The organism is Anoxybacillus sp. ST4 (assembly GCF_019448545.1).
Lineage (GTDB): Bacteria > Bacillota > Bacilli > Bacillales > Anoxybacillaceae > Anoxybacillus > Anoxybacillus pushchinoensis.
This window is the reverse complement of sequence record NZ_JAHZOE010000001.1, coordinates 113,561-169,941: the sequence shown is the minus strand read 5'-3', so window position 1 is coordinate 169,941 and position 56,381 is coordinate 113,561. Positions and strand designations below refer to the sequence as shown.

Annotated in this window: 65 protein-coding genes, 1 pseudogene and 1 riboswitch (2 of these 67 running past the window's edge); of the genes and pseudogenes, 58 read left to right on the top strand and 8 right to left on the bottom strand. The window is 42.9% G+C overall.

The genetic code is table 11. The annotated features are described in order from the left end of the window. From meaB to K1I44_RS00985, 3 genes are all read left to right on the top strand, one after another. Positions 1-276, top strand: the 3' portion of a protein-coding gene (gene meaB, locus K1I44_RS00995) for a methylmalonyl Co-A mutase-associated GTPase MeaB (RefSeq protein WP_003394208.1). It extends 798 nt beyond the left edge of the window; 276 of the gene's 1,074 nt are visible here — the last part of the coding sequence; its start codon lies off the left edge, out of view; its stop codon occupies positions 274-276. Between the two features lie 64 nt (positions 277-340). Then, positions 341-1,279, top strand: a complete 939-nt coding sequence (locus K1I44_RS00990; RefSeq protein ID WP_219985003.1) for an aromatic acid exporter family protein — start codon at positions 341-343, stop codon at positions 1,277-1,279. Positions 1,280-1,329: 50 nt separating this feature from the next. Then, positions 1,330-1,833 carry a L,D-transpeptidase gene (locus tag K1I44_RS00985; protein WP_219985002.1) on the top strand — a complete coding sequence of 168 codons (504 nt, stop codon included), beginning with the start codon at positions 1,330-1,332 and terminating at the stop codon, positions 1,831-1,833. Between the two features lie 30 nt (positions 1,834-1,863). Here the strand turns inward: K1I44_RS00985 and prli42 are convergent, their stop codons facing one another. Next, a complete protein-coding gene (prli42, locus tag K1I44_RS00980; protein ID WP_009373849.1) occupies positions 1,864-1,959 on the bottom strand; it encodes a stressosome-associated protein Prli42 in 96 nt (31 codons plus the stop codon). Between the two features lie 144 nt (positions 1,960-2,103). Between prli42 and mce the strand changes: the two genes are divergently transcribed. The 5 genes from mce (at position 2,104) to gndA (ending at position 7,249) form a co-directional block, all read left to right on the top strand. Continuing rightward, on the top strand, positions 2,104-2,517 hold the full coding sequence (gene mce / locus K1I44_RS00975) for a methylmalonyl-CoA epimerase (RefSeq protein ID WP_003394218.1): 414 nt from the start codon (positions 2,104-2,106) through the stop codon (positions 2,515-2,517). After that, positions 2,514-4,064: an acyl-CoA carboxylase subunit beta gene (locus tag K1I44_RS00970; RefSeq protein WP_035044604.1), complete on the top strand. Its 1,551-nt coding sequence runs from the start codon at positions 2,514-2,516 to the stop codon at positions 4,062-4,064. The genes mce and K1I44_RS00970 overlap by 4 nt, the downstream gene beginning before the upstream one ends. A gap of 113 nt (positions 4,065-4,177) precedes the next feature. Further along, entirely contained in the window at positions 4,178-5,302 is a 1,125-nt protein-coding gene (locus K1I44_RS00965) for a M20/M25/M40 family metallo-hydrolase (protein WP_219985001.1), read from the top strand. Between the two features lie 4 nt (positions 5,303-5,306). After that, positions 5,307-5,774 carry a chemotaxis protein CheW gene (locus K1I44_RS00960; RefSeq protein WP_003394227.1) on the top strand — a complete coding sequence of 156 codons (468 nt, stop codon included), beginning with the start codon at positions 5,307-5,309 and terminating at the stop codon, positions 5,772-5,774. A 65-nt stretch (positions 5,775-5,839) separates the two neighbouring features. Further along, positions 5,840-7,249 (top strand): NADP-dependent phosphogluconate dehydrogenase, encoded by a 1,410-nt coding sequence (gndA, locus tag K1I44_RS00955; RefSeq protein ID WP_192953992.1) that lies wholly within the window; start codon positions 5,840-5,842, stop codon positions 7,247-7,249. A 39-nt stretch (positions 7,250-7,288) separates the two neighbouring features. On the opposite strand, the gene K1I44_RS00950 is transcribed toward gndA, so the two are convergent. Both K1I44_RS00950 and zwf read right to left on the bottom strand, forming a co-directional pair. Continuing rightward, positions 7,289-7,900 (bottom strand): cyclase family protein, encoded by a 612-nt coding sequence (locus K1I44_RS00950; protein ID WP_219985000.1) that lies wholly within the window; start codon positions 7,898-7,900, stop codon positions 7,289-7,291. A 13-nt stretch (positions 7,901-7,913) separates the two neighbouring features. After that, entirely contained in the window at positions 7,914-9,401 is a 1,488-nt protein-coding gene (gene zwf / locus K1I44_RS00945) for a glucose-6-phosphate dehydrogenase (protein ID WP_219984999.1), read from the bottom strand. Between the two features lie 118 nt (positions 9,402-9,519). Here zwf and rnz point away from each other — a divergent pair, with 118 nt between their 5' ends. Next, positions 9,520-10,458, top strand: coding sequence for a ribonuclease Z (rnz, locus tag K1I44_RS00940; RefSeq protein ID WP_219984998.1), 939 nt, complete (start codon positions 9,520-9,522; stop codon positions 10,456-10,458). Then, on the top strand, positions 10,455-10,772 hold the full coding sequence (locus K1I44_RS00935; RefSeq protein ID WP_219984997.1) for a CHY zinc finger protein: 318 nt from the start codon (positions 10,455-10,457) through the stop codon (positions 10,770-10,772). The genes rnz and K1I44_RS00935 overlap by 4 nt, the downstream gene beginning before the upstream one ends. A gap of 36 nt (positions 10,773-10,808) precedes the next feature. Here the strand turns inward: K1I44_RS00935 and namA are convergent, their stop codons facing one another. Continuing rightward, complete coding sequence (gene namA / locus K1I44_RS00930; protein WP_219984996.1) at positions 10,809-11,807, bottom strand: NADPH dehydrogenase NamA; 999 nt, start codon at positions 11,805-11,807, stop codon at positions 10,809-10,811. 71 nt (positions 11,808-11,878) lie between these two features. Further along, complete coding sequence (gene proI, locus K1I44_RS00925) at positions 11,879-12,700, bottom strand: pyrroline-5-carboxylate reductase ProI (RefSeq protein ID WP_003394246.1); 822 nt, start codon at positions 12,698-12,700, stop codon at positions 11,879-11,881. A gap of 440 nt (positions 12,701-13,140) precedes the next feature. Here proI and K1I44_RS00920 point away from each other — a divergent pair, with 440 nt between their 5' ends. The 3 genes from K1I44_RS00920 to K1I44_RS00910 are packed head-to-tail and all read left to right on the top strand — an operon-like array spanning position 13,141 to position 15,199. Next, a complete protein-coding gene (locus tag K1I44_RS00920) occupies positions 13,141-14,088 on the top strand; it encodes an MBL fold metallo-hydrolase (RefSeq protein WP_219984995.1) in 948 nt (315 codons plus the stop codon). After that, positions 14,085-14,870: an SDR family NAD(P)-dependent oxidoreductase gene (locus K1I44_RS00915; protein WP_219984994.1), complete on the top strand. Its 786-nt coding sequence runs from the start codon at positions 14,085-14,087 to the stop codon at positions 14,868-14,870. Before K1I44_RS00920 ends, K1I44_RS00915 begins: the two co-directional genes overlap by 4 nt. Before the next feature lie 14 nt (positions 14,871-14,884). Continuing rightward, positions 14,885-15,199, top strand: a complete 315-nt coding sequence (locus K1I44_RS00910) for an iron-sulfur cluster biosynthesis family protein (RefSeq protein ID WP_370627949.1) — start codon at positions 14,885-14,887, stop codon at positions 15,197-15,199. Between the two features lie 31 nt (positions 15,200-15,230). Here K1I44_RS00910 and K1I44_RS00905 read toward each other — a convergent pair whose 3' ends face one another. Continuing rightward, positions 15,231-15,437 carry a CDGSH iron-sulfur domain-containing protein gene (locus tag K1I44_RS00905; protein WP_219984992.1) on the bottom strand — a complete coding sequence of 69 codons (207 nt, stop codon included), beginning with the start codon at positions 15,435-15,437 and terminating at the stop codon, positions 15,231-15,233. A gap of 187 nt (positions 15,438-15,624) precedes the next feature. On the opposite strand from K1I44_RS00905, the gene K1I44_RS00900 reads away from it, so the two are divergent. The 23 genes and pseudogenes from K1I44_RS00900 (at position 15,625) to K1I44_RS00790 (ending at position 37,053) form a co-directional block, all read left to right on the top strand. Further along, positions 15,625-16,740 carry a TIGR04053 family radical SAM/SPASM domain-containing protein gene (locus tag K1I44_RS00900; RefSeq protein ID WP_219984991.1) on the top strand — a complete coding sequence of 372 codons (1,116 nt, stop codon included), beginning with the start codon at positions 15,625-15,627 and terminating at the stop codon, positions 16,738-16,740. 667 nt (positions 16,741-17,407) lie between these two features. Further along, positions 17,408-18,136 (top strand): annotated as a pseudogene (locus K1I44_RS00895) (MFS transporter); the annotation flags it as partial. Positions 18,137-18,274: 138 nt separating this feature from the next. Continuing rightward, on the top strand, positions 18,275-19,606 hold the full coding sequence (locus K1I44_RS00890) for a NarK family nitrate/nitrite MFS transporter (RefSeq protein WP_003394284.1): 1,332 nt from the start codon (positions 18,275-18,277) through the stop codon (positions 19,604-19,606). Positions 19,607-19,671: 65 nt separating this feature from the next. Beyond that, positions 19,672-20,433: a molybdate ABC transporter substrate-binding protein gene (modA, locus tag K1I44_RS00885; protein ID WP_219984990.1), complete on the top strand. Its 762-nt coding sequence runs from the start codon at positions 19,672-19,674 to the stop codon at positions 20,431-20,433. 2 nt (positions 20,434-20,435) lie between these two features. Beyond that, positions 20,436-21,131, top strand: a complete 696-nt coding sequence (modB, locus tag K1I44_RS00880; protein WP_003394288.1) for a molybdate ABC transporter permease subunit — start codon at positions 20,436-20,438, stop codon at positions 21,129-21,131. Further along, on the top strand, positions 21,112-22,149 hold the full coding sequence (locus K1I44_RS00875; RefSeq protein WP_003394292.1) for a sulfate/molybdate ABC transporter ATP-binding protein: 1,038 nt from the start codon (positions 21,112-21,114) through the stop codon (positions 22,147-22,149). The genes modB and K1I44_RS00875 overlap by 20 nt, the downstream gene beginning before the upstream one ends. A gap of 101 nt (positions 22,150-22,250) precedes the next feature. Then, positions 22,251-23,252, top strand: a complete 1,002-nt coding sequence (moaA, locus tag K1I44_RS00870; protein ID WP_219984989.1) for a GTP 3',8-cyclase MoaA — start codon at positions 22,251-22,253, stop codon at positions 23,250-23,252. A gap of 4 nt (positions 23,253-23,256) precedes the next feature. Further along, positions 23,257-23,754 (top strand): MogA/MoaB family molybdenum cofactor biosynthesis protein, encoded by a 498-nt coding sequence (locus tag K1I44_RS00865; protein ID WP_219984988.1) that lies wholly within the window; start codon positions 23,257-23,259, stop codon positions 23,752-23,754. Then, positions 23,751-24,320: a molybdenum cofactor guanylyltransferase gene (locus tag K1I44_RS00860; protein WP_219984987.1), complete on the top strand. Its 570-nt coding sequence runs from the start codon at positions 23,751-23,753 to the stop codon at positions 24,318-24,320. The genes K1I44_RS00865 and K1I44_RS00860 overlap by 4 nt, the downstream gene beginning before the upstream one ends. 152 nt (positions 24,321-24,472) lie before the next feature. Next, entirely contained in the window at positions 24,473-25,726 is a 1,254-nt protein-coding gene (locus tag K1I44_RS00855; RefSeq protein WP_003394301.1) for a molybdopterin molybdotransferase MoeA, read from the top strand. Then, complete coding sequence (mobB, locus tag K1I44_RS00850; protein ID WP_219984986.1) at positions 25,717-26,220, top strand: molybdopterin-guanine dinucleotide biosynthesis protein B; 504 nt, start codon at positions 25,717-25,719, stop codon at positions 26,218-26,220. The genes K1I44_RS00855 and mobB overlap by 10 nt, the downstream gene beginning before the upstream one ends. Further along, positions 26,201-26,656 carry a molybdenum cofactor biosynthesis protein MoaE gene (locus tag K1I44_RS00845; protein ID WP_219984985.1) on the top strand — a complete coding sequence of 152 codons (456 nt, stop codon included), beginning with the start codon at positions 26,201-26,203 and terminating at the stop codon, positions 26,654-26,656. Before mobB ends, K1I44_RS00845 begins: the two co-directional genes overlap by 20 nt. Continuing rightward, positions 26,653-26,886 (top strand): molybdopterin converting factor subunit 1, encoded by a 234-nt coding sequence (gene moaD, locus K1I44_RS00840; protein WP_003394309.1) that lies wholly within the window; start codon positions 26,653-26,655, stop codon positions 26,884-26,886. The genes K1I44_RS00845 and moaD overlap by 4 nt, the downstream gene beginning before the upstream one ends. Before the next feature lie 4 nt (positions 26,887-26,890). Further along, a complete protein-coding gene (gene moaC, locus K1I44_RS00835) occupies positions 26,891-27,370 on the top strand; it encodes a cyclic pyranopterin monophosphate synthase MoaC (RefSeq protein WP_003394312.1) in 480 nt (159 codons plus the stop codon). Between the two features lie 11 nt (positions 27,371-27,381). Continuing rightward, a complete protein-coding gene (locus K1I44_RS00830) occupies positions 27,382-28,392 on the top strand; it encodes a ThiF family adenylyltransferase (RefSeq protein WP_219984984.1) in 1,011 nt (336 codons plus the stop codon). 15 nt (positions 28,393-28,407) lie between these two features. Continuing rightward, on the top strand, positions 28,408-29,097 hold the full coding sequence (locus K1I44_RS00825) for a Crp/Fnr family transcriptional regulator (protein WP_003394317.1): 690 nt from the start codon (positions 28,408-28,410) through the stop codon (positions 29,095-29,097). Between the two features lie 115 nt (positions 29,098-29,212). Further along, the gene (locus K1I44_RS00820; RefSeq protein ID WP_003394319.1) at positions 29,213-29,740 is read left to right on the top strand and encodes a hemerythrin domain-containing protein; all 528 of its coding nucleotides are present in this window, start codon (positions 29,213-29,215) and stop codon (positions 29,738-29,740) included. A 180-nt stretch (positions 29,741-29,920) separates the two neighbouring features. Further along, a complete protein-coding gene (locus K1I44_RS00815; RefSeq protein ID WP_003394321.1) occupies positions 29,921-33,604 on the top strand; it encodes a nitrate reductase subunit alpha in 3,684 nt (1,227 codons plus the stop codon). Beyond that, complete coding sequence (gene narH, locus K1I44_RS00810) at positions 33,594-35,069, top strand: nitrate reductase subunit beta (RefSeq protein WP_003394324.1); 1,476 nt, start codon at positions 33,594-33,596, stop codon at positions 35,067-35,069. Before K1I44_RS00815 ends, narH begins: the two co-directional genes overlap by 11 nt. Before the next feature lie 14 nt (positions 35,070-35,083). Beyond that, a complete protein-coding gene (gene narJ / locus K1I44_RS00805) occupies positions 35,084-35,635 on the top strand; it encodes a nitrate reductase molybdenum cofactor assembly chaperone (protein ID WP_003394326.1) in 552 nt (183 codons plus the stop codon). Then, positions 35,635-36,318 (top strand): respiratory nitrate reductase subunit gamma, encoded by a 684-nt coding sequence (gene narI / locus K1I44_RS00800; protein ID WP_219984983.1) that lies wholly within the window; start codon positions 35,635-35,637, stop codon positions 36,316-36,318. The genes narJ and narI overlap by 1 nt, the downstream gene beginning before the upstream one ends. 100 nt (positions 36,319-36,418) lie before the next feature. Beyond that, positions 36,419-36,658: a YqkC family protein gene (locus K1I44_RS00795; RefSeq protein ID WP_219984982.1), complete on the top strand. Its 240-nt coding sequence runs from the start codon at positions 36,419-36,421 to the stop codon at positions 36,656-36,658. A 194-nt stretch (positions 36,659-36,852) separates the two neighbouring features. Beyond that, positions 36,853-37,053 (top strand): YqkE family protein, encoded by a 201-nt coding sequence (locus K1I44_RS00790; RefSeq protein WP_035044611.1) that lies wholly within the window; start codon positions 36,853-36,855, stop codon positions 37,051-37,053. Between the two features lie 18 nt (positions 37,054-37,071). Here the strand turns inward: K1I44_RS00790 and K1I44_RS00785 are convergent, their stop codons facing one another. Further along, positions 37,072-37,986 carry an aldo/keto reductase gene (locus K1I44_RS00785; protein WP_003394336.1) on the bottom strand — a complete coding sequence of 305 codons (915 nt, stop codon included), beginning with the start codon at positions 37,984-37,986 and terminating at the stop codon, positions 37,072-37,074. A gap of 104 nt (positions 37,987-38,090) precedes the next feature. On the opposite strand from K1I44_RS00785, the gene K1I44_RS00780 reads away from it, so the two are divergent. The 20 genes from K1I44_RS00780 to lysA all read left to right on the top strand — a co-directional run bounded on the left by K1I44_RS00780 (position 38,091) and on the right by lysA (position 53,739). Beyond that, entirely contained in the window at positions 38,091-38,630 is a 540-nt protein-coding gene (locus tag K1I44_RS00780) for an NUDIX hydrolase (protein ID WP_219984981.1), read from the top strand. Between the two features lie 86 nt (positions 38,631-38,716). Beyond that, positions 38,717-39,361, top strand: a complete 645-nt coding sequence (gene spoIIM / locus K1I44_RS00775; protein WP_003394340.1) for a stage II sporulation protein M — start codon at positions 38,717-38,719, stop codon at positions 39,359-39,361. A 104-nt stretch (positions 39,362-39,465) separates the two neighbouring features. Next, the gene (gene fur, locus K1I44_RS00770) at positions 39,466-39,915 is read left to right on the top strand and encodes a ferric iron uptake transcriptional regulator (protein WP_003394343.1); all 450 of its coding nucleotides are present in this window, start codon (positions 39,466-39,468) and stop codon (positions 39,913-39,915) included. 99 nt (positions 39,916-40,014) lie between these two features. Continuing rightward, positions 40,015-40,227 (top strand): YqzK family protein, encoded by a 213-nt coding sequence (locus K1I44_RS00765; protein WP_003394345.1) that lies wholly within the window; start codon positions 40,015-40,017, stop codon positions 40,225-40,227. A gap of 7 nt (positions 40,228-40,234) precedes the next feature. Continuing rightward, on the top strand, positions 40,235-41,131 hold the full coding sequence (xerD, locus tag K1I44_RS00760; RefSeq protein ID WP_003394347.1) for a site-specific tyrosine recombinase XerD: 897 nt from the start codon (positions 40,235-40,237) through the stop codon (positions 41,129-41,131). A 159-nt stretch (positions 41,132-41,290) separates the two neighbouring features. Beyond that, on the top strand, positions 41,291-42,472 hold the full coding sequence (deoB, locus tag K1I44_RS00755; RefSeq protein ID WP_219984980.1) for a phosphopentomutase: 1,182 nt from the start codon (positions 41,291-41,293) through the stop codon (positions 42,470-42,472). Positions 42,473-42,485: 13 nt separating this feature from the next. Next, positions 42,486-43,310, top strand: a complete 825-nt coding sequence (locus K1I44_RS00750; protein WP_219984979.1) for a purine-nucleoside phosphorylase — start codon at positions 42,486-42,488, stop codon at positions 43,308-43,310. Positions 43,311-43,327: 17 nt separating this feature from the next. Beyond that, positions 43,328-44,629, top strand: a complete 1,302-nt coding sequence (locus tag K1I44_RS00745) for a pyrimidine-nucleoside phosphorylase (protein WP_091703524.1) — start codon at positions 43,328-43,330, stop codon at positions 44,627-44,629. 89 nt (positions 44,630-44,718) lie between these two features. Continuing rightward, the gene (locus K1I44_RS00740; RefSeq protein ID WP_219984978.1) at positions 44,719-45,876 is read left to right on the top strand and encodes a D-alanyl-D-alanine carboxypeptidase family protein; all 1,158 of its coding nucleotides are present in this window, start codon (positions 44,719-44,721) and stop codon (positions 45,874-45,876) included. A gap of 100 nt (positions 45,877-45,976) precedes the next feature. Beyond that, the gene (gene spoIIAA / locus K1I44_RS00735) at positions 45,977-46,327 is read left to right on the top strand and encodes an anti-sigma F factor antagonist (RefSeq protein WP_003394358.1); all 351 of its coding nucleotides are present in this window, start codon (positions 45,977-45,979) and stop codon (positions 46,325-46,327) included. Beyond that, positions 46,328-46,768, top strand: coding sequence for an anti-sigma F factor (gene spoIIAB / locus K1I44_RS00730; RefSeq protein ID WP_003394361.1), 441 nt, complete (start codon positions 46,328-46,330; stop codon positions 46,766-46,768). Positions 46,769-46,781: 13 nt separating this feature from the next. Next, positions 46,782-47,519 (top strand): RNA polymerase sporulation sigma factor SigF, encoded by a 738-nt coding sequence (sigF, locus tag K1I44_RS00725; RefSeq protein WP_003394364.1) that lies wholly within the window; start codon positions 46,782-46,784, stop codon positions 47,517-47,519. 78 nt (positions 47,520-47,597) lie between these two features. Further along, on the top strand, positions 47,598-48,218 hold the full coding sequence (locus K1I44_RS00720; protein WP_219984977.1) for a stage V sporulation protein AA: 621 nt from the start codon (positions 47,598-47,600) through the stop codon (positions 48,216-48,218). Further along, positions 48,208-48,627: a stage V sporulation protein AB gene (locus tag K1I44_RS00715; protein ID WP_219984976.1), complete on the top strand. Its 420-nt coding sequence runs from the start codon at positions 48,208-48,210 to the stop codon at positions 48,625-48,627. Before K1I44_RS00720 ends, K1I44_RS00715 begins: the two co-directional genes overlap by 11 nt. 10 nt (positions 48,628-48,637) lie before the next feature. Further along, positions 48,638-48,982: a SpoVA/SpoVAEb family sporulation membrane protein gene (locus K1I44_RS00710; RefSeq protein WP_219984975.1), complete on the top strand. Its 345-nt coding sequence runs from the start codon at positions 48,638-48,640 to the stop codon at positions 48,980-48,982. A gap of 12 nt (positions 48,983-48,994) precedes the next feature. After that, positions 48,995-50,002 carry a stage V sporulation protein AD gene (gene spoVAD / locus K1I44_RS00705; protein ID WP_219984974.1) on the top strand — a complete coding sequence of 336 codons (1,008 nt, stop codon included), beginning with the start codon at positions 48,995-48,997 and terminating at the stop codon, positions 50,000-50,002. Positions 50,003-50,004: 2 nt separating this feature from the next. Continuing rightward, the gene (locus K1I44_RS00700) at positions 50,005-50,325 is read left to right on the top strand and encodes a SpoVA/SpoVAEb family sporulation membrane protein (RefSeq protein ID WP_219984973.1); all 321 of its coding nucleotides are present in this window, start codon (positions 50,005-50,007) and stop codon (positions 50,323-50,325) included. Further along, the gene (spoVAEA, locus tag K1I44_RS00695; RefSeq protein ID WP_219984972.1) at positions 50,322-50,924 is read left to right on the top strand and encodes a stage V sporulation protein SpoVABEA; all 603 of its coding nucleotides are present in this window, start codon (positions 50,322-50,324) and stop codon (positions 50,922-50,924) included. The genes K1I44_RS00700 and spoVAEA overlap by 4 nt, the downstream gene beginning before the upstream one ends. Beyond that, complete coding sequence (locus tag K1I44_RS00690; RefSeq protein WP_219984971.1) at positions 50,881-52,350, top strand: spore germination protein; 1,470 nt, start codon at positions 50,881-50,883, stop codon at positions 52,348-52,350. The genes spoVAEA and K1I44_RS00690 overlap by 44 nt, the downstream gene beginning before the upstream one ends. A gap of 69 nt (positions 52,351-52,419) precedes the next feature. Then, complete coding sequence (lysA, locus tag K1I44_RS00685) at positions 52,420-53,739, top strand: diaminopimelate decarboxylase (protein WP_219984970.1); 1,320 nt, start codon at positions 52,420-52,422, stop codon at positions 53,737-53,739. 24 nt (positions 53,740-53,763) lie between these two features. On the opposite strand, the gene K1I44_RS00680 is transcribed toward lysA, so the two are convergent. Then, entirely contained in the window at positions 53,764-54,627 is an 864-nt protein-coding gene (locus K1I44_RS00680; protein WP_219985120.1) for a DUF1002 domain-containing protein, read from the bottom strand. 127 nt (positions 54,628-54,754) lie between these two features. On the opposite strand from K1I44_RS00680, the gene K1I44_RS00675 reads away from it, so the two are divergent. Continuing rightward, positions 54,755-55,195, top strand: coding sequence for a peptidylprolyl isomerase (locus K1I44_RS00675; protein WP_219984969.1), 441 nt, complete (start codon positions 54,755-54,757; stop codon positions 55,193-55,195). Positions 55,196-55,347: 152 nt separating this feature from the next. Continuing rightward, positions 55,348-55,480: riboswitch (FMN riboswitch) on the top strand. 150 nt (positions 55,481-55,630) lie between these two features. Continuing rightward, positions 55,631-56,381, top strand: the 5' portion of a protein-coding gene (ribD, locus tag K1I44_RS00670) for a bifunctional diaminohydroxyphosphoribosylaminopyrimidine deaminase/5-amino-6-(5-phosphoribosylamino)uracil reductase RibD (protein ID WP_219984968.1). 326 nt of this gene lie beyond the right edge of the window; the window shows 751 of its 1,077 coding nt (coding positions 1-751); it begins with the start codon at positions 55,631-55,633; its stop codon lies beyond the right edge, outside the window.

The window sequence follows — 56,381 nt, the reverse complement described above, 5'->3', positions numbered from 1 at the left end:
TGTTCTTCGCTCTATGGTGAAGGAATTGAGCAAATTTGGGAAGCGATTGAACAGTTTGTGCGGACGACAAAACAGTCTGGCGTGTTTGCCGAAAGAAGAAAAGAACAGATGAAAGATTGGTTGCATACGATGATCAAAGATTATTTACACATTCGCTTTTTTCATCATCCCGCTGTTCAACAGCAGCTACCGAATATTGAACAAGAAGTGATGGAAGGAAAGCAACCAGTTACGATGGCTGCTCAACAACTCATTCGCCTATATGAACAAACGTAAAAGGTGTCCGTGATGGGCACTTTTTATGTGGAATGTGTTATAATGGGGGCGGAGTGTGATATATATGTTAAAAATTGGATACAGAACAACGAAAACAGCTATTGGAACAGCAGCTGCAATTGCTATTGCTCAGTCGTTGCACCTTGAGAATTTCGCTTCCGCTGGTATCATTACGCTGCTTTGTATCCAAGTGACGAAAAAAAAGTCGTTACAAACAGCGCGTGCTCGCTTGATCGCATGTTTAATCGGATTGCTGTTTTCGTTTTTGTTTTTTGAAGGACTTGGTTATCATCCGCTCTCCATTGCTTTATTGCTTTTATTTTTTATTCCAACGACCGTCTCATGGAAAGTGACTGAAGGAATTGCGACGAGTGCAGTTATTATTTTGCACGTATATATGGCTAAAGCGATGACGTGGCAACTTTTATATAATGAACTAATGCTCATTGTTATTGGCATTGGCATCGCACTGCTTGTGAATATGTACATGCCAAGTGTCGAAAAAGATTTAAAAGAGTATCAACGCATTGTAGAAGATTTATTCCGTATCATTTTTAAAGAAATTGTCCATTATTTACGTACGAATGAAAGCTTATGGGACGGAAAAGAAATTGCGTTAGTGGGCGATACGTTAAAGCAGGCGAAGGCGCTTGCGTTGCAAAATATCGAAAATCATTTTTTGCGCAATGAAGATTATTATTATCGGTATTTTCGAATGCGCGAGAAACAGTTTGAAATTATTGAGCGCATGTTGCCGCTTATTAGCTCAATGACGTACACGGTCGAACAGCGCAATATGATTGCCGATTTTATTGATGAACTAAGCGATGCAATTCACCCGGGAAATACAGCTGAATGTTTTATTCAGCAGCTGGAAGCGATGAAGAAACAGTTTCAACAAATGCCGCTTCCAAAAACGCGTGAAGAATTTGAAGAACGGGCTGCCCTTTTACATTTTGTAAAAGAAATGGAGCAATATTTAATGATTAAAAGTCAATTGTGACGGTATGACTCCCCTTTTTTGATGCAAAATAATTGAAAAAGGGTGAGATCATGCCGATTTTGTTTGCTTTACTTCTCCTTATTTCGCCACTTTGGCCGCTTGGAGACAATCCGCGCGTTGGTGATCCGATGATTATTGTCAACAAACAAACGAACAAACTTGCTTTTATTCGTAACGGGAAAATTGAGCGCATATATCCGGTAGCGACAGGAAAGACGAATGCGCTCACACCAGAAGGATTATTTACGGTTACGGTAAAGGCGGTAAATCCGTACTATCGAAAAAAAAACATTCCGGGAGGGGCACCGAATAACCCACTTGGCACGCGATGGATTGGGTTTGATGCGCGTGGGACGGACGGCCGAACATACGGCATTCATGGGACGAATCGGCCGTCATCGATTGGAAAGTATATTACAGAAGGATGTGTACGCATGCATAATCGAGATGTCGAAGCGCTATACCTAAACGTGCCGCTCGGAACGAAGGTCGCGATCGTGAAAACAAGTGAATCATTTCAACAGCTCGGTAAGAAGTATGGGGCACTTAAATAGAACAAGCTGGCCGAAAATGGTCAGCTTGTTCTATATCCACATGCTTAATCCTGCAAGTAACGATGTTAAAAGCATCGAACCGAGCATTAAATAGACGACAATTTTTTGCACTTTTTTTGAATGCATTTTTTTCACCTCTTGTTTCTTATTGTACAAACATGTTGTTTAACAAACAAGCACGAAAACATGCGAAAAAAGAAGGAAAAACGAAAAAAGTTGTCGAAATATTAGGGTGGTTTTCAACGGAAAACAACAAAGGGGTTGGGGCTTATGGAAGTAAAAAAGGTCGATCATATTGGTATTGCTGTGAGGTCATTAGATGAGGCGTTGCCGTTTTATACGGATACGCTCGGGTTGCCTTGCGTCGGCATTGAAACAGTCGAATCGGAACAAGTGAGGGTCGCATTTTTAAAAGTTGGCGACGTGAAAATTGAGCTGCTTGAGCCGCTTTCTGAACATAGTCCAATTGCTTCTTTTATTGAAAAAAGAGGGGAAGGTATTCATCATGTCGCGCTCGGTGTTGATCATATTGAACAGCGTATTCATGAATTAAAAAACGATGGCATTCGCATGATTCATGAGCAACCAAAACGCGGAGCGGGAGGGGCGCTTATCGCCTTCATGCATCCAAAGTCCGCTCACGGAGTATTGTACGAGCTTTGTGAAAGAGAGGGCGGGCAATAATGGATATGTATGATAAAATTAATGAGCTATATGACCGCCGGCGTGAAATTGAACTCGGTGGCGGCGACGATAAAATCGCCAAGCAGCACGCGAAAGGGAAATTAACAGCAAGGGAGCGCATTGATCTTTTGTTGGATGAAGGAACGTTCGTTGAATTAAATCCGTTTATCGAGCATCGTTGCACGGATTTCGGATTAGCCGGGAAAAAGGGACCAGGTGACGGCGTTGTCACAGGATACGGAAAAATAGATGGGCGAACGGTATTTGTGTTTTCGCAAGATTTTACCGTGTTTGGTGGCGCGCTTGGAGAAATGCACGCAAAAAAAATTGCGAATATTATGGATTTAGCGGCGAAAACAGGCGCCCCCATTATCGGATTAAACGATTCTGGTGGTGCGCGCATTCAAGAAGGGGTATTGTCGCTCGATGGCTACGGGCACATTTTTTACCGTAATGCCATTTATTCCGGTGTTGTTCCACAAATTTCGGTCATTATGGGTCCGTGCGCAGGCGGTGCTGTCTATTCACCAGCGATCACTGATTTTGTATTCATGGTCGAAAAAACGAGCCAAATGTTTATTACTGGACCGAAAGTGATTGAAACAGTAACAGGAGAAAAAATTAGCGCTGAAGATTTAGGTGGTGCGCGCGTACATAATACCATTAGCGGGAACGCTCATTTTTCAGGTGCGACGGAAGAAGACGTACTTGCTCAAGTGCGCAGACTGTTAAGTTATCTCCCACAAAATTGCCAAGAAAAACCGCCGTCTATGCCTGTCGTCAATGATGATGACGATCGTCCTGATTTAGCTGACGCGATTCCGATTGATGCGGTTAGACCGTATGATGTGCGTAACGTCGTGTTGCAAGTCGTTGATGAAGGATCGTTTATGGAAGTGCAAAAAGACTTTGCGAAAAACATCGTTGTTGGTTTTGCTCGCGTAAAAGGGGAAGTGATCGGGCTTGTATGTAATCAGCCGAAGTTTATGGCAGGTGGACTAGATATCGACTCGTCCGATAAGGCAGCACGATTTATTCGTTTTTGCGACTCGTTTAACATTCCGATTGTTACGTTTGAAGATGTGACTGGCTTTTTCCCTGGCGTCAAACAAGAGCACGGCGGCATCATTCGTCACGGGGCGAAAATTTTATATGCGTATTCCGAGGCTACGGTGCCAAAAATTACGGTCATTTTACGAAAAGCTTATGGTGGGGCATATGTCGCATTAAATAGCAAATCAATCGGGGCAGATGTCGTATACGCATGGCCAAATGCAGAAATTGCTGTGATGGGGCCACAAGGGGCAGCGAACATTATTTTCGCTAGTGAAATCGAAAACAGCCCAAATCCAGAAGAGACACGGGCGCAAAAAATCGAAGAATATCGCGACAAGTTCGCCAATCCGTATGTCGCAGCAAAATACGGGATGGTCGATGACGTTATTGACCCACGCGACACGAGAATTAAGCTCATTCAAGCGCTCGATATGCTTCGCCATAAACATGAAGAACGTCCGAAAAAGAAACATGGGAATATTCCATTATAAATTATACCGCCATATTTTTGGCGGTATATATGTTTTTAAAAAAATCGTACGTTTCGCAAACGATATAAAAATCCGTTATACTTAAAGTGAGTATATACATAGGAGGATGCTACATGATCAATGAGCAGCGTTTAGTCAATGAATTTCTAGAGCTCGTGCAAATTGATTCAGAGACGAAATATGAGCGTCATATTGCGGATGTATTAAAAACAAAGTTTGAAGCGCTCGGTTTGCACGTCGTTGAAGATGATACGACAGCGCAAACAGGGCATGGGGCAGGAAATTTAATTTGTACATTGCCTGCGACAAAAGAAGGGGTAGATCCGATTTACTTTACATCCCATATGGATACAGTCGTCCCTGGAAAAGGAGTGAAGCCATCTATTCAAGATGGGTACGTCGTTACAGATGGGACAACGATTTTAGGGGCAGACGATAAAGCTGGGCTTGCTGCGATGTTTGAAGCCATTCGTGTGCTAAAAGAACAACATATCGCTCATGGGCTTATTCAATTTGTAATTACGGTCGGTGAAGAGTCTGGGCTTGTCGGCGCGAAGGCGCTCGACCGATCGCTTATTCAAGCCAAATTCGGATATGCACTAGATAGCGATGGAAAAGTCGGACAAATTATCGTTGCTGCTCCGACACAGGCGAAGTTAAAGGTGACTATTCACGGAAAAACGGCTCACGCCGGTGTAGCTCCAGAGCGTGGCGTATCGGCGATTACAATTGCCGCAAAAGCGATCGCCCAAATGCCGCTCGGTCGCATCGATGAAGAAACAACCGCAAATATCGGTCGTTTTGAAGGGGGAACGCAGACGAATATCGTTTGCGATCGCGTCGATATTTTAGCGGAGGCACGTTCGCTCGTTCCAGAAAAAATGGAAGCGCAAGTGGCAAAAATGAAAGAAGCGTTCGAACGGGTAGCGGAGGAAATGGGCGGCCGAGCAGATGTTCACGTCGAAGTAATGTACCCAGGATTTAAATTTGGTGACGGAGATCATGTCGTTGAAGTGGCAAAACGAGCCGCCGAAAAAATTGGTCGTCCGCACGAGTTGTTGCGCAGCGGTGGGGGAAGCGATGCAAATATTATTGCCGGTTTTGGCATTCCAACTGTTAACTTAGCGATCGGTTATGAAGACATTCATACAACAAATGAACGTATGCCAATTGAAGAACTTGTCAAAACAACGGAAATGGTCATCGCTATTATTGAGGAAGTGGCTGCAAAGGGGTGAGACGATGAATAAAGTTGTCGTGTTTCAACTTTCTAATGAGCAATATGCCATCCCGGTTGAACACGTCGTATCCATTGAAAAAATGAGCTTTCCAACGATCATTCCAGGCATGCCTTCGTACATGCTTGGCGTTGTGCGCATTCGTGGCGAGCTCGTTCCTGTGCTTGATACGTCGCAAATTTTATATCGCCGTCCATATACGGAGACGGAAAAAACGCGCTTGCTCGTCGTTCAGGCGGACGATGTATATGTATCTTTTATTGTTGATGATGCAAAAGAAATTATCGACATCCCGCCTGATATGATGAAGCAAGTTCATATGCTTGCTTATCAGCGGACGCCGTATTTTATCGGTATTGCTAATTTGCCTGATCGGCTCATTACAGTCATCGATCCTACGATATTGTTTAATCATTTAGAAGGAGTAAACATCATTAAAGAACATATAAAGAATGAGAGACAGAACACTTGAACGAGAAAAGACGATTGTGGTATGTTCTTTTTTGAACAATCAAAATATAGAAAGGAACGTTTACTATGGCGAAACAACAAATTGGTGTGATCGGTTTAGCAGTCATGGGAAAAAACTTGGCGCTCAACATTGAAAGCCGTGGATATTCCGTTGCTGTGTATAACCGTTCGCGTGAAAAAACAGATGAGTTTGTAAAGGAAGCAGAAGGAAAAAACATCGTTGGTACATACAGCATTGAAGAGTTTGTTCACGCGCTTGAGAAGCCGCGCAAAATTTTATTAATGGTAAAAGCAGGTGCCGCGACAGACGCAACAATCGAACAACTAAAGCCGTATTTAGAAAAAGGCGATATCGTCATCGATGGCGGCAATACGTATTTTAAAGATACGCAGCGCCGCAATAAAGAACTTGCGGAACTAGGCATTCATTTCATCGGCACAGGTGTTTCAGGTGGAGAAGAAGGGGCATTAAAAGGTCCTTCAATTATGCCTGGTGGACAAAAAGAGGCGCATGAACTCGTTCGTCCGATTTTCGAAGCAATTGCGGCAAAAGTCGACGGTGAGCCATGCACGACATACATCGGTCCAGACGGTGCAGGTCATTACGTAAAAATGGTGCATAACGGAATTGAATATGGCGACATGCAATTAATTGCCGAGGCATACTTTTTATTAAAACATGTGCTCGGATTAAATGCCCAAGAGCTTCATGAAGTGTTTGCGGAATGGAATAAAGGGGAATTAGACAGCTATTTAATTGAAATTACAGCGGACATTTTCACAAAAATCGATGAAGAAACGGGCAAGCCGCTTGTTGATGTCATTTTAGACAAAGCAGGGCAAAAAGGAACAGGAAAATGGACGAGCCAAAACGCGCTTGATCTAGGTGTTCCGCTTCCGATCATTACCGAGTCGGTATTCGCTCGCTTTATTTCGGCGATGAAAGAAGAGCGGGTGAAAGCGAGCAAGTTATTAGCAGGACCAGCTGTGAAGCCGTACGAAGGCGATCGCGCGCATTTTATCGAAGCTGTGCGCCGCGCGCTTTACATGAGCAAAATTTGCTCATACGCTCAAGGCTTTGCGCAAATGAAGGCTGCATCGGAAGAATACAACTGGAATTTGCAATATGGCAATATCGCGATGATTTTCCGCGGCGGTTGCATCATTCGTGCGCAATTTTTACAAAAAATTAAGGAAGCGTACGACCGCGACCCATCGCTTTCTAACTTATTGCTAGACCCATACTTTAAAGACATCGTTGAAAACTATCAACAATCGCTTCGCGAAATCGTTGCAACGGCAGCGATGCGCGGCATCCCGGTTCCGGCGTTCGCAAGCGCACTAGCATACTACGACAGCTACCGAATGGACACGTTGCCAGCGAACTTAATCCAAGCCCAGCGCGACTACTTCGGTGCCCACACATACGAGCGCATCGACAAAGAAGGCGTGTTCCATACGGAATGGCTGAAATAAAACGAACCCCCTAGAGCAAGAGACTCTAGGGGGTGTTTATTATTGTTCAAACAATAATACGCGCGCTGGAGCAGCGTCAGTGCCGACGAGTTTAAGAGGAGCGGCGACCATCCAATATTCGCCTGCTGGGACGTCTTTTAGCCGAAGCCCTTCGATAATGATAATGCCATGGCTAAACAGCGTTTTATGCGTCGGGTGTCCTGTTTGATTGCGCTCGACGCCAAGCGCGTCGATACCAACACCTCGAATACGTTTTTCGGCTAAGTACGCTGCCGTATCTTCGGCAACGTAAATAAATTCAAAGTTAAAAGCGTCGTCGAACGAGTTTTTCGTTTTGAATAAGATAAAATCGTTCTCTTGAATGTCAAAATGAATGAGATCTTCTTTTGTAATTCGATCATCGACGTTTGTCACGTCTAATACTTTGCAGTAGCCGACAAGTTTTTCAAGCGGGATCGTTTCGAACGTTTCACCGTCTTTTACCATATGAAGCGGTGCGTCAATATGCGTACCTGTATGCACATCCATATCAATACGCGATTCGGTGACGTAATCGTTCGTAACGGTCATTAGCTTCGGTTGTTTTTCCGGCTTATTTTTATACACAGGCATTCCTTCAAAAATTGGGGCAGTAACATCGTACATGTTCATGTTTGTTTCCTCCTCACATATTTGGGCTAAGCGGCCACCAATGAAAGCCGTCTTTTTGCAATAGCTCGTCTGCTTTTTTCGGTCCCAACGAGCCGGCTTCGTAGTTCGGGAAGTCTGTAGCTTCTGTGTTTGCCCATACGTCTGAAATCGGGTCGACGAAGCTCCATGAGGCAGCGACTTCGTCCCAATGCGTAAAGTTTGTTGCATCGCCGCGCATGCAGTCATATAGCAATTTTTCATACGCTTCCGGCGTATTAATGCCGTCGATGCAGTTGTAGCAATAGTCGAGTTTTATCGGCGTCGTTTTCATGTTTTCGCCGCTTTTTTTCGCGTTCAAGTGAAGGGTAATGCCCTCGTCTGGCTGAATATGAATGACAAGTAAATTTGGATGTACGTGTTCGCTTGTGCCATAATATAAGTTCATTGGCACATCTTTAAACTGTACGACAATTTTTGTCGATTTTTCTATCATTCGTTTTCCTGTTCGTATGTAAAACGGCACACCTGCCCAACGGAAATTGTCGATTAAAAGTTTTCCAGCTACAAACGTTTCCGTATTGGAGGTTGGATCGACATTATGTTCTTCACGATAGCCGACGACTTTTTGCCCTCGCACAATGCCGCTTCCGTATTGGCCGCGTACAAAGTATTGATCGACTTCATCATGTGCAACAGGACGAAGAGCTCGTAACACTTTTACCTTCTCGTTGCGAATGTCGTCCGTTGTAAGTTTAATTGGCGGCTCCATCGCTAGTAACGCGACCATTTGTAACATATGGTTTTGTACCATGTCGCGAAGAGCCCCAGAATGGTCATAATAGCGGCCGCGATCTTCTACACCGAGCGTTTCGCTTGATGTAATTTGAATATTGGCAATAAAGCGGTTATTCCAGAGCGGTTCGAAAATGGCGTTCGCAAAACGAATGACCTCGATGTTTTGCACCATTTCTTTGCCGAGATAATGGTCAATACGGAAAATTTGCTCCTCTGAAAACGATTGGCGTATTTCTTCATTTAGTTTTTTTGCGCTTTGTAAATCATGACCGAACGGTTTTTCAATGACTAATCGTGCCCAGCCATTCGTTGCCGTCAGTCCTTCTGATTTTAAATGCGATGTAATCGTTCCGAAAAATTCCGGTGCCATCGCTAAATAAAAAATGCGGTTACCCGGAATGTGAAACTGTTCTTCTACATGTGTCAATAGTTCATTTAATTGTTCATATGATTGCGTATTTGTCGCATCTAATGAATGATAGTAAAAATGGGAAATAAATGTGTCATCGATTAGCTCTTGTTTTGTCGCTTCTTCAATCGTTTCTTTTACGTAATGACGAAACGATTCGTCTGTATGGGGGCGACGGGCAACGCCGACAACAGCAAACTGTTCAGACAGCTTTCCTTTTTGATAAAGTTTATAAATGGATGGAAATAGTTTGCGTTTTGCTAAGTCGCCAGTCGCACCAAAAATTACAATTGTCGCTTTTGGTTGTACGTCAGTCACGGATCATATACCTCGCTTTTATTCATTTTTTGAAAGGTTCATGATAATGTAATTTTAGAGGTTTATTGTGGTAAACGCAAATGTTTTATCTGATTAAAGAAAAGAGAGGGATGAAAGCGTGGAGTTGTTATTTTTAGGGACAGGCTCTGGTGTCCCGTCGAAAGGTAGGAACGTGTCAGCCGTTGCGCTTCAGTTGTTAGAGGAAAGAGGGGCGACATGGTTATTCGACTGCGGTGAAGCGACCCAACATCAAATTTTACATACGTCCATTCGCCCAAGACGAATTGAGCGCATTTTCATTAGCCATTTACACGGTGATCACATATTTGGTTTGCCTGGATTGCTTGGCAGCCGCTCATTTCAAGGAGGGGAAACGCCGCTCGTCGTTTACGGTCCAGCAGGTATCCGTACATTTATTGACACAGCCTTAACGATTAGCGGCACACGGCTAAAATATGATTTGTATATTGAAGAATTTACAGAGGGGATCATATTCGAAGACGAACAGTTTGTTGTTATAGCAAAACTGCTCGATCACGGTTTGCCTTCATATGGGTTTCGCATTGTCGAAAAAGATTTGCCGGGCACGTTGCTCGTCGATCGGCTCCTTGCTCTTGGTGTGAGACCGGGGCCTATTTACCAGAAAATTAAGCGTGGAGAGACTGTTGTGTTAGATGATGGAACTGTCATTGATGGTCGTGAATTTGTTGCCCAACCGAAAAAAGGGCGCATTGTTGCGATCATGGGAGATACGCGTTATTGTGAGGCGAGCATTGAACTTGCGAAACGAGCAGATGTGCTCGTTCATGAGGCGACATTTAGCGCAGAAGAAGCGCATTTAGCGCACGATTACTATCATTCAACGACGTGGCAAGCAGCAGAAGTAGCGAAACAGGCGGGAGTGAAACAACTCATTTTGACGCATATTAGCTCTCGTTATCAAGGGGAGATGTGTGAGCGACTCGTTGAAGAAGCGAAAACTATTTTTCCGAATGTTGCGCTTGCTTTCGATTTTTCATCGTTTCTGATTCCACGGACAGGAGATGATCAACGATGATCGAAGTAAAAGGGAGCATCATCGATAAACAGACACGATGCGTACATTATCATAGTGAACGCGATGTCATTGCGATTAAGTTTTATTGTTGTCGAACGTATTTCCCGTGCGTGTACTGTCATGAAGAACATGGTTGTGGCAAGCATGCGGTATGGCCGAAAGAGCGTTTTTATGAAAAAGCGGTTTTATGTGGTGTTTGTCAAACGGAGCTGACGATTGAACAATATATGACAAGCAATTACCATTGCCCACATTGCAACGCGGCGTTTAATCCGGGATGTCAACTCCACGCACATTATTATTTTGAAGTATAAAAAGGATGTCCACGATGTGACATCCTTTTTCGTGTTTTACCATCCTCTGACATATGGTTTCGGTGCTTCAAGCTGAATGCCAAGTTCGTTTGCGGCTGTTTTTGGCCAATATGGGTTGCGAAGAAGTTCGCGCCCGATAAAAACAAGATCAGCGCGCCCGTTCCGTAATATCTCTTCTGCCTGTAACCCTGACGTAATGAGCCCAACGGCTCCTGTCGGCACATTTGCTTCACGGCGAATTGTTTCCGCAAACGGCACTTGGTAGCCTGGGTATGCATCAATTTTTGCTGGAACGACGGCGCCAGAGCTTACATCGATCAAATCAACACCTTGCGCTTTCATTCGTTGAGCATAGTCAATGTAATCATTGACTGTTAACCCGTCTGGATGATAGTCGTGTGCAGAAATGCGCACAAATAGTGGACCGTCCCACACTTCTTTTACCGCTTCAATCACTTCACTTAAAAAGCGGTAGCGATTTTCCCCGTATTCATCCGTTCGTTTGTTTGTAAGAGGCGATAAAAACTCGTTAATGAGATAGCCGTGAGCAGCATGAATTTCAATGACGTCAAAATCAGCTTCCTTTGCTCGCCGCGCCCCTTGCTGAAAGGCGTGAATCGTTTCTTCAATTTCCGTTTTTGTCATTTCTTTTGGTGTGCGCATGTTGTCATCAAACGGAATAGGGGAAGGAGCAATGATTTCCCCAGAAACGGTCGCTTTCCGTCCGGCATGTGCAAGCTGAATGCCAATTTTGGCTCCTTGTTCATGAACGAGCGTCGTGAGCGTATGCAATCCACTTATATGGTCGTCGCTCCAAATGCCTAAATCGCGTGCCGAAATTCTCCCTTGTGGTGTCACGGCTGTCGCTTCGACAATAATAAGTCCGACTTGCCCGACAGCCCGCGTTGCATAATGAATGAGATGCCAGTTGTGTACCGTTCCGTCTTCACGATCACACGCATACATGCACATCGGCGACATGACGATGCGGTTTTTCAATGTGACGTCTCGTATCGTATATGGCGAAAAAAGCATACAACATCCCTCCGATCGTATTGTTTACAAAAATGATATCACGTACTGTTGGAAAAGAAAAACAATTTGCTTTATTGAACGGAGGAAAGAAGTGCTTCACCGAGCTCTTTTGATCGTTCAGTTGCTCGTTTAATGCAAGCAATCATTGCTTCTTGATAGCGGTATTGCTCGAGCACACCAATGCCTGCTTCAGTCGTCCCCCCTGGGCTTGTGACTTCTTTTCGTAAAATGGAAGGATGTTTGTTCGACGCTTTTAACATATGGGCGGCACCGATAATCGTTTGTAAAATGAGCTCTTTCGCAATATCGTGATCAAGCCCGATTTCATCGGCCGCTTTTTCCATTGCCTCCACTAAATAATACACGTAAGCAGGTCCGCTACCAGATAACCCTGTCACAGCATGCAAGTGCTTTTCATCAACAATCGTCACAATTCCGACCGTTTCAAATAACGTTTTTGCGATGCGCATATGTTCGTCCGTTGCGTATGCCCCTTGCGCTAATGCTGTGGCGGATTGTCCGATGGCTGCGGATGTATTCGGCATGGCGCGAATGACCGGGATTTGTTTCCCGATTAGCGATGTAATTGTATCGGTCGTCACTCCTGCAAGCAATGAAATAATAAGCTGTTGTTCACAAAAAGCATGTGCGATTGGCGTAAGACTTTCCGCAACATCTTTTGGTTTCATGGCTAAAATGATAATATCGGCTTCTTTTACCGCTTGTTCTTTATTCGTTTCCGTTCGCACCCCATACGTTTGTTGCATATACGTTAGTCGTTCCATGCGCGAGCGATTCGTTACGATCATTTGCTTTGGTTCATATAGCGTTTGTATAACTCCTGAAATAAGCGCTTCTGCCATCGATCCTGCTCCGAGAAACGTGATCGTCATTTTTTCTCCTCCTTATCTCCAAAATAAAAAGACCTTTCGTCCGATAAAGGACGGAAAGGTCTTTCATTTCCGCGGTACCACCTTTGTTGGCAGAAGTTATGCCCACCTTTTGTGCCGGTATCGTCGGCAAGACGGTTAGGTTTGCCTAACAGCTCATAGGGTAGGTTCCATGATAAAGAGGGTAATGAAACCTTTCAGCCTACGGGTTTCACTCTCTTGTTACCATTTATCATGTACTGGCCCTATTCATCGCTTCGCACATATATGATTTGCTTGCAATTATGCATGAAAAACGAGCGTGTTGTCAATAGGTTTCATCTAATTATTTTCTGAATTTTTTAATAAATAAATAAAAATAAATGACAAATAGAAAAAATAAGTGTAAACTGATAAACAGACGAGACGGAAAATTATGATGATATAATGAAGGAGCTAGAACGATGGAACAGTTGCATCGCATTGTCGTTCCAACGCCATTTGCCGTTGGAGATGTGAACATGTATATTCTTGAAGGAGAGCGATTAACGCTCGTTGATGCTGGGGTGAAAACGGAGGAAGCATGGAACGTTTTCGTTCGTGAATTGCAGAACATCGGCTACCAACCGACAGATATTGAACAAGTCATCATTACGCATCACCATCCAGATCACGTCGGTTTACTTGATTATTTGCCGCCGTCACTTCCTGTTATCGGGCATCGCAAAGCTGCGCCTTGGATTGCGAAAGATGCTGCTTTTTTTTCGTGGCACCAACAATATTTCGAACAATTTTTAATCGAGTGTGGCGTTGGTGAAGAGGGTGTGACGAAACTAGGAAACTTTCGGCGTTCTCTTCGCTTTTCGTGCGAGCGCTCGCTCACACAAGAAGTAAAAGAAGGGGATATGATTGAAGGTTGGACGGTCATCGAAACGCCAGGTCATGCGCAAAGTCACATCGTGTTGTATCGTGAAGCGGACGGTGTGATGATCGGAGGCGACCATTTGCTAGCAGCGATTTCATCTAATCCGCTGTTAGAACCTCCTGCGATTGGTGAAAAGGAACGACCGAAGCCACTTTTGCAATATAATGATTCATTAAAAAAACTACTCCAGTACGACATTACAACAATTGTTACGGGACATGGGGAAGATGTGACGGATGTCGCACCGCTTATTGACAAGCGGCTTGAAAAACAAAAAGAACGTGCACAGTACGTGTGGCAACTGTTGAATGAAAAGCCGATGACGGCATTTGACGTATGTCGGGCGCTTTTCCCGACTGTATATGAGCGAGAGTTTTTGTTGACGATGTCTGAAACGATTGGCCAACTGGACTATTTAGAGGCGATAGGTGCAGTGAAAAAAGAAAAAGATGATCAAATATATATGTACGAAGCGGTGAGATCATGAAACTGGAAGGGAAATACGTTGTTATTACAGGAGCATCGAGTGGCATCGGTGAACAAATCGCATACGAAGTAGCTAAACGCGGAGGAATACCTGTATTGCTCGCACGTTCAAAAGAAAAGCTAGCGCAAATTGCGCAACAGATTGAACAAACGTACAGTATTTCTTGCCTATATGAGCAATTAGATGTTAGTAACGTCAAAGAAGTAGACGATGTATTTGATCGCTTGCTCACCTCGATCGATGTCCATATTCTTGTCAATAATGCTGGTTTCGGCGTATTTCGATATGTTGAACAGATTGATCTTTCGGAAGCGAAACAAATGTTTGATGTCAATGTGCTCGGATTGATCGCTTGTACGAAAAAAGTGTATGCGCATATGCTGGAAAAACGATCGGGTCATATTATTAATATCGCATCGCAAGCAGGAAAAATTGCCACGCCAAAATCGAGCGTATATGCGGCGACAAAACATGCTGTGCTCGGATTTACAAATAGCTTGCGAATGGAAGCGTCCATGTATGGCATTTATGTGACGGCTGTAAACCCTGGACCAATCGAAACGAACTTTTTTACCGTTGCTGATACGTCTGGGGAATATGTAAAAAACGTAAAGCGATGGATGCTCCGCCCGGAATTTGTCGCAAAGCGCATCGTTGATGTGATGCTTACCCCTACGCGCGAAGTGAACTTGCCGTTTTGGATGCATATGGGAAGCCGTATATATCAACTATTTCCATCGCTCATTGAAAAAGTCGGCAAACAAGCATTTTTAAAAAAGTAAGAGAGGTTGAAATGATGAACGTGACATTGACAAAACGAGCGATTGAACATCTTCGTCGTGTTCAAGGAAATAAACATGTGAAACTCATATACGATACAGATGGTTGCGGATGTGCCGTAAATGGAGTGCCTGTTTTGTTGCTCATCGATGAACTAGATGAGCATGATGTAGCGATCGAAACAAACGATGTGCCCATTTGGATGGAAAAACATCAGCTCATTTTTTTCGATGATGAAATGACGATTGACGTTGTCGATGGGGCAGGGTGTTTTCAATTAAAAAGTCCAAATCAAATATTGAATCCGCGCATGTCGCTGGTTGAGCGCTAAAAAATAAAAAAGCCCGGAATAAAAGCCGGGCTTATTCGTTTTTCGGCGCGCGAACGACCGATTCAAATTTGCCTTTATGGGCTGCATCACAAAACGGCATGTTTTGTGAGAGCCCACAACGACAGAGAGAAAACGTTTCTTTTGTTTCAAACTTGTTTCCTTCCATATCAATTAATTCGACATCGCCGGTTACACGAAACGAGCCATTATCCATCACTTTAATTTGCACTTTCCCCATATATTCCACCTCCTTGTATACCTTATATCGTATATACTATCTTATTTCATATTGGAAATGCAAGGACGTACATGTTTGTCTGAATAGTGACAAGATAGCTACATTATACTTTTTGTGATAAATATCACATGATCCCTCTCCACCTTTTTGTACAATGGGAAGTAGTGATTGAATCGGAGGGATCAAAATGCGTGATTTTCATCAAAATCCATTTATCGTTATATGGGAGTTGACGCGAGCGTGTCAACTCAACTGTCTTCATTGTCGGGCCGAAGCACAGTATCATCGCGATCCGCGTGAATTAACGTTTGAAGAAGGAAAACAATTGATTGATGACATTTATGAGATGGATCAGCCTCTTCTTGTGTTCACAGGTGGCGATCCACTGATGCGTCCAGATGTGTACGACATTGCTAAATATGCGATTGATAAAGGACTTCGTGTATCGATGACGCCAAGCGCCACACCAAACGTAACGAAGGAAGCGATCCGAAAAGCAAAAGAAGTGGGGCTTGCCCGTTGGGCGTTTAGTCTAGATGGGCCAGATGCCCAAATTCATGATCACTTTCGTGGCACATCCGGTTCGTTCGACTTAACAATGAAAGCGATTCAATATTTACACGAGCTTGACATTCCAATTCAAATTAATACGGTTATTTCTCGTTATAATGTTCATGTTCTTGATGAAATGGTGCAACTTGTTGAAAAGCTTGGATGTGTGCTGTGGAGCGTATTTTTTCTCGTACCGACAGGCAGAGGGAAAGAGACGGATATGATTTCACCCGTTGAGCATGAAAAAGTGTTTCGTTGGCTTTATGAAACGAGTAAACGTGTACCGTTCGATATTAAAACGACTGCAGGACAACATTATCGACGCGTTGTATTGCAACAAAAAATGCGAGAGCAACAAATTGATCAAGTTATTCGCTATGAAGACGTGCTAATGAAAGGGATGACTGGGCAAGTAGATGGTTTAGGGCGCGCCCCAAAAGGAGTAAACGATGGTAATGGCTTTGTATTTATTTCCCATATCGGTGACGTATATCCGAGCGGATTGTTGCCTGTAAAAGCAGGAAATGTACGCGAACAACCACTATCGCACATTTATCGCCACTCGCCAATTTTCAAGCAGTTAAGAAATCCAGATGGATATAAAGGAAAATGTGGTGTATGTGAATTTCGCTATGTTTGTGGTGGATCGCGTTCGAGAGCGTATGCGGTGACAGGCGATTACTTAGCGAGTGAGCCATATTGTATTTACATTCCGAAAGCGTGGCGTCAAAAAGAAAAGGTCGGCGAATAGCCGACCTTTTCCTACATGTGCGCTCGGCATGGGTGCAATCTATAGGGTGAAAGTCCCGAACTGCGAAGGCAGAAGTAGCAGTTAGCTTAACGCAAGGGTGTACGTGGTGACACGGAATCTGAAGGAAGCGAGCGGCAAACTTCCAGTCTGAGGAACACGAACTTCATATAAGGCTAGGTATCATTGGATGAGTTTGTATGACAAAACAAAGTCCTTTCTGCCGAAGGTGATACAGAGTAAATGAAGCAGATAGATGGAAGGAAAGATTGCACTCTTACCCGAGGAGGTCTGATGGATACGTGAAGTACGCTTCATAACCTACTTAGTGATAAGTAGCTGAACCATCAGAAGTCAGCAGAGGTCATAGTACGAATCTGTCTAGAACGACTCGGAAGGACTGAACAATCAAGAGAAAATAGCCCTTGGCATTCAGTACGTCATGATGAACACAGAAAACACGGTACCTCCCAAGAGTATAAATGCTAGTTTAAGAATGTACAAAAGTGATTGGATAAGAATGTACAAAAGTGATTGGATAAGAATGTACAATTTTGATTTTAACATGCATACTGATTTCGAGGTGAAATGGTGTGCATGTAAATTTGAAAATCACAATAGAGATTGAAATTCATAGTTTATCAGATTTGCCAAAATTTAAAACCCTTGTGGAACGGTCTTGGCAATGTTATTTGGACCGCGTCTTGCTGAAGCACATGGATGGAACAGTGTATTCGGATTAGCGCTCATTCCTCTTATTGTTGCATTTATTGTATTTATCCTATTTGCGAAAGAATGTCCGACAGCGGTAAAACCAACGAAAATGTCAGAATATACACGAGTAATGAAAATGAAAGAGACATGGTTGTTTAGCTTCTTTTACAGCTTATCTTTTGGTGGATTTGTAGGAATGACGAGCTATTTAACGTTATTCTTTTTTGATCAATACGGGGTTGACAAGGTGACGGCAGGGGACTTTGTGACGCTTGTCGTATTTGCAGGAAGCTTTGTTCGGCCAATTGGTGGATATTTGGCGGATAAATACGGCGGGATGAAATTGCTCGTTTGGTTATTTACTGGTGCGACTGTCACATTAACGATTGTTGGCATGCTTCCACCTGTCTATGTCGCGTTAGCGCTTTTATTTGTTACACTTATTTTTTTTGGTACAGCGAACGGAGCGTTATTCCAAGTCATCCCTAACGTATTCCCGAAAGAAGTTGGATTATTAACAGGTTTTGTTGGAGCTGCCGGCGGGTTAGGAGGGTTCTTTTTACCGAATATTTTAGGGATGTTTAAGCAATGGACGAATTCATATTCGTACGGATTTTGGTGGATTGCAGCGACGATGCTCGTTGCGATGCTCATTATGAGACGACTGCGCAAAACGATCGCTTAAATATCATTTTTTAACATTGTATGAACATTTCATAATATGTGATGCACATCACATTCTTGTTTATACACTTTCTATATGATGAAAGTACAGCAATGATTTTTATAATTATATACTGTCAAAAAAGGAGAGACGATCGTTATGAGTCAAACATTGAAAACGGCTTCAGATTATGCTGAACGAAAAAGTCGCATCGGTTCGTACTGGAATCCAGAAGATCCTGAATTTTGGGAAAAAGAAGGAAAAAAACATGCTCGAAGAAACCTTTGGATTTCTGTTCCAACGTTAATGCTTGCATTTATTGTTTGGCAAATTTGGTCTATCGTTGCTGCCCGATTAAATGATATTGGATTCCAATTCACGCAAAGTCAATTGTTTACGTTAGCTGCTGTCCCTGGACTTGTCGGTGCGACGCTACGCTTCATTTACACATTTGCAGTCGGGAAATTTGGAGGAAGAAATTGGGTTGTTTTCTCGACAGGGGTGTTGCTCATCCCAGCCATTGGGGTTGGTTTAGCGGTACAAAATCCGAATACACCGTACTGGGTTATGTTGTTGCTAGCTGCCCTCTGTGGACTCGGTGGTGGAAACTTTTCATCTGCATTAGCGAATATTAGCTTTTTCTTTCCGAAAAAAGAAAAAGGGACAGCGCTCGGTATTAACGGCGGCCTTGGAAATATGGGAGTATCGGTCGTTCAGTTCGTCACACCGTTAATTGTGACAGTCGGTGTATTTGGGGCGATCGGTGGTGAACCACAAGTACTAGCAGATGGTTCAAAAATTTGGTTACAAAACGCTGCGTTTATTTGGGTCATTCCGATTGTGTTCTTTACGATTTTAGCATATTTCGGTATGGATAACTTACCAAATGCAAAACAATCTGTATCAGAGCAGTTTGTCATCGTAAAAAGAAAACATACGTGGATTATGACATGGTTGTATATCGCAACGTTCGGTTCGTTTATTGGATATGCGGCAGCGTTTCCGCTTTTATTAAAATCACAATTTCCAGAACACGTCTCGCTTGCCTTTTTAGGGGCATTTTTAGCAGCTTCATTCCGTCCAGTCGGTGGTTGGTTGTCTGATAAGCTAGGAGGGGCGCGCGTAACAAACTACGTCCTAATGACTATGGGGCTTGGCGCTGCTGCGGTCATGTATTTTACAACTGAAAAACATTTTATCGGATTTATTGTATCTTTCATGATCTTATTTATTGCTGCCGGAATGGGATCAGGGTCAACATTCCAAATGATCCCGATCATCTTCCCACCAAAAGAAGCAGCACCTGTTCTTGGTTTTACGGCAGCGTTTGCAGCGTACGGTTCATTCTTTATTCCAAAGCTATTCGGTTGGGCATCTCAAAACACAGGGACACCGATTACGGCATTTTATTTCTTTATCGCATTTTATGTTGTATCGGTTGTATTAAACTGGTATTATTATGCTAGAAAAAACGCAGAAGTAAAATGTTAAGTGAATGAAAAAAGGGAGTATCTGTCATGGATATTCCCTTTTATTGATATATGGAGGAATTGAGAATGAAAAGAATATTATTTTTTATTATGCTTTTTTTGCTAGCCGCATGTCAGTCTCTATCTGCACAGCCATCTTCTCCACCGACAATTAAAGTTGCAGCAGCGGCGGATTTAACGAACGTTTTCAAAGAAATAGGGGAACAATTTAGAAAGGAAACAGGGACAAACGTTACATTTGTTTTCGGCTCGAGCGGTCAACTAGCAGAACAAATCAAACAAGGAGCTCCGTTTGATGTATTTGCTTCAGCACATGTGAAATATGTTGATGAACTCATTCGTGAGCACGTGGCTATAGAAAAAACAAAAAATATATATGCATTTGGCCGCATTGGGCTCGCTGTAAAAGAAGGGGTAGCAGTAACGTCATTGGAGGATGTATCAAAAGAAGAAGTGAAAAAAATAGCGATCGCTAATCCCGATCATGCCCCTTATGGATTAGCGGCGAAACAAGCGTTAGAACGAGCGGGTTTATGGGAGCAAGTAAAGCAAAAAATTGTTTACGGAAGAAACATTGCCGATACGCTTACTTATGTAGAGTCAGGCAACGTGGAAGTAGCAATTGTTGCCCTCGGATTAATGAAAGACCATCATTTGCCGTTCTATCTTATCGATGAACGTATGCATGATCCGATTCGACAGGCGATTGTTGTTACAAAACAAACAGCCCATGAAAAAGAAGCGCATGCGTTTATTGAGTTTTTAAAAGGACCGAACGGAACGAGTATTATGAAAAAATACGGTTTTATCATTCCTGAGGAGGAATAATCGTGCAGGCAATGAATCTTTTTCCGCTCTTTTTATCATTAAAAGTAGCAACAATTGCAACAAGTTGTGCACTAGTTGTCGGACTGCCCATTTCCTATTATTTGAGCCGCTCTAACCATAAAATAAGTGATATACTTGATTCATTGTTTACGTTGCCGATTGTATTGCCCCCGACAGTTCTTGGTTATTATTTACTTGTGCTACTCGGGCGATCTAGCCCAATCGGTCGTTTTTTAGAAGATACGTTTGGGATAATGATTGTGTTTACGCCAACGGGAGCGGTTGTTGCTGCATTTGTTGTCGCTTTGCCGTTTTTCGTGAAAACGGCACGTGCAGCATTTGCGAGCATTGATGAGCAATTGCTAAATGCTGCAAGAGTGCTCGGTCGATCTGAATGGGATATTTTTTTCGCCGTTGTCATCCCGCTTTCTTGGCGTAGCATTGCATCTGCAACTACACTTGTCTTTGCACGTGCGCTCGGCGATTTTGGAACGACGTTAATGGTTGCAGGAAGCATTCCAAATGAAACGATGACGATGCCTATTGCCATTTACGATGCGTTGCTTGCGGGGGATAAAAAAATGGCGAATATACTCGTCCTTATCATGACCGTTGTATCTATTGCTTTGTTGTACACAATGAAACGATTAGAAAAACGAATGATTCGAGGAGAAAACGATGCTGTACGTCGCCATTAAGAAAACATTTCCACACTTTCAGTTAGACGCTCATTTTACAATTCAAAACGGAATTGTCGGGATTTTAGGTGCATCGGGATGTGGAAAAAGTTTAACATTGCAAAGCATTGCAGGATTACAGCAGCCGGATGAAGGAATTATTCAATTGCACGATCGGTTATTTTTTCATTCAGACAAACGGCTCCACGTTCCTGCCCGTTACCGAAACGTAGGCTATATGTTTCAACATTATGCCCTTTTTCCACATTTAACAGTTTACGAAAATATTGCGTTCGGTTTGAAAAAATGGCCGAAGAAACAAGTGCAACGTGCGGTTATAAACATGATTAGAAACATCGGATTAGAAGGGTATGAGAACTACTACCCACATCAACTATCTGGCGGTCAGCAACAGCGAGTTGCGCTTGCACGTACGCTTGTTACAAACCCAAGCATATTATTGCTTGACGAGCCTTTTTCAGCGCTCGATCATCACACAAAACAAGTGATGGAACAACAATTTTTCTCTTATTTACAACAACACTTTTCTGGTATCGTTCTTTTTGTTACACATCATTTAGAAGAAGCCTATCGGTTATGTGACGAACTTATTTTATATGACCGTGGTCGCGTCATACAACAAGGAAAGAAAGAATGCGTATTTCATGAACCGGACAATGTACAGGCTGCAAAAATTGTCGGCTGTAAAAACATATTTCCTTGTACGGTTGATGATAGAGGAAAGCAGCTTGTTTGCTCCGTCAATGGCGCATCACTCATTGTTCCTGCCCATAAAAAAAAGAATAAGGCAACACATATGGGCATTCACTCACACCATATTCGTTTTGTAGATGAAGCGACATGCAACGCTTTTTCTTTTCAGATCATTCGGGCCGTTCCAAATGTATATACGTATGATGTGACATTGCAAACCGATCATTTTACATTGCAGGCAAGCGTAAGTGAAGAACAGTGGAAGCATATACACAATAAAAAAGTATATTTGCCGCCCGAGCATTTATTTCTTTTATTTGAATAAATCATGAACAAATATGTTTGTGTGACGTACGTCACATTTGTTTGTTCACAAATTTAGTAACATGGACATAGAACCTCGGTAAATGAAATGAGGGATTGACGATGGTATATGATGTATATGGACGTCCATTATTAGACTTACGCATGTCGGTAACGGATCGGTGTAATTTTCGTTGCACGTATTGCATGCCGGATATAGAGGGAAAACAGTATTGTTTTATGAAGCAGGAACAACTGATGACATTTGAAGAAATGGAGCGTTTAGCCCGGCTATTCGTACAACTAGGAGTAAGGAAAATTCGCTTAACGGGTGGCGAGCCGTTATTGCGTAAAAATATTGATGTACTTGTGGCGATGTTGACAAATATTGAAGGTGTTCAAGATGTAGCGTTAACGACAAATGGGTTTTTTTTAAAAAAGTATGCAAAAAAATTAAAAGATGCGGGTATGAAGCGTGTGAATGTTAGTTTAGATGCACTCGATGACCGCATTTTTATGAAAATGAATGGTGTTGGTGTTTGTTCTACCCATATTTTAGAAGGGATTGACACGGCGCTTGCCGAAGGGCTTACGGTGAAAGTCAATATGGTTGTAAAAAAGGGATTGAACGATAGTGAAATTTTACCGATGGCTTACTTTTTTAAAAAGAAAGGTATAACGCTCCGTTTCATCGAATTTATGGATGTTGGCTCCTTGAATGGATGGAAGTTAGACGATGTTGTGACGAGTAAACAAATTTATGACATGATTTCTGAACATATGCCGCTTGAGCCTGTTGCTCCTGCCCATGTCGGTGAAGTAGCTAAACGTTATCGTTACGTAGGAACAGATGTGGAAGTCGGCTTTATTTCCTCGGTTTCTGCCGCTTTTTGTTCCGGCTGTACACGGAGCCGACTATCCGCTGATGGAAAGCTGTATACATGTTTATTTGCGATAAACGGAACAGATTTATTAAGCATGATGCGCGCTGGAGCGAGCGATGAACAACTTCTTACATGTATTGAACATGTTTGGCGAAAACGAGCCGATCGCTATTCAGAGGAGCGTGGGGAACAAACGGCGTGGAACGGAAAACGAATCGAAATGTCATATATTGGAGGTTGACGACATGGGTGTTTATGATCATAAAAAGCAAGCGACGCTTCCCGTTCGTTGTAAAATTGTTACTGTTTCAGATACTCGTACGTATGAAACGGATAAGAGTGGACAAATCATTCACGAACAATTACAGCAAGCGGATATCATCGTTGCTGCATACGAAATTGTCAAAGATGACGTATTTGCCATTCGGCAAGCGGTCCAAATAACGGAACAAGTCGATGTGATTTTAATCAATGGAGGAACGGGATTTACAAAGCGCGATGTGACAATTGAAGCGATTCAACCGTTGCTTGAGAAAGAAATGGTTGGATTCGGTGAACTGTTTCGTTTTTTAAGTTACGAACAAATTGGTAGTGCAGCGATGTTAAGTCGGGCGCTTGCTGGTTCGATGAACAACATGATGGTTTTTTGTATGCCCGGATCGACAAATGCGGTGCGCTTGGCGATGGAAAAGTTAATTTTACCAGAAATTCGTCATCTTGTTTGGGAGCTTTGTCGCCAATGAAAACGATCGGGATCGTTTTGGCAGGGGGACAGTCGAAACGGTTTGGAGAACCAAAGGCGCTCGCATTGCGTCGTGGGAAACCTTTCCTTTTTTATAGCGTGGAGGCGTTACGTCCGATAGTTGATCAAGTTGTTGTTGTTGCTCAGCCGCATATTCAAAAACAGATTCAACTGAAAGATGTGCAATGGATAGAGGACGTTTCGCAACATAAAGGAAAAGGGCCGTTAGCCGGGATTTATTCAGCGATGAAGCATTACGGGGCGACGTGGTATATCGTATTGCCGTGTGATATCCCATTTATTCATGAAACGATTGTAACTGTGTTAAAGCAGCAAGCAGACGATGCATTTGATGCTATTGTCCCATATGTAAACAGGCGACCTCAACCGCTTGTTGCGATATATCACCATCGTGTGAAATCGCTCATTTACGATTGCCTTCAGCAAGGGGAGTATCGCATGTACACGTTTCTTTCTTCTTGCCGAGTGAAGCATATAGAAATGAAAGAAGAGCAGCCGTTTATGAATATTAATACAAAAGAACAATATTACAAATGGATTGGCTAGAGGCAATACGCCTCTTTTTTTATCAACATTTATGAAAAAAATGTGAATTTCGTCACAGCACTTTTATTTTTGTGACGTACATCACACGATTTTGTAAGCAAAAGCGATATAGTAAAGATAGAATATTACGGCTTAAGAAGGGATGGACGAATATGCGTAAGCCAATTTCGGTTGCCGAAGCAATTGAACGAATAATGACATGGTGTCAACAAGTGGGAGAAGAGTACGTTTCGCTAGAACAATGTGATGGGCGTATTTTAGCTCAGCATATTGAAGCGACAATGCCGATTCCTTGGTTTGATCGCTCACCATACGATGGTTATGCTCTCTCAGCTGAGGCGACAGCGGAAGCATCATCTAGCCACCCTGTATTATTAGAAGTCGTTGGTACAGTTGGTGCCGGAACGGTTTGGGACGGCCCACTGACGCCAAAGCAAGCAGTAAAAATTATGACGGGCGCAGCCATTCCGAATGGGGCGAACGCTGTGATCATGGTTGAATTGACGAAAGAAATTGACAAAGAGGGGAAACGTTTTGTAGAGATAAAAAGGAAAGTGAGTGAAGGTGAAAATATTGTACGTATTGGGGAGGATATGAAGCAAGGGGAAGTTGTTGTTGAAAAAGGGACGGTAATTCACCCGGGTATTGTAGCGGTTTTAGCCACGTTCGGATACGATCGGGTACCTGTAATGAAGAAACCGAGAGTCGCCATTATTTCAACAGGAAGCGAGCTTCTTCAAGTTTATGAACCGCTTGAAAAAGGGAAAATTCGAAACAGCAATGCTTACATGTTGCAAGCGCAAGTTCGGCGCATAGGTGGAGAACCCATTTTATTTGGCAAAGTGCCCGACACGTTTGAATATACGTTACAAGTTGTGCAAAAAGCGTTGCGGGAAGCAGATGTTGTTATTACAACAGGAGGCGTATCTGTTGGGGATTTTGACTATATTCCGCAAGTGTATGAACATCTTGGTGCTAAGCTGTTGTTCAATAAAGTAGCGATGCGTCCAGGGAGCGTCACATCTGCAGCGGTATTTGAAAACAAAATGTTGTTTGGTCTATCTGGAAACCCATCTGCGTGCTATGTCGGGTTTGAGCTGTTCGCCCGTCCATTTATAAAAGCGATGTTAGGACAGTCCAAGCGATATTTAAAAAGAGAGCAAGCGGTGTTGCAAAAAGACTTTTTAAAACCAAACCCGTTCACCCGTTTTGTCCGGGCGAGAGCATCGCATCACGATGGATTGCTATACGTCGAACCCGTAGGAAAAGATAAATCAAATATTGTTTCGTCGCTTGTCCAGGCGAACGCCCTGCTCGTCTTGCCAGGAGGGACGCGCGGGTTTCAAGCAGGGGATCGCGTCGATGTGCTTTTATTCGAGGATGAGGGGGATGATATTTGGCGATGATTATTTTACAAGTTGTTGGTTATCAAAATAGCGGAAAAACGACGCTTATTGAAAAGGTGATTCAACGGTTATGTGAAATCGGATATCGTGTCGGAACATTAAAACACCACGGTCACGAAGGAAAAGTGACGTTGCCGAAAGAAAAAGACACAACACGTCATGCACAGGCTGGTGCGGCTGTATGTGCAGTTGAAGGAGACGGTACATTTTTTCTTCACGCAAAAGGAAATTGGACGCTCAATGAGTTAATTTCTCTCTATAAAACATTTCCGCTCGATGTATTGCTTATTGAAGGATTTAAACATGCATCCTATCCGAAAATCGTTTGTTTGCGTAGTCGAGAAGATGAACCTTTGCTGCATTTAGAAAACGTGCTCATGTCAATAAGCTGGCAACGGATGGATGGTTCTTTTTTCATTGAAGATGAGCAAGTATATATAGATCATATCATTTCTTATGTTAAGGAGGAACAGCATGTTCGCGATCGTTCGTGATCCTATTCATGTAGCAAGCGTAATTGAATCAGTCATGGACCGCAATGCAGGTGCGATTGTAACGTTTCTTGGAACAGTAAGAGAATTAACAAATGGAAAAAAGACAGTATATTTACAATACGAAGCGTATGAATCGATGGCGCAAAAACAGCTGCGACAAATTGGAGAAGAGATTGTTGCCCGTTTCCCGCAAGCCAAAGTAGCTATTGTACATCGTATTGGACGGCTTGATGTTACCGATATCGCAGTAGCGATTGCTGTTTCCACTCCTCATCGCGCAGATGCATATGAAGCGAATCGCTATGCCATTGAACGGGTCAAAGAGATAGTCCCCATTTGGAAAAAAGAACATTGGGAAGACGGAGAAATGTGGATTGGAAATCAAAAAGAAACCGTTCGCTATGATCAAGGGGCACCAGAGGGGGAAGAAGAATGATTCGCGTATTATTATTTGCGCATATAAAAGAAATGGTTGGTAAAGAGGAAATTGTGTTAAGCGAGCAACAAATGAGTGTTCGACAGCTTCGTGAGCGACTTCAGCACGAATACCATTTGCCAATAGTTTCATCGCTTCTCATTGCAGTTAACGAACAATTTGCAACAGATGATAATATGATCTATGCCGGTGATGTTGTTGCATTAATTCCACCGGTTAGTGGAGGATGATAACATGGGAACGTTTACGCATTTTAACGAACAAGGTCGGGCAAAAATGGTTGACATTTCTGAGAAGGAGGAAACGATGCGAACGGCTCGAGCGGTATCTCGTGTCATCGTTTCGAAAGAAGTGTATGAAAAAATTGCACGTTCAGAAGTCAAAAAAGGGGACGTACTCGCCGTTGCCCAAGTGGCAGGCATTATGGCGGCAAAACGCACGGCTGACTTGATTCCGATGTGTCATCCTCTCTCTTTAACAGGGGTCGACATTTCGTTTACTTGGCAAATGAAAGAAGCAAACTATGAGTTGCAAATTGAAGCATTTGTTAAAACAAAGGGAAGTACGGGAGTAGAAATGGAGGCATTAACAGCTGCTTCCGTTTGTGCGCTAACAATTTATGACATGTGTAAAGCTATTGATAAAGGAATTGTCATTGGTCCAACGTACGTAGTGGAAAAAACGGGTGGAAAGAGCGGAACTTTTAAAAGATAAGAGGGATTGTAATGGAGCGATATTCGCGACAAATATTATTTTCGCCAATTGGTGAAGAAGGACAACAAACGATTCGACATAAACATGTTCTCGTTGTTGGGGCAGGAGCGCTCGGTTCGGCGAATGCAGATATGTTAGTGCGTGCAGGCGTCGGGCGACTGACAATCGTTGATCGCGATTATGTCGATTGGACGAATTTACAGCGGCAAACGTTATATAGTGAAGAAGATGCTGAAAAAGGGTGGCCAAAGGCGATTGCTGCTAAACGTCGTCTTTCTTCAGTAAATCGTGACGTCCATGTGGAAGCGCTCGTTATGGACGTACAAGATGAATCATTTGCTTCTCTGTTTGAGCAACAGATTGACATCATAATTGATGGAACAGATAATTTCGAAACGCGCTTTTTATTAAATGATTTATCACAAAAATATCGCATTCCATGGATATACGGTGCTTGTGTCGGGAGCTACGGCCTTTCGTTTACAATCATACCAGAGCAAACGGCGTGTTTTCGTTGTTTCATCAATCATTTGCCTTCTTATCACTTCACTTGTGATAATATTGGTATTGTCTCTCCTGCTGTACAAATGGTCGCCTCTTATCAAACAGCGGAAGCGTTAAAAATATTAGTTGGGGATGTTGCAGCGGTCCGACGTTCGCTCGTTATGTTTGACGTTTGGCGAAACGAACATCGATTTTTACGAGTGGATCAATTAAAAACCGAACATTGTCCGTCTTGTGGGAGCAATCGCACATATCCAGCTTTGCAAAGCGAAAAGGCGAAAATGTCCGTCTTATGTGGACGAGATACAGTACAGATTCGCCATGTGCACCCATTTCATATAACTAAAATGATGGAGCAAATGAGAGCGAGCGGTCAACACGTACAAGGAAACGAATATTTGTTGATAACGCAATTAGAGGGACATCGTGTTGTTTTATTTGCTGATGGTCGCATGCTTATACACGGAACGAAAGATGTGACATTCGCCCGTTCGTTATATCAAAAATATTTCTCCTAAAAGGGAGGGAGACGTATGTCTCAGTTTATTAGTAAGAAAAATTTTGAACAACTCAAAACGTTAGCTTATAAGACGATCAAAGTGAAAAAAGGTATGTTTTTGTTTCAAGAGGGGCAAATAGGTGAAAACTTTTTCGTCGTCTTATCTGGTAAATTTCAAATTAGTAAATTTTCCGGGGATGGAAAAGAGTTGTGTTTACGGCTATGCGGTCCAAACGCGGTGATCGGGGAACTCATGATTTTTTCAGACAACGGTAGATATTTATTTAACGGTCGTGCGCTAGAAGATAGTGAAGTGCTAGCGATAAAAAATGAGGATATTGAAAAAGAACTGCTCGCTAATCCAGAGTTTGCTGTCGAGTTTTTGAAAATGATGACCGATCACTTTCGTAAGCAACATACAAAATTCCGTGATCTTGTTTTATATGGAAAAAAAGGGGCATTATATTCGACGCTCATCCGTATGGCAAATAGTTACGGCATTCAGACAAAAGAAGGCATTTTATTAGACGTTCCAGTTACACACCAAGATTTAGCGAATTTTAGTTCGACATCGCGTGAGAGCGTCAATCGGGAATTAAATACGTTAAAAAGTAAAGGAATCATTTCCTTCAAAGGAAGAAAAATTATTATTCATAGCTTAGACTATTTAAAAAAGCAGATTAACTGTGAAGGATGTCCAGCTTCATATTGCAACATTGAATAGTCAATAAACATTCATTTTTTTCATTATACGTGTGACGTGCATCACACGAAAACATACATCTTTTTTATACAATGATTGTGTAACCATTAAGCATGCGAAGAAAAGAGGGATGACGATGGAGTTTTCACCTTGCAGTCTCATTGGAAGTGAGCCGATTTCATTATGTCCGCCATTGCAACGATTAAAAGAAGAGCACGTCCCATTAAACGAACAAAAGTATGCTCTTTTTGTTGAAGCAAAAAGCATTTACGATGGTAAAGAACAAGATGTTGTTCAAGCGCTTATTCGTTTGCGCGAACATGTACAGCAATTTTTACAACAACTTGATCCGCATTCACGTCGGGAAGAAGATATATTATTTCCGATGATGGAACGCTACATTGGAAAACAATTCGGTCCGATTGCAGTCATGGAGTACGAACATCAAGAAGCGAAAAGAAATATTGCGACATTTTTACAAAAAACTGAAACGATTTGCGAAAAAGAAGCAAAGCAACTAGCTTCTTACGTAATCAACGCCTATATGATTTTAACCGATCACTTTACGAAAGAAGAACAAGTGCTTTTTCCAATGGCTGAAAAGTTATTATCAGTCGAAGAAAAAGAACAATTAGCAAAAAGAATAAATGAGATCGAAGGCTAATCCATGACGGATTAGTCTTTTTCAGTTTTTCCCATCTTCACTTAATGGGATGGGGGCGCTTTTCTAATATTTCGACATATTTGTGACAATTAAAAAACATGTGAGGTACCTCACATTTATTTGTGATGTTCCCGTTTATAGTGGAGATAGAAGGATTTCATACGAAGAGGAGTGAGCGATGTGAAAAAGAAGTCACCGTTGTTCAAACGATTGAACTACGTGAAACCGATTGAACGTCATGCAGATGCGCATAGTGAAGTCACATATCAAGATCGCGATTGGGAGCAAATATATCGTAGAAGATGGCAACATGACAAGGTCGTACGCTCAACACATGGCGTAAACTGTACAGGTTCATGTAGTTGGAATATTTATGTGAAAGACGGTATCGTCACATGGGAAGGTCAAAAACTCGACTATCCAACAACAGGACCGGATATGCCCGATTTTGAACCGCGGGGCTGTCCGCGTGGGGCAAGTTTTTCTTGGTATATTTATAGCCCGCTTCGCGTGAAGTACCCGTACGTTCGTGGCGTGTTGTTAAATATGTGGCGTGAAGCATTGCAGCAACATAAAAATCCGATTGATGCTTGGAAAAGCATCGTTGAAAACCCGGAGAAAGCAAAGCGTTATAAGCAGGCGCGTGGAAAAGGTGGATTTGTTCGTGCGGAGTGGGATGAAGTATTAAAACTTGTTGCCACCTCTTTACTTTATACAGTCATGAAATATGGTCCAGATCGAAACGTTGGTTTTTCTCCAATTCCCGCAATGTCGATGGTTAGCCATGCAGCAGGTGCACGCTTTATGTCATTGATGGGTGGACCGATTTTAAGCTTTTATGATTGGTACGCTGACTTGCCACCAGCTTCACCACAAATTTGGGGAGATCAAACAGACGTTCCAGAAAGTAGCGACTGGTATAACGCTGGTTACATTATGACATGGGGATCAAACGTTCCAATGACGCGTACTCCAGACGCTCACTTTTTAGCAGAGGTTCGATACAAAGGAACAAAAGTCGTCTCGATTAGTCCAGACTTTGCTGAATCGACGAAGCTAGCGGATGAATGGTTGAGCGTTAAACAAGGGACAGACGGCGCTTTAGCGATGGCGATGGGGCATGTTATTTTAAAAGAGTTTTATGTAGATAGACAAGTACAATACTTTACAAACTATGCAAAAACATACACAGATTTTCCATTTTTAGTTACGTTGAAAAAGAAAGAAGATGGGCAATTTGTTGCTGATCGTTTCCTACACGCGTCTGATATTGGACGGAACACGACAAATGGGGAATGGAAACCAGCGCTTTGGAATGAACGAACAAATGATTTTGCGATTCCGAATGGAACAATTGGTTCACGCTGGGAAAACAAAGGAAAATGGAACTTAAACATGGTAGACGAAGAAACAGAGGAAGCGATCGAGCCGCGACTGACGATGTTAGGCATAGAAGACGAGGTTGTAACTATACAAATTCCGTATTTTTCTCATGATGGAAACAAAATTTTAAAACGTGCTGTGCCTGTAAAACGCGTACAAACGGAGCATGAAGAATTATACGTCACGACCGTATATGATTTAGTGCTTGCTAACTATGGGGTTGATCGTGGGATCGGTGGTGAAGTAGCGAAAACATACGATGACCTTATTCCGTTTACGCCAGCATGGCAAGAAAACATCACAGGTGTGAAGCGCGATCTCGTTATTCAAATTGCGCGCGAGTTCGCTCAAAATGCAATCGATACAAAAGGTCGCTCAATGATTATCGTTGGCGCAGGGATTAACCATTGGTTTAACTCAGATACGATTTATCGTGCCGTCTTAAACCTCGTTTTATTCGTTGGTGCACAAGGAGTAAACGGGGGTGGTTGGGCGCATTATGTTGGTCAAGAAAAATTGCGTCCGGTAGAAGGTTGGCAAACGATTGCGATGGCACGAGATTGGCAGGCTCCACCAAAACTGCAAAACGGCACATCATTTTATTATTTTGCAACGGATCAATGGCGGTATGAGGATACGCCGGTTGGGCAACTCGTCTCACCGCTTGTTAAAGAGGCGCGTTACCAACATTATGCCGATTATAACGTCCTTGCGGCGCGTTTAGGTTGGCTCCCTTCATATCCAACGTTTGAGCGAAACGGAATTGATTTGTATAACGAAGCTTTGGCATCAGGAGCGGAAACAATTGAAGACATTGGCACATACGTAGCAAACCAATTAAAAGAGAAGAAGTTGCGTTTTGCGATTGAAGACCCGGACAACGAGAAAAACTTCCCGCGTAACTTAATCGTTTGGCGTGCCAACTTAATTTCAAGCTCCGGAAAAGGGCACGAATACTTTTTAAAACATTTGCTTGGCACATCGCACGGATTAATGAATGATGACAAAGATAGTATTCGCCCTAAAGAAATTCAATGGCGTGAAGAAGCGCCAGAAGGAAAGTTAGACTTGCTTATTAACCTTGATTTTCGAATGGCTGGTACAGCCCTATATTCTGACGTTGTGTTACCTGCTGCGACATGGTACGAAAAACATGATTTGAGCAGTACAGATATGCATCCATTTGTACATCCGTTTAATCCAGCAATTGCTGTACCATGGGAAGCACGTTCAGACTGGGAAATTTTCAAATCGCTTGCGAAGGCGGTGTCACAAGTAGCGGAAGAAATAGGGATGACACCGGTAAAAGAGGTTGTGGCAACGCCGATTCTTCACGATACGCCACAAGAGTTAGCACAACCGTTCGGAAAAATTAAAGACTGGAGTAAAGGGGAATGTGAACCAATTCCAGGAAAAACGATGCCACAAATTCATGTCGTTGAGCGCGATTATACAAAAATATTTGAAAAAATGACAGCGCTCGGTCCGAATGTGGTAAAAGCGCCTTTCGGTGTAAAAGGGATGACATGGTCAGTAGAAGAAGAATACGAAAAGTTAAAACGCGTGTTAGGAACGGTGCAACATTCCTCGGTCGCGAAAGGTTGTCCAGATATAAGTGATGCAAAAAAAGTAGCTGAAGCCATCTTAACACTTTCATCGACAACAAATGGTCATGTTGCGGTGAAAGCTTGGGAATCCCTTGAAAAGAAAACGAGTTTACAGCTAAAAGATTTAGCGGCAGAGCGGGAAGAAGAATGTTTTACATTTGAACAAATTACAGCACAACCAAAAACAGTTATTACGTCGCCAGCATTTAGCGGATCGGAAAAAGGTGGACGTCGCTATTCACCGTTTACAACGAATGTCGAGCGCCTCATTCCTTGGCGGACATTAACAGGGCGTCAATCCTTTTACGTTGATCATGAACTAATGCAAGAGTTCGGTGAAACGATGGCAACGTTTAAACCAATTTTGCAACATAAACCGTTCCAAAAAAATCGCCCAGATGTTGAGGGAAAAGAAATTACGCTCAATTATTTAACACCGCATAATAAATGGTCCGTCCATAGCATGTATTTTGATTCGCAACCGATGTTAACGTTGTTCCGTGGTGGACCAACGATTTGGTTAAGCAAAGAAGATGCCGAGGAAGCAGGTATTCAAGATAACGATTGGATTGAATGTTTCAACCGAAACGGTGTTGTTGTTGCGCGTGCGGTCGTTTCTCACCGTCTTCCTAGAGGAATTGCATTCATGCATCACGCACAAGATCGCCACATTAACGTACCAGGATCAAAGTTAACGAACAACCGTGGCGGTACGCATAATAGCCCGACGCGTATTCATGTCAAACCGACGCATATGATTGGTGGCTATGCACAATTAAGTTACGGATTCAACTATTATGGACCGACAGGAAACCAACGCGACTTGAACGTCATTATCCGCAAGTTGAAGGAGGTCGATTGGCTTGAAGATTAAAGCGCAAATTGGTATGGTCATGAACTTAGATAAATGCATTGGCTGCCATACGTGCAGCGTTACATGCAAAAACACCTGGACGAATCGTCCAGGTGCCGAATATATGTATTTTAACAACGTAGAAACGAAACCTGGCATCGGATATCCAAAGAAATGGGAAGATCAAGAAAAATATAAAGGTGGTTGGGAACTAAAAAACGGTGAACTACAATTGAAATCTGGCTCGAAAGTAAATCGGTTACTCAACTTATTTTATAACCCTAACTTACCGACGATTGATGATTATTATGAGCCGTGGAATTACGATTACGAGACACTAACAAATAGCCCTGAAAAAAAACATCAGCCAGTTGCGCGGCCAAAATCAGCATTAACTGGTGAATTTATGGAGCTCAAATGGGGACCAAACTGGGAAGACGATTTAGCTGGTGCCCACGCTACAGCGTTAGAAGATCCAAACGTAGTGAAAATGGAACAGTCGATTCAAGCTGAGTTTGAACAAGTATTTATGATGTATTTGCCGCGCCTATGTGAGCATTGCGTAAATCCTCCATGCGTATCTAGTTGTCCATCTGGCGCGATGTATAAACGTGAGGAGGACGGTATTGTCCTTGTTGACCAAAATGCTTGTCGTGCTTGGCGATATTGTGTATCGAGCTGTCCGTACAAAAAAGTGTATTTTAACTGGCAAACAAGCAAAGCAGAGAAATGTACACTATGTTTTCCACGTTTGGAGGCGGGATTACCAACGATTTGTTCAGAAACGTGTGTTGGTCGCGTACGCTATCTCGGCGTGATGTTATATGATGCTGATCGGGTAAAAGAAGCGGCAAGCGTCACGAACGAAAAAGACTTATACGAGGCGCAGTTATCGATTTTCTTAGATCCGCATGATCCAGAAGTGATTGCAAAGGCAAAAGAAGAAGGCATTCCGCAAGCGTGGATTGAAGCGGCGCAGCAATCACCTATTTATAAAATGATCGTGGATTGGAAAATTGCTTTACCGCTACATCCTGAATATCGAACATTGCCGATGGTATGGTACATTCCTCCATTAAGTCCAATTACAAATATGATTGAAGGAAAAGGAAGTCGAGCAAGTGAATACGACATTTTCCCAGCAATTGATGATATGCGCATTCCAATTGAATATTTAGCTAACTTATTAACAGCTGGCGACCAAGCACATATTCGTACAGTGCTGAAAAAAATGGCTGCGATGCGTTTATACATGCGTGCGCTTCAAACGAATAAACAACCGAATGAACAGATGGTTCAATCGTTAGGACTAACCGGGAAAGATATCGAAGAAATGTATCGTTTATTGGCGATTGCAAAATACAACGACCGCTTTGTTATTCCAGCATCGCATCGCGAACAAGTTGCTGAATTATATGCGGAGCAAGGTACATGTGGATTATCTTTCATGGGCGGACCAGGTTCGTGTGGCACGATTTCGTCATAAGGGAGAGGATGTAAATGGATTATGCTCACGTACAAACGGTGTTTGAAATCGTTTCGTATTTGTTATCGTACCCAGATCGGCAATGGCGGAAACAACTAGATGATTGTGCGACGTTTAGTCAACATATTCCGCATCGTCCAATCGTTCAAAACATACAAAAATTTATTGACTATGTGAAACAAACGGATGAAATGACGTGGATTGAAACGTATGTGTATACGTTTGATTTTGGCAAAAAAACAAATTTATATGTCACATATATGAGTACAGGGGAACAGAGAGAGCGAGGAATTGAGCTGTTACAATTGAAGCAATTATACAAATCAGCAGGGTTTGACGTAACAGAGCAGGAATTGCCAGACTATTTACCGCTCATGCTTGAATTCGCATCTCAAGCAGAGCGTACGTATGTCCAACCGCTCATGCAAAAATATTTTAATCATATTTCTCATATTCGTGAGCAATTAATTGCGGCTGAAAGTTACTACGCCATTTTATTTGATGTACTGCTCATGGCACTTGAAGAAATTGGTGTGCGTAAACTGGCAGAAGGGAGCGTGTCGTAATGCTCGAACAATTTCTTTGGGGATACTTCCCTTACATCGTTTTAACCATCTTTATCGGAGGACATATTTATCGTTATCAGCACGATCAGTTCGGGTGGACGACAAAATCGAGCGAATTTCTTGAAAAACGATCGTTGCGGCTCGGAAGCATTTTGTTTCATTGGGGGATCATTTTCGTTTTCATCGGTCATGTGATGGGCATTCTTATTCCGAAAGCGTTTTATGATGCGATAGGCGTTTCCAAGCATATGTACCATACGATGGCGATTGCATTTGGTCTCCCTGCAGGAATTGTTGCTATTATCGGTTTAGCCATTTTAATTCAACGGCGCTTAACGATCAAGCGCATTCGTTTAACAACCAGTAAAGCGGATTGGCTCGTTTTAATTTTATTAGCGATTGTCATGTTGACGGGCTTCGCTTCTACATCGCTGAATGTGAATGCTAATGGATTTGATTATCGTACAACGATCAGTCCATGGTTTCGTACCGTTTTAACGTTCCGTGCCGATCCGACGTATATGGAAAGTGTGCCGATTTGGTTTAAAATTCATATCGTTTCAGCTTTATGTATTTTTATCGTTTGGCCGTTTACACGATTAGTTCACATATTTAGCATGCCGTTTCGTTATTTGAGCCGCAGTTACGTCGTTTATCGTCGTCGCATGCCGAAGCAGCAATAAGACGGAAAGAGGTCTCTTTTTCGAGATCTCTTTTCTTATTTCACTATATTGAGTTAAAATAAAGGCGTACGTGCAAATGATGAGAGAAAGAGTGATAGTTGTGAACGATCAAGTAAATCGTCTTCGGAAAATAGCAAAGGAAAAAACGTGGGTGTCGTTTTTGTACAATAACCACCCATATAGCTTGCTTCATTGGTCTGTTGCGGGATTTTCAAATGATGAGCGCGACGTCTGGTTGCTGCAAGATGAAATGACATTTGAAACACAATCGTTCGTTCAGTTAGATGAGGCGCTTGCTTGGATTGAACAACATATGCCAAATATTACTGATATTTTATAAAGAGGGCGAGATGCCCTCCTGCTTATTGCGGGGAGTTTTGCCGTTTTGTCGGGTGAATGGCTTTTTCCAACTCCTCTTTTGCTATGATAGGACGGACGGTATCAGCTGTCGGCTTTCCTTTTTGGCTTTTATTTTTTGCCATAAAAGTTCACTCCTTTACGTTTTAGTCATGATTAGTTTGGAGAAAGAAGGAGATGTTTATGCTAAAAGATCGATTAAATGAGCAACTGATTGAGCAGTTAAAACAAAAACAAAAGGAACTACTAGAAGAAGAACAAAAACGAAAAGAAGAAGAGGAGGCAAAGCGGAAAGAGGAGGCGCGCAAACGTGAAAAAAATAAAACGTTTGCAGAATGGTTAGAAGAAAGTGATTTAGATTGGCGAAAATTTAAGTAACCGAGGGGAAAACCTCGGTTACCGATGAGCGGTGAAAATCGTTTGTTTTGTTAGTTGCTTTAGTGCAGTCATTTGTTCATCGCTTAATGTCACCGATTGGGCAGCGACGTTTTCGATCAGTTGTGATAATCGGCTTGCGCCGGGAACGACTGTCGCAACGACGTCATGAGCTAAACAAAAACGGAGAGCGATCGCAGTGAGCGTTTCGTTCGGTGCAACGGCTTTTAGTTTTGGAATAAGCGCCATTAATTCAGCAAACGAATAATCCGCATATCCGTTTTGTTTCGTTTCGTCGCTTACTTGATCAATCGATCGTTCAGTTAATAGCCCTTTAGCGAGCGGTCCCCGTGCAATGACGCTAATGTGATGTTGTTTTAAAAGTGGGAACCATTCTTCAGCACGGCGATCGAGCAAACTATACGGCATCATAACGGAAACGATGCGCGATCGTTTGACGTATTCGCGAATGACATTTGGACGCATAGAGGAAATGCCATAATAACGAATAATGCCTTCCTGTTGCAATTCTTCAAACGCTTCAATCGTTTCATCGATCGGGTCATCAATCGTTCCACCGTGTAATTGGTATACATCAATATAATCGGTTTGTAACCGTCGCAAGCTATGTTTCACAGCTTCTTTAATGTATGTTTTTGACGGGTCCCACGTCCAACCGTTCCCTTGTTCCGTCCAGCGGTTCCCTACTTTCGTCGCAATGACGACATCATGTCGCTTTCCCTTTAATGCTTTACCAACAATTTCTTCATTCAACCCGCGATCATATAAATCGGCTGTATCAAAGTAGTTGACACCTTTATCCATCGCTTCATGAATGATACGAATGGCCTCATTTTCTGAAGTGCCAAGCGACATGCAGCCGAAGCCAATTTCGCTCACATATATGTTTGAATGCCCAAGTTTTCGTTTGTTCATGCTATTCACCCCTCTTTTTCATTAAATTATAACGAATAAGTTTACCATTTGTCTTTAAGCATGTAGTACAATCAATATGAGATGATGAATATGGTGGTGAAACAATGGATCATTTATATGAAAAAACGATGAATCGAGCGTGTATTTTTTCTGGAAAAGTGATTGATATGTATGTGGAAGATGTGTTGTTGCCAAATGGGGAAACGAGCAAGCGCGAAATTGTGAAACATCCTGGAGCGGTTGCGGTTATAGCGATCACAAAAGAAAATAAAATGGTGCTCGTGCGCCAATACCGAAAAGCGTTAGAACGAGTGCTTGTTGAAATTCCAGCAGGGAAGCTAGAAAAAGGAGAAGCGCCGCTTGAAACAGCAAGGCGTGAATTAGAAGAAGAGACGGGGTATGTATGTGAAACGATGGAGCCGCTCCACTCTTTTTACACTTCTCCAGGATTTGCAGATGAACTAGTACATATATTTCTTGCTAAAGGACTAACGAAAAAAAGTGAAAAGCAAATGCTTGATGATGACGAGTTTGTTGATGTGCTCGAGGTCACGTTAGAAGAAGCATTAAACATGGTGAAAGAAAAGCAAATTTACGATGCAAAAACGATTTACGCTCTGTTATACTGGCAATTGTATATGTAAAAGCGGTCTGCGTGACCGCTTTTTGTCATATCGCTTTCCATTGTCCCATACAATGAGATTAACAGGACATGTAGGGGGATGGAGCGATGAGAAAGCGATCGTGGATAAATTTGTGGGGGCAACACGTACAAGAACATTATACGACATATGTATTCACCGTCGTTCTTTTTATTATGGGAATCATTTTTGGTGCCATCGTCGTCAATAGCTTAAGCTTTAATCAAAAAGAAGATTTATACTATTACTTAACGAATTTTTTTGGACAAGTTTCCGCGGGCAATATGGCGAGTGCGCATGATGCGTGGAAAGAAAGCTTTTTACAAAACGTAAAATATATCGGGTTAATGTGGATTTTGGCGATGTCGCTCGTCGGCTTGCCACTCATTTTAATTTTATTGTTTTTAAAAGGGCTTGTCATCGGGTTTACCGTCGGCTTTTTAGTCAATCAAATGGGATGGCACGGATTTTTATTGGCTTTCGTATCTGTCGTTCCACAAAATATCATTCTCGTTCCTATTTTTATTATGATGGCTGCTGTATCTATTTCGTTTTCTTTAAAAATGATTCGCCATCAATTTGTGAAGCGAACACATGAACCAATTTTCCGAGCGATGCTTCGCTATACGTTTATTATGCTATCGTTCAGCATCGCTTTAGCATTTGCCTCATCGGTCGAAGCATACGTTTCCCCGTTACTTATGAAAGAAGTTGTTCAATTAATAGAAAAATAATTATTATTTAATAATCATTTTATTTATCAATTTATAATCATTTTATTTTGACACGTTCCTTTCTTTTGTTATAATGAGAATGAGTAACGAGGGAGGGAATGAAAATGGAAAGTCGGCTTGAACGAATAAAAAAACAATTGCATGCAGCCAGTTATAAATTAACGCCGCAACGTGAAGCGACGGTGCGTGTGTTGCTTGAACATGAAGAAGATCATTTAAGCGCGGAAGATGTTTACCTCCTCGTGAAAGAAAAAGCGCCTGAAATTGGTCTAGCTACCGTATATCGCACGTTGGAGTTATTAACAGAGTTAAAAATTGTCGATAAAATTAACTTCGGGGATGGCGTTTCCCGCTACGATCTTCGCAAAGAAGGTGCGGCGCATTTTCATCACCATTTAGTATGTATTGAATGCGGAGCGGTTGATGAAATTCAAGAAGATTTATTAGAAGATGTCGAAGCCATTGTAGAGCGTGATTGGAATTTTAAAATTAAAGACCATCGTCTAACGTTTCACGGTATTTGCCATCGTTGCCAAGATAAGCATGAGGCATAGTAAAACCTTTTCGTCTATGAAAAGGTTTTTTCATTTATGTATAAAATGCGATGAAACGGGCATATCCTCTTACTATATGACAGTTAGCGGAGGTATGCGATGAAAAGAATCGTCGATGTGTTAAAAGTGTTTCTTTTATTTACGGGATGTACGATTTTATTTTATTATAGTATTGTATGGATGAGCGAAGAATACAACTATTATCGTCGTTACGATGAGCCTATGGGGTCGGCTGTAAAAGTGTCGACGACTGAACGACAAGAAACACATTGGCTTGATCGGCTATTGTTTTTCTATCAAAACGGGGAGTAGGATGAGCGTGGAAGACCAAGTAAAAGATTTTATTCACTATTTAATTGTAGAACGAAATTTAGCTCATAACACGATCGTGTCGTATGAGCGGGATTTAAAAAAATACGTTCAATATTTACAACAAGTTGAACAACAAAGCAGTTGGAACAATATAACTCGTTTTCATATTATGCAATTTTTAAAGTTTCTAAAAGAAAAAGGAAGTTCGCCAAAAACGATTGCACGCCATCTTGCGTCTGTGCGCTCTTTCCATCAATTTTTGTTACGTGAAAAAGCGGCTGACCAAGATCCGACTGTTCACATTGAAACACCTCAGTTGCCGAGAACATTACCGAACGTGCTATCGATGGCAGAAGTCGAAGCGCTATTGGATGCACCGAAGCAAAACACCCCGTTTAGCATTCGGGATAAAGCGATGTTGGAATTGTTATACGCGACAGGCATTCGTGTGAGCGAACTCATTCAATTAGACGTATCCGACGTTCATTTAACGATGGGGTTCATTCGCTGTTACGGAAAAGGGCGGAAAGAGCGAATTGTTCCGATCGGAAAAATGGCGACAGAAGCATTAAAACAGTATATGGAAAAGGGACGTCCGAAGCTGTTGAGTAAAAAAAGAGGGACGACGGACGCATTGTTTTTAAACCACCATGGTGAGCGGCTAACGAGACAAGGATGCTGGAAAATTTTAAAGCGACTTGCTCGTGAAGCGAACATTCAAAAACCGTTAACCCCCCATACGCTACGTCATTCGTTTGCTACGCATTTACTAGAAAATGGAGCGGACTTGCGTGCGGTACAAGAAATGCTTGGGCATGCTGATATTTCGACAACGCAAATTTATACGCATGTAACGAAAACGCGCTTAAAAGATGTGTACAAGCAGTTTCATCCACGCGCATAAAACTGTGACGATGATTTGTCACAGTTTTTTTTATTGCAATTCATTATGAAAACGTTTTATAATTTAGTTGTCAGACTTCTGACAAATTCGAACGACGCGTGATTTTGCTTTATAGTGGGCATGCTATGAAGCGAATGAAGCAACTGAGGAGGTACAATCGTGAAGCCTACATATAAACGTGTATTTTTAATCGTAATGGACTCGGTCGGGATTGGCGAGGCGCCAGATGCTGAAAAATATAACGATAAAGGGGCAGATACGCTCGGACATATCGCACAACATCGCGGTGGCTTAAACATGCCGAATATGGCGAAACTAGGTTTAAGTAACATTCGCGAAATTGAAGGTATCCCAAAAGCGGAAAAACCGCTTGCTTATTACACGAAAATGCAAGAAGCGTCCGCAGGAAAAGATACGATGACAGGACATTGGGAGCTCATGGGGCTTCGTATTGATACGCCATTTCAAGTGTTCCCAGATGGATTTCCACAAGAATTAATTGAAGAGTTGGAAAAACGGACGGGAAGAAAAGTGATCGGAAATAAACCGGCGAGTGGAACGGCGATCATTGATGAGCTTGGTCCAGAACATATGGAAACAGGCGCGTTAATCGTATATACGTCCGCTGATTCCGTTTTACAAATTGCAGCACATGAAGAAGTCATTCCGCTAGAAGAGCTATATCGCATTTGCAAAATTGCGCGAGAATTGACGCTTGATGAAAAATATATGGTCGGTCGCGTGATCGCGCGTCCATTCATCGGCACACCGGGCAATTTCCAACGAACAGCGAATCGTCATGATTATGCGTTAAAGCCGTTTGGGCGAACTGTCATGAACGAGCTGCAAGATGCAGGTTACGACGTGATTGCCATCGGTAAAATTGCTGATATTTATGACAATGAAGGTGTAACTCAGACGTTGCGCACAAAATCAAATATGGACGGGATGGACAAATTAGTCGATACGTTACAAATGGATTTTACAGGGCTAAGCTTCCTTAATCTCGTTGATTTTGATGCGCTATATGGACATCGCCGCGACCCGAAAGGATATGGGGATGCGTTAGAACAATTTGATGCCCGTTTACCTGAAGTGTTTGAGCGTTTAAAAGATGATGATTTATTAATTATTACAGCTGACCACGGCAATGATCCTGTACATCATGGAACAGATCATACGCGCGAATACGTCCCTCTCCTCGTTTATAGCCCGAGCATGGACGGGGGAAAACAACTTCCGCTTCGCGAGACGTTCGCAGATGTCGGTGCAACGATTGCGGAAAACTTTGGCGTGGCGATGCCAGCACATGGAACAAGCTTTTTACGTGATTTAAAATAAGGAGCGTGAACATATGAATCGAGCAGCAATTGAACAAGCGGCACAATTTTTAAAAGAAAAGTTTCCGAATCCACCACAAATCGGCTTAATTCTTGGCTCCGGTTTAGGTGTGTTAGCAGACGAGATCGAACAAGCAATCAAAATTCCTTACAGTGACATTCCGAATTTCCCTGTATCGACAGTCGAAGGACATGCAGGCCAACTCGTATACGGTCAGTTAGAAGGCGCAACGGTTGTCGTCATGCAAGGGCGTTTCCATTACTACGAAGGGTACAGCTTTGATAAGGTGACGTTTCCGGTCCGTGTCATGAAGGCACTCGGCGTCGAACAGCTCGTTGTTACGAACGCGGCAGGTGGGGTAAATGAGTCGTTCGAACCGGGCGATTTAATGATTATTTCAGATCATATTAACAACATGGGTGGCAATCCGCTCATCGGTCCAAACGATTCGTCGCTTGGCGTACGCTTCCCAGATATGACCGAAGCGTACAGTAAACGACTTCGCCAGCTGGCAAAAGATGTCGCGAACGAGATTGGCTTACGCGTGCGTGAAGGAGTGTATGTTGCTAATACGGGTCCAGCCTATGAAACACCAGCTGAAATTCGCATGATCCGCATGATGGGTGGCGATGCGGTCGGAATGTCTACTGTGCCTGAAGTCATTGTTGCGCGCCATGCTGGGGTGGAAGTGCTCGGTATTTCTTGCATCTCTAACATGGCGGCCGGCATTTTAGATCAGCCGCTTACGCATGATGAAGTGATCGAAACGACGGAAAAAGTAAAAGCCGACTTTTTGCGATTTGTAAAAGCGATCGTGCGCCGCATGGCTAAAAACTGAACGAGAAGGTGAACACAATGAGAATGGTCGATTTAATTGAGAAAAAAAGAGACGGTCATACATTAACGAAAGAAGAAATTCAGTTTATCATTGAAGGGTACACAAAAGGTGACATTCCTGATTATCAAATGAGCGCGTTGGCGATGGCAATTTTCTTCCGCGGCATGAACGAAGAAGAAACAGCTGAATTAACGATGGCGATGGTGCATTCAGGCGATACGATCGACCTTTCAAAAATTGAAGGAGTAAAAGTGGATAAACATTCCACAGGTGGTGTGGGCGACACGACAACGTTAGTGCTTGGACCGCTCGTTGCTTCTGTCGGTGTTCCGGTTGCGAAAATGTCGGGGCGCGGCCTTGGACATACGGGTGGAACGATCGATAAACTAGAATCGGTGCCAGGTTTTCACGTTGAAATTACGAACGATGAATTTATCGATCTTGTGAATAAAAATAAAATTGCCGTTGTCGGTCAGTCTGGTAATTTGACGCCAGCGGACAAAAAGTTGTATGCGCTTCGTGATGTGACGGCAACGGTCAACAGCATTCCGCTCATCGCTTCATCAATTATGAGTAAAAAAATTGCTGCTGGTGCTGATGCGATCGTGCTTGATGTGAAAACGGGCGCAGGCGCATTTATGAAAGATTTAAATGATGCAAAAGCGTTGGCGAAAGCGATGGTCGATATCGGAAATCGCGTCGGTCGAAAAACGATGGCGATCATTTCTGATATGAGCCAACCGCTCGGCTATGCGATCGGAAATGCCCTTGAAGTAAAAGAGGCAATCGATACGTTAAAAGGTGAAGGACCGGAAGATTTACAAGAACTTTGCTTAGTGCTTGGAAGCCATATGGTATATTTAGCTGAAAAAGCATCTTCGCTTGAAGAAGCTCGCCATATGTTAGAACGAGCGATGAAAGACGGCTCCGCACTTGAAACGTTTAAGACGTTTTTAGCTGCGCAAGGCGGCGACGCATCTGTTGTTGATGATCCGAGCAAATTGCCGCAAGCAAAATATATTATTGAACTAGAAGCGAAAGAAGATGGATACGTATCCGAAATTGTCGCGGATGCGGTCGGAACGGCAGCGATGTGGCTTGGTGCAGGGCGGGCGACGAAAGAATCAACGATCGATTTAGCTGTCGGTCTCGTGCTTCGCAAAAAAGTTGGCGATGCGGTGAAAAAAGGTGAATCGCTCGTTACAATTTACAGCAACCGTGAACAAGTGGATGATGTAAAACAAAAACTATATGAAAACATTCGCATCTCAGCAACTCCTGTGCAAGCACCAACATTAATTTACGATAAAATTTCGTAACCTGAAGGATTCATTCCTTCAGGTTTTTTTATGTATAAAAAAATAAAAAATGGAAAGGATGGCAAGTATAAAGAAATGGAGGGTTGGAGATGAAGCGATTTTTTTGCGTGTTTGCTATCGCGTTTCTTTTTCTTCCAAGCGTCGTTGTGCGCGCGGAGCAGCCGAAAATTGAATTAGCACCTGAGGCGCGATCAGCAATTTTAATTGAGAGAGACACAGGGGCTGTTTTGTATGAAAAAAATGCCCATGAGCCGCTTCCACCAGCGAGTATGACGAAAATTATGACAATGCTTCTCATTATGGAGGCTATTGATCAAGGAAAGTTGAAGCTAGACGAGCGAGTGCGGGCGAGTGAATATGCCGCATCGATGGGTGGATCGCAAATTTTTCTAGAGCCTGGGGAAGAAATGACAGTAGACGATTTACTTAAAGGTGTGGCGATCGGATCGGGCAATGATGCATCCGTCGCACTAGCAGAGCGCATTGCGGGATCAGAAGAAGCATTTGTTCATATGATGAACGAGAAAGCGAGGCAACTTGGTCTAAAACATACAACATTTGAAAATACGACCGGTTTACCAGCAAAAAATCATTATAGCACGGCTTACGATATGGCGGTTATGGCAAAAGAGTTATTAAAATACGATTTAATTACAAAGTACACAGGTACGTACGAAGACTACTTGAGGCAACATACAGATAAAAAATTTTGGCTCGTCAATACGAATCGACTTGTCAAATTTTATCCGGGTGTTGACGGGTTGAAAACAGGTTATACGAGCGAAGCAAAATACTGTCTAACCGCGACAGCGAAAAAAGGCAATATGCGCGTCATTGCCGTCGTTTTTGGGGCGCCAACACCGAAGGCGAGAAATGCGCAAATTACAAAAATGTTAGATTATGCGTTTAGCCATTATGAGACGAAACCGCTTTATAAAAAAGGGGAAACGATTACGACGCTTCCTGTCAGCAAAGGAAAGAAACGATCAGTCGCCGTTGTGACGTCTGAACCGCTTTCTGTTTTATTGAAAAAAGGGGAAAAGTCTGAGGCAATAAAAGCGGCATGGAAATTAAACGAAAAAGTGAAAGCACCGGTGAAAAAAGGAGATGTGCTTGGCACGCTCATCATTAAAAAAGACGGTTCGGTGATTGCGAAAAGTCCTTTAGTGGCGAAAGAGCAAGTAGAAGAAGCAAACATGTGGGAATTATTTAAACGAATGTTCAGCTCCTTCTCACGCACATCTTGACGAAACGGGGCGAATGACCACTAGTTTTGTCGGCAAGAAGGATTGAAGCATAAATCAGTCGAATTCTTCCTTAACCTAAGCGGATAAGGAGGAAACAATCGTGAGTTTATCGATTCAATTAGAAGTGAAACAACATGTGTTGCTCGTTCGATTAGCTGGTGAGTTAGATCATCATACAGCAGAAGAGCTGCGTGCAGCTGTAACCGATGTATTGGAACGCGAGCGAGTGAAAGCGATCGTTTTAAACTTGAATGAGTTAACGTTCATGGATAGTTCAGGATTAGGTGTCATTTTAGGCAGATATAAGCAAATACAACGACTTGGTGGAGAGATGGTTGTTTGTTCTGTTTCCCCATCAATTAAGCGTTTGTTCGATATGTCAGGATTGTTTAAAATTATTCGTTTAGAAGCGAACGAACAGTATGCGTTGCAAACATTGGGGGTGGCGTAAATGAGAAATGAAATGCACCTCCAGTTTTCTGCCCTCAGTCAAAATGAATCATTTGCTCGCGTGACAGTTGCAGCGTTCGTCGCACAGCTTGATCCAACGCTTGATGAGTTAACTGAAATTAAAACGGTTGTATCGGAAGCGGTGACAAATGCGATTATTCACGGGTATGAAAACGATCCAAGCGGCATCGTATATATTTCCGTCATCATTGAAGGGCATACCGTCCATTTAACTGTTCGCGATTGCGGAAAAGGAATTGAAAACGTTGAAGAAGCAAGGCAGCCGTTATTTACGACAAAACCGGAGCTTGAACGTTCCGGCATGGGGTTTACGATTATGGAAAACTTTATGGATGAAGTGAACATTTATTCCAAAGTGAATGAAGGAACGACCGTGGAGCTGATTAAGCATGTAACGAAAAGCAAAGCGTTATGCAATTAAGGGAGACGTGCCTATGGATGTCGAGGTACAAGCTGTCAAAGATCACGAGATTAAACAATTGATTCGGAGAAGTCAACAAGGAGATCAGCAGGCGCGCGACGAAATCATTGAAAAAAATATGCGTCTTGTTTGGTCGGTTGTGCAAAGGTTTTTAAACCGCGGATACGAACCAGAAGATTTGTTTCAAATCGGTTGTATCGGTTTAATGAAATCGGTTGATAAGTTTGACTTGTCATACGATGTCAAGTTTTCCACATATGCTGTACCGATGATTCTCGGTGAAATTCAACGCTTTATTCGCGATGACGGATCCGTGAAGGTGAGCCGTTCATTAAAAGAAATTGGCAATAAAATAAGAAAAGCAAAAGATGAATTATCGAAACGAAACGGCCGCGTCCCGACGGTAAATGAAATTGCCGAGTTTTTGCACATTGCGCCAGAAGACGTTGTGTTAGCGCAAGAAGCTATTCGCTCGCCAACGTCCATTCATGAAACGGTGTATGAAAATGACGGCGATCCCATTACGCTGCTCGATCAAATTGCCGATGAGCCAGATGTTTGGTTCGATAAAATTGCGTTAAAAAAGGCGATGGAAGAGCTTGATGAACGTGAGCGGCTTATCGTTTACTTGCGTTACTATAAAGATCAAACACAATCAGAAGTGGCAGCTAGATTAGGCATCTCTCAAGTGCAAGTATCTCGTTTAGAGAAAAAAATATTGCAACAAATGAAAGCCCGAATGGATGAATAAGTCCGTTCGGGCTTTTATGCATACAGAATACACATATATCCCATACTACAAATATCATGAAGGAAGCAAGGTGTCAGTATGAAAGGGACAGTTTTTTTGAAAATGCGCCATCGTATACAAGTACAACCGAACGCAACCGTTCGATTAGGGGACGTCGCACAAGTGATTGCAAATGAACGAATGGACGAGCTTAGGCGAGTGCCAATTTATACAGTGCAAAAGAAGGATCGCAACATTGTTATCATTGACGTGATGCATGTGATGAAAACTTTGCTGGATGTTGTTCCACACGTTGACGTTCAATTACTTGGACCGTCGCAAACGATTGTTGAAGTGGTGTATGAAAAAAAACGATGGGGCTATTTGTACGTTCCAGTCGTTTGGCTTCTTTTGTTTGTCGGATCAGGGCTTGCCATCATGAATTTTCATGAAGATGTGAGCATGCAACAAGTGCAACAACGATTATATCGGGTCATTACAGGGAAGGAAGTCGTCAAGCCGCTATGGTTTCAAATTCCATATTCGCTCGGATTAGGTCTTGGCATGATTTTATTTTTTAATCATTTTTTTAAAAAGCGCATTAATGAAGAGCCGAGCCCGCTTGAAGTTGAAATGTTCCAATATCAACAGTCGCTCGATCAATACGTCATTATGCATGAAAATAAAGAAGCGATGAGGCGAATGAACGATGATTCGTGAGTTCATTGTAGCGTTTGTCGGATTAGCAGGAGGGTTAGCTGTCGGTTCAGGTTTTGTAGCGTTTTTAACTGTTCTTGGCGTCATTCCCCGTTTAACACAGTTAACGAAAACGATGAAATGGATTGCGACGTATGAATGGGGAGTTGTACTTGGAGCGGTTGTAAGCAGTTGGATTAGCCTGCGCGATCCTCTTTTTTCTCTTCCTCCTATACTTGCAAGCGTCATCGGCCTCTGTAGCGGCGTGTTTGTCGGCATGCTTGCAGCGGCGTTAACGGAAGTATTAAACGTATTTCCGATTTTAGCGAAGCGACTCGGTATCGATGAGCAAATTGTCATATTACTTATGGCGATGGTATTTGGCAAAGTGGCAGGTTCTCTTTTTCATTGGATATATTTTGTCGATCGATAGGAGGGAATGTATGTTGAAAGCTTTTTTAGCAGGGGGATTGATCGCGATAGTCGGTCAGGCGCTTCACGATATGTATAGCATATGGTTTCATATGAATGAAGCGGAAGCGATTCGCTGGATGAACGGAACGCTTATCGTGTGTGCCGCGCTATGTACCCCTACTCGATTGTATCGCCGATTTACACAAATTGCCGGGGCAGGAATGATCGTGCCGATGATGAGTTTAGCCAACATATGGAGCGCCACCGCATTGGAGTATCGGAATGAAGGAGCGGCAGAACATATGTTTTTTGTTGGGGGAAGCATCATTGTGACATTAGTTGTTGCTTCATATGTTGCTGCGTTGTTTTTGTAAAGGGGGATGCATATGAAAAAAGTGGGAGCACAAACGATCGTTTTTGACAACGACATTTACGTTGAATCGGTCGGTACGGTTGTAGGACCAAAAGAACGTCAAGGTCCGCTCGGTTCATCATTTGATCGGGCATATGATGACTTATATTGCGAGGAACAAAGTTGGGAACTAGCAGAGCGGCGGCTTATGAAAGAAGCGATTACGATTTGTTTAGAAAATGGGGGCGTAGCCGCTCAAGATGTCGATTTATTTATTGCAGGAGATTTACTGAATCAAACTGTTACTGCCAACTATGTAGCAAGCGAACTAAACGTTCCATTTTTAGGGGTATTTAGCGCTTGTTCAACGATAACGGAAGCGATGCTCGTTGCTGCTACATTTATTGATGGGACGTTTGCTCGGCGCGTATTAGTTGCTACAAGCAGTCACTACGGGGCAGCTGAGCGTCAGTTTCGTTTTCCGACGACAATCGGTGTGCAAAAAGGGGAAAGCGCATCATGGACAGTGACAGGGGGGGCGGCTGCGTTATTAAGTACGACTCGTTCGCCATTTCGCATTCGTTCGGCAACGATCGGTCGCGTCGTCGATAGCGGTGTGACCGATCCGCTCGATATGGGGCGAGCGATGGCACCAGCAGCGTTTACGACGATAAAGCAACATTTGGTCGATTGTGGCCTTTCTCTACAATCTTATGATGTCATTGTGACAGGAGACTTAGGAAAAGTAGGAAGTAACGAGTTCAAGTCGTTATGTGATGATGCGAACATGAACATAGGCGACCGATACACAGACTGCGGTGTGCTTATTTATGATGCAGAACAACAAGCGTTTGCAGGCGGGAGTGGCTGCGCGTGCTGTGCGGTCGTCACATATAGCTATTTTCTTCGGCAAATGAAAGAGAAAAAAATAAATACAATGCTCGTTGTGGCGACAGGTGCATTGTTCAATAGCACGATGGTGAAGCAAAGCCAAACGATTCCAGCGATCGCTCATGCCATCTCGATCGAAGCGGTGACATAAGGATGGAAACGTACGTATATGCGTTTATTGTTGGCGGAGTATTATCGTTTATTGGGCAATTATTACTGATGAAATGGTCGTTCGTCCGTATGATGACGATACTTATATTGCTCGGTATGATCATAGAAGTGGTCGGATGGTACACTTCGTTTCAGTCGTTAGCGCATGCAGGTGTGGAAACGACGCTTGTTCATATGGGGGCTTCTTGCATACAAGCGGTAAAAACGGGGGACTTTACAAATGTCGTCTTTTTTCTTTCTTTTCCGATTGCTGTTGCATGGGTAACCGCGTTCGTCTGTAAGCCGAGAGGAAGGATGGAATGAAAAAAAGAAAAGTGATTTTAGTAACAGATGGAGATCAGCATGTGCAACGTGTGCTTGAATGGTTAGCAAAGCAACTCGGCGGTCGCTGCATTAGCCAGTCGCAAGGAAATCCATCACGTTTAACAGGTAAACAGCTCGTCGATCTTATTTTACAGACGCCGTATGATCCTGTCTTTGTTATGTTTGACGATAGCGGCATTATTGGTGAAGGGGCAGGGGAACAAGCGCTTCGCTATGTCGCGACGCATAAACAAATCGATGTGTTAGGGGCAATTGCAGTAGCATCTGATACGAACAATCAAGAATGGACAAAAGTACATGTTTGCATCGATTACGATGGGTGTTTTACCACGTACGGTGTAGATAAAGAAGGCATTTGTGAGTGGGAAGTCGGTCGAATCAATGGTGATACTGTATATTGCTTAGATGAATTATCGATTCCGATCGTTGTTGGCATTGGGGACATTGGAAAAATGAGACGGCGCGACGATATTCGTAACGGTTGTCCGATTACGCGCAAGGCGATTGAATATATTCTTGAAAGGAGTAGGCGTGATGAAAACAGAAAGTTGCATACCGATTTCTCCGAAGTTGAATGAAAATGAGCAGTTTTTTAAAGATGCGATTGGGGTCGGAACGAGCTTCGACTTAGGTGTGCGTAAATTGCACATTTTAAAAACAGATGTACATCTATACTATTGTAACGGTCTTTGTGATACGCAATACATCATCGAACTGCTCGAAATGCTCGTTCAAGTAAACGATCGTGAGCGACAATCGGCAAAGCTGCCCGAAATCATTGAAAATCGTCTCGTTCATCAGCAAGTAAACCCTGTAAAAAGCTTAGATGAAGCGGTTGATTTTTTATTAACCGGTCTCATTTTACTATTTATTGATGGGGAAACGAAAGCATTTGCTGTCGATGTGCGAAGTTATCCGGGTCGCTCGCCTGAGGAGCCCGATACGGAAAAAGTTGTGCGCGGCGCGCGCGACGGCTATGTTGAAAACATTGTCGTCAATACAGCGTTAACCCGGCGCCGCATTCGTGACGAAAGGCTTCGCTTCGAGATGATACAAGTTGGTGAGCGCTCGAAAACAGACGTTTGTATTGCGTACATTCAAGATGTAGCTGACCCGGGTCTTGTTGAATTGATTAAACAAGAATTAAACGAAATTAAAATTGACGGGTTGACGATGGCGGATAAAACCGTTGAAGAATTTTTAGTGAAACAAGGATACAATCCGTACCCGCTTGTGCGCTATACAGAGCGACCCGATGTAGCTGCTACCCATTTATTAGAAGGGCACGTTATTATCATGGTCGATACTTCGCCAAGCGTCATTATTACGCCAACAACGTATTTTCACCACGTTCAACACGCGGAAGAATATCGGCAATCCCCAGCGGTCGGAACGTTCGTACGATGGGTGCGTTTTTTAGGCATTTTCGCATCGCTCTTTTTGTTACCACTTTGGTTTTTATTCGTTCTCGATCCGTCGTTATTGCCAGAAAAGCTGGCATATATTGGACCGAATGAGAAAACGAACATCCCTATTTTTGTGCAACTTTTAATTGCGGATATCGGTATCGAGTTTTTACGAATGGCTGCTATTCATACGCCAACGCCATTATCGACAGCGATGGGCTTAATTGCAGCCGCATTAATTGGGCAAATTGCTATTGATGTTGGACTGTTTGTGCCGGAAGTCATTTTGTACGTATCGATTGCTGCGATCGGTTCTTTTGCTACACCGAGTTATGAATTAAGCATTGCAAATAAAATTTTCCGTCTCTTATTTTTAGTTGTTATTGCCTTATTTGGTGTACCAGGATTTATGATTGGTGTGACCGTATTTTTACTGTTTCTCGCCAACATTCGCTCATTAAATACACCATATTTATGGCCATTTATTCCGTTCGATCCGGGGGCGTTTATGCAAATTATCGTTCGACGATCCGTTGCTGGTTCTTCCATTCGCCCGAGTATCGTTCATCCACAAAATAAGCAAAAACAACCGACATAAAAAGGTTGAAACGTACCAAAAATTATGGTACGTTTTCTTTAATTATTTCGGAATCATCAGGGGGATTGTATGATTATGCACGGAACGATGCAAATAAATGAACGTGGACATTTACAAATTGGAGGTGTCGATGCGATTGAACTTGCTCGCACGTATGGGACACCGCTTTACATTTACGATGTTGCGCTTATTCGTGAGCGGGCGCGGGCGTTTAAACGAATGTTTCATAAACATGGGGTGCGTGCGCAAGTAGCGTACGCAAGCAAAGCGTTTTCGACGATAGCGATCGTACAGCTGATGGCAGAGGAAGGATTGTCGCTTGATGTCGTTTCGGGCGGCGAGTTGTATACTGCTTTAGCAGCCGGCTTCCCTGTTGAACGTATTCATTTTCATGGGAATAATAAAAGTAAAGAAGAGTTACAAATGGCGATTGAGGCGAAAATTGGTTGCATTGTTGTCGATAACTTTTACGAATTAGAGCTACTGCAACAACTTTGTTCTGCTCATGAATATACGATGCCTATTTTATTGCGCGTCACACCGGGAATTGAGGCGCATACTCACGACTATATTTTAACAGGTCAAGAAGATTCAAAGTTCGGTTTTGATTTGCATAATGGACAAGCGGATAACGCGTTGCAGCGCGCTCTCGCTTCTTCTCATCTTCATGTGCTCGGTATTCATTGTCATATCGGTTCGCAAATTTTTGATGCGACAGGCTTTGTACTTGCAGCGAAAAAGTTGTTTGAAAAACTTTCCTCATGGCGTGATGCATACGATTTTACTGCTCAAGTTGTCAATCTCGGGGGCGGTTTTGGTATTCGTTATACGAAAGATGATGACCCGCTTGCGCCAGAACAATATGTCGAGCAAATTATTGAAGAAGTGAAGCGAAACGTTGCTCGTTTCCAACTTCCGTTTCCAGAAATTTGGATTGAGCCGGGACGTTCGCTCGTGGGGGATGCTGGAACGACGATATATACGATCGGCTCTCGGAAAGAAGTGCCAAACGTCCGACAATACGTTGCAGTCGATGGGGGAATGAGCGATAACATTCGCCCTGCGCTATATGAGGCAAAATATGAAGCGGTGCTAGCTAACCGCATGTACGATCATTGTGACGAAGTGGTCGCGATAGCTGGGAAATGTTGTGAATCAGGTGATATGCTCATTTGGGATTTACCGCTCCCAAAGGCGCAACCAGGGGACTACTTAGCTGTTTTTTGCACCGGTGCTTACGGATATGCGATGGCCAATAACTACAATCGCATCCCGCGGCCAGCGGTCGTATTTGTTGAAGACGGTGAGGCAGAGCTTGTCGTGAGACGTGAAACGTACGAAGATTTAATTCGACTCGACTTGCCGCTAAAAGCGGGGGTGAAAAAATAACCGAGGCGGTTGCCTCGGTTATTTTTATGCTCCAAATGCACCGCGGAGCGCATTCCATATTTCACGTAAAATGTCAACGATGCGCTGAATGAACGTTCGACCTTCTTCTGTTTGTAAAAAGGCTGATAGTTTGTCTCTCGCTTGAGCCAACTGCTCATTTACTTGATTCCAATCGATGTTGACATTTTTCATTTTGTTAAATAAAGAAAGTAAACTATTGATTTCTTCTTCCGTTAACGTAATGCCAAGCTCTTGAGCGATTCGTTCAATAAGCGCACGCATGTCGGCATCAGTTTTTGGGGGATTTTTCGCAATTTCTTCTTTAATCTTTGCAAGCAACGCTACCGCTTTGTCGTTGCCGATTGATTCACCGAGTTGCGCCGTTTTCACCATTTCTTCATTTGCCACTTTTTTTACTTCGTCAGGAATGACTTCGTTTGAAGAAAGTTCGTATGCTTTCATTAATCCTGTCAGCGCAGCCGTCCCTGATACAGGAAATGGTGCAGTAATGTAAATGACGGCGTCTTTCACCCCCGCCGTAATGAGCGCGTTCATATACATTTCTTTTGTTACCCAGTTGATGTTGTTCGTCTCGACTTGTAGCCCCGAGCCGGGCGCGCCAATAGTAATTTTAGATGAGGAAATAGCTTTTGTTCCAATTTGTCCTTTCGGAATGATGCCGCCGAGATATTTATGCTCTTCCGCGTTTGTAACTGTAATGATTTCAGCGTTGTCTGGTGCATTCATTTCTTTTAATATTTGTTGTTTTTGCTGCTCTGTTAAGTTTTCACCAAGTGTAATGATGACATCTCCTTCAATCGCATCAGCGAAACTAACCGATGGAATAATAAACAACAATAGAGTAAATATCGCAAACCACTTTTTCATCATGAAAGCCTCCTTCATTTTTCCTCTGTACTGTACTATTGTACAAACATTTGCGTGAACATAGAAGTGAAATATAGTAAAATGAAGCTACATTTGTTTTTACGATAGAAAGGTGGCGAAAGTTTCAATGAAGAAAAAAGGTTATATCATGATGGAGAACGGTGGAAAGGTGGAGTTTGAACTATTTCCAAACGAAGCGCCAAAGACGGTAGCGAACTTTGAAAAACTAGCGAATGAAGGGTTTTATAACGGATTGACGTTTCATCGTGTCATTAAACGGTTTGTGAGCCAAGGTGGCTGCCCGATTGGAAACGGAACAGGCGATGCAGGATACACCATCCCGTGTGAAACGGACAACAATCCGCATAAGCATATTGAAGGGGCGATATCGATGGCGCACCGTGGTCGAGATACGGGAAGCTGTCAATTTTTCATTTGTCACGAGCCGCAACCACATTTAGACGGTGTACATACAGTGTTCGGTCAAGTGACTAGTGGAATGGACGTTGTCAAAGCGATGAAAAATGGCGATGTGATGAAAGAAGTAAAAGTGTGGGACGAACAATAGTGAAAAGGAAAGATGGGAGATGAAAAAAAACTGGTTATTGTTTTTCCTCCTTTTGCTCGTTAGCTTCGTTTGGGGAGCGGCGTATTGGCTGTTTATTGCAAAATAATAGACATTTCGCTTTATTGTGCTATAATGAATAAAAATGGAATATACGCATCCTTCGGGGCAGGGTGAAATTCCCGACCGGCGGTAATGAAACGTACGTTTCTCAGCCCGCGAGCCGTTAAGGCATGATCCGGTGCGATTCCGGAGCCGACAGTATAGTCTGGATGGGAGAAGGATTGCCGAAAACTCACGCCACTTATTCCATTTATTTGGAAAATAACGATCGGCGATGGGTTATTTTGCTATGCGAAAAAGGCGATCTTTTATATACATCTTGCCCTAGGACGTTGTTCCTAGGGTTTTTATGTTATACAGGAAAGGTGGTGCAAAATGGACGAACGATATATGCGCTTAGCATTACAGCTAGCTGAAACAGCGCGTGGTCAAACGTCTCCAAACCCACTTGTCGGTGCAGTCGTTGTAAAAGATGGCGAAGTTGTCGGTTTTGGAGCTCATTTGAAAGCAGGAGAGCCACATGCGGAAGTGCATGCGCTGCGTATGGCAGGCGCGAAAGCGGAAGGCGCAACCGTTTATGTGACGCTTGAGCCGTGCAGTCATTATGGGAGAACGCCGCCGTGCGCCGATTTGTTAATTGAAAAAAAGGTGAAGCGCGTCGTCGTGGCGACGACAGATCCGAATCCACTCGTCGCGGGAAAAGGTATTGAAAAATTAAGGCGAGCGGGAATTGATGTGACCGTCGGGGTGTTGAAAGAAGAAGCGGATGCGTTAAACGAAATGTTTTTTCACTATATCTCAACGAAAACGCCGTATGTGACATTAAAATATGCGATGAGTTTAGATGGGAAAATTGCCACGAAAACGGGAGAAAGCAAGTGGATTACGTCTGAAGAGGCGCGTCGCGATGTGCATCGCGAGCGAAAGCAGCACGACGCGATCGTTGTCGGCGTCGGCACCATTTTAGCCGATAATCCGAGCTTGACCGTTCGCTTTGGTCACGAAGGAAAACAGCCGATTCGGGTTGTGCTCGATACACATTTGCGCACACCGCTTCAAGCGAACGTCGTAACAGACAACATGGCGCCAACATGGATTGTCGTCGGGCATCATGTGACGGAAGACC

What these genes read in the sequence shown, in the direction of transcription:
- K1I44_RS00675 (WP_219984969.1), top strand. Translation starts at nt 54,755, where the DNA reads ATGAAGAAAAAAGGTTATATCATGATGGAGAACGGTGGAAAGGTGGAG.
- K1I44_RS00780 (WP_219984981.1), top strand. Translation starts at nt 38,091, where the DNA reads ATGGATCATTTATATGAAAAAACGATGAATCGAGCGTGTATTTTTTCT.
- K1I44_RS00690 (WP_219984971.1), top strand. Translation starts at nt 50,881, where the DNA reads ATGAAAACAGAAAGTTGCATACCGATTTCTCCGAAGTTGAATGAAAAT.
- K1I44_RS00965 (WP_219985001.1), top strand. Translation starts at nt 4,178, where the DNA reads ATGATCAATGAGCAGCGTTTAGTCAATGAATTTCTAGAGCTCGTGCAA.
- fur (WP_003394343.1), top strand. Translation starts at nt 39,466, where the DNA reads ATGGAAAGTCGGCTTGAACGAATAAAAAAACAATTGCATGCAGCCAGT.
- K1I44_RS00915 (WP_219984994.1), top strand. Translation starts at nt 14,085, where the DNA reads ATGAAACTGGAAGGGAAATACGTTGTTATTACAGGAGCATCGAGTGGC.
- spoVAEA (WP_219984972.1), top strand. Translation starts at nt 50,322, where the DNA reads ATGAAAAAAAGAAAAGTGATTTTAGTAACAGATGGAGATCAGCATGTG.
- K1I44_RS00710 (WP_219984975.1), top strand. Translation starts at nt 48,638, where the DNA reads ATGTTGAAAGCTTTTTTAGCAGGGGGATTGATCGCGATAGTCGGTCAG.
- K1I44_RS00830 (WP_219984984.1), top strand. Translation starts at nt 27,382, where the DNA reads ATGGAGCGATATTCGCGACAAATATTATTTTCGCCAATTGGTGAAGAA.
- modA (WP_219984990.1), top strand. Translation starts at nt 19,672, where the DNA reads ATGAAAAGAATATTATTTTTTATTATGCTTTTTTTGCTAGCCGCATGT.
- gndA (WP_192953992.1), top strand. Translation starts at nt 5,840, where the DNA reads ATGGCGAAACAACAAATTGGTGTGATCGGTTTAGCAGTCATGGGAAAA.
- K1I44_RS00920 (WP_219984995.1), top strand. Translation starts at nt 13,141, where the DNA reads ATGGAACAGTTGCATCGCATTGTCGTTCCAACGCCATTTGCCGTTGGA.
- K1I44_RS00750 (WP_219984979.1), top strand. Translation starts at nt 42,486, where the DNA reads ATGAATCGAGCAGCAATTGAACAAGCGGCACAATTTTTAAAAGAAAAG.
- K1I44_RS00790 (WP_035044611.1), top strand. Translation starts at nt 36,853, where the DNA reads ATGTTTATGCTAAAAGATCGATTAAATGAGCAACTGATTGAGCAGTTA.
- K1I44_RS00860 (WP_219984987.1), top strand. Translation starts at nt 23,751, where the DNA reads ATGAAAACGATCGGGATCGTTTTGGCAGGGGGACAGTCGAAACGGTTT.
- K1I44_RS00765 (WP_003394345.1), top strand. Translation starts at nt 40,015, where the DNA reads ATGAAAAGAATCGTCGATGTGTTAAAAGTGTTTCTTTTATTTACGGGA.
- K1I44_RS00990 (WP_219985003.1), top strand. Translation starts at nt 341, where the DNA reads ATGTTAAAAATTGGATACAGAACAACGAAAACAGCTATTGGAACAGCA.
- moaD (WP_003394309.1), top strand. Translation starts at nt 26,653, where the DNA reads ATGATTCGCGTATTATTATTTGCGCATATAAAAGAAATGGTTGGTAAA.
- K1I44_RS00905 (WP_219984992.1), bottom strand. Translation starts at nt 15,437, where the DNA reads ATGGGGAAAGTGCAAATTAAAGTGATGGATAATGGCTCGTTTCGTGTA.
- K1I44_RS00950 (WP_219985000.1), bottom strand. Translation starts at nt 7,900, where the DNA reads ATGAACATGTACGATGTTACTGCCCCAATTTTTGAAGGAATGCCTGTG.
- K1I44_RS00875 (WP_003394292.1), top strand. Translation starts at nt 21,112, where the DNA reads ATGCTGTACGTCGCCATTAAGAAAACATTTCCACACTTTCAGTTAGAC.
- K1I44_RS00985 (WP_219985002.1), top strand. Translation starts at nt 1,330, where the DNA reads ATGCCGATTTTGTTTGCTTTACTTCTCCTTATTTCGCCACTTTGGCCG.
- moaA (WP_219984989.1), top strand. Translation starts at nt 22,251, where the DNA reads ATGGTATATGATGTATATGGACGTCCATTATTAGACTTACGCATGTCG.
- K1I44_RS00865 (WP_219984988.1), top strand. Translation starts at nt 23,257, where the DNA reads ATGGGTGTTTATGATCATAAAAAGCAAGCGACGCTTCCCGTTCGTTGT.
- K1I44_RS00845 (WP_219984985.1), top strand. Translation starts at nt 26,201, where the DNA reads ATGTTCGCGATCGTTCGTGATCCTATTCATGTAGCAAGCGTAATTGAA.
- K1I44_RS00910 (WP_370627949.1), top strand. Translation starts at nt 14,885, where the DNA reads ATGAACGTGACATTGACAAAACGAGCGATTGAACATCTTCGTCGTGTT.
- spoIIAB (WP_003394361.1), top strand. Translation starts at nt 46,328, where the DNA reads ATGAGAAATGAAATGCACCTCCAGTTTTCTGCCCTCAGTCAAAATGAA.
- sigF (WP_003394364.1), top strand. Translation starts at nt 46,782, where the DNA reads ATGGATGTCGAGGTACAAGCTGTCAAAGATCACGAGATTAAACAATTG.
- moaC (WP_003394312.1), top strand. Translation starts at nt 26,891, where the DNA reads ATGGGAACGTTTACGCATTTTAACGAACAAGGTCGGGCAAAAATGGTT.
- K1I44_RS00745 (WP_091703524.1), top strand. Translation starts at nt 43,328, where the DNA reads ATGAGAATGGTCGATTTAATTGAGAAAAAAAGAGACGGTCATACATTA.
- K1I44_RS00900 (WP_219984991.1), top strand. Translation starts at nt 15,625, where the DNA reads ATGCGTGATTTTCATCAAAATCCATTTATCGTTATATGGGAGTTGACG.
- K1I44_RS00890 (WP_003394284.1), top strand. Translation starts at nt 18,275, where the DNA reads ATGAGTCAAACATTGAAAACGGCTTCAGATTATGCTGAACGAAAAAGT.
- K1I44_RS00820 (WP_003394319.1), top strand. Translation starts at nt 29,213, where the DNA reads ATGGAGTTTTCACCTTGCAGTCTCATTGGAAGTGAGCCGATTTCATTA.
- K1I44_RS00855 (WP_003394301.1), top strand. Translation starts at nt 24,473, where the DNA reads ATGCGTAAGCCAATTTCGGTTGCCGAAGCAATTGAACGAATAATGACA.
- spoIIM (WP_003394340.1), top strand. Translation starts at nt 38,717, where the DNA reads ATGAGAAAGCGATCGTGGATAAATTTGTGGGGGCAACACGTACAAGAA.
- K1I44_RS00720 (WP_219984977.1), top strand. Translation starts at nt 47,598, where the DNA reads ATGAAAGGGACAGTTTTTTTGAAAATGCGCCATCGTATACAAGTACAA.
- K1I44_RS00700 (WP_219984973.1), top strand. Translation starts at nt 50,005, where the DNA reads ATGGAAACGTACGTATATGCGTTTATTGTTGGCGGAGTATTATCGTTT.
- K1I44_RS00825 (WP_003394317.1), top strand. Translation starts at nt 28,408, where the DNA reads ATGTCTCAGTTTATTAGTAAGAAAAATTTTGAACAACTCAAAACGTTA.
- K1I44_RS00785 (WP_003394336.1), bottom strand. Translation starts at nt 37,986, where the DNA reads ATGAACAAACGAAAACTTGGGCATTCAAACATATATGTGAGCGAAATT.
- namA (WP_219984996.1), bottom strand. Translation starts at nt 11,807, where the DNA reads ATGCTTTTTTCGCCATATACGATACGAGACGTCACATTGAAAAACCGC.
- proI (WP_003394246.1), bottom strand. Translation starts at nt 12,700, where the DNA reads ATGACGATCACGTTTCTCGGAGCAGGATCGATGGCAGAAGCGCTTATT.
- mce (WP_003394218.1), top strand. Translation starts at nt 2,104, where the DNA reads ATGGAAGTAAAAAAGGTCGATCATATTGGTATTGCTGTGAGGTCATTA.
- K1I44_RS00935 (WP_219984997.1), top strand. Translation starts at nt 10,455, where the DNA reads ATGATCGAAGTAAAAGGGAGCATCATCGATAAACAGACACGATGCGTA.
- K1I44_RS00960 (WP_003394227.1), top strand. Translation starts at nt 5,307, where the DNA reads ATGAATAAAGTTGTCGTGTTTCAACTTTCTAATGAGCAATATGCCATC.
- lysA (WP_219984970.1), top strand. Translation starts at nt 52,420, where the DNA reads ATGATTATGCACGGAACGATGCAAATAAATGAACGTGGACATTTACAA.
- narI (WP_219984983.1), top strand. Translation starts at nt 35,635, where the DNA reads ATGCTCGAACAATTTCTTTGGGGATACTTCCCTTACATCGTTTTAACC.
- K1I44_RS00715 (WP_219984976.1), top strand. Translation starts at nt 48,208, where the DNA reads ATGATTCGTGAGTTCATTGTAGCGTTTGTCGGATTAGCAGGAGGGTTA.
- narJ (WP_003394326.1), top strand. Translation starts at nt 35,084, where the DNA reads ATGGATTATGCTCACGTACAAACGGTGTTTGAAATCGTTTCGTATTTG.
- prli42 (WP_009373849.1), bottom strand. Translation starts at nt 1,959, where the DNA reads ATGCATTCAAAAAAAGTGCAAAAAATTGTCGTCTATTTAATGCTCGGT.
- K1I44_RS00680 (WP_219985120.1), bottom strand. Translation starts at nt 54,627, where the DNA reads ATGAAAAAGTGGTTTGCGATATTTACTCTATTGTTGTTTATTATTCCA.
- K1I44_RS00740 (WP_219984978.1), top strand. Translation starts at nt 44,719, where the DNA reads ATGAAGCGATTTTTTTGCGTGTTTGCTATCGCGTTTCTTTTTCTTCCA.
- spoVAD (WP_219984974.1), top strand. Translation starts at nt 48,995, where the DNA reads ATGAAAAAAGTGGGAGCACAAACGATCGTTTTTGACAACGACATTTAC.